Below are 55,884 nucleotides of genomic sequence, written 5' to 3'. Positions count from 1 at the left end.
ATCGGCCGGGGCTCGGCGGGTCGTCGTCGGCACCCGCGGCCTGGGTGACGCCACCGGGGTGAAAAGGGCGTTGGGGTCCACGGCGGAAACCGTCGCCATGCTGGCGCAGTGCCCGGTGGTCGTCGTCCCGGCGTCCCGGACGGATCCCGGGGTGGCGAGAACTCGGCCGGTCGTCGTCGGAGTGGACGGATCGGCGGTCAGCGAGCGCGCCCTGGAGGTCGCGTTCGAGGAAGCGTCCGTGCGGCGCGTGCCGCTGGTGGCCCTCCACGTGTGGAGCGACACCGCCATCGACGAATGGTTCGCCCTGGACGCGGAACGTGACTGGGATGCGATCGAGGCAAGAGAAGGCATGCTGCTCGCCGAGCGGCTGGCGGGGTGGCAGGAGCAGTACCCGGACGTTCAGGTGCAGCGCGTCGTGGAGCGGGACCGGCCGGTGCGGTTCCTGGCCTTGCACGGCGCAGACGCGCAGCTCATCGTCGTAGGTAGCCGTGGGCGCGGAGGCCTCACCGGGATGCTGCTGGGCTCGACCAGTCGCGCCCTCGTCCACTCGGCGCCCTGTCCGGTGCTCGTGGTGCGGGCTGGATGAGCTCCGAGGCACGCGCTGCGCCGCGTGCTGGAGGTGAGCGACATGACCAGTGCCGGTGATGCGGCTCGGTCCGATGTGGCGCACCCCGGGCCGCGACGGTTGCCACGTGCCACCTACGAACACGAGCTCTTGCGGCTGCAAGCGGAGCTCGTGAAGCTGCAGGAATGGGTCCGGGCCGAGCGCGAGCGGCTCGTGGTGCTGTTCGAGGGGCGCGATGCGGCCGGGAAGGGCAGCACGATCAGGCGCGTCGCGGAATACCTCAACCCCCGGGTGGCCCGGATCGCCGCGCTGCCCGTCCCGACCGAGCGGGAACGAACGCAGTGGTACTTCCAGCGCTACGTCGCGCAGCTGCCCGCGGCGGGGGAAATCGTGCTGTTCGACCGCAGTTGGTACAACCGCGCCGGGGTCGAGCGCGTCATGGGGTTCTGCACGGAGGACGAGCACCGGCGTTTCCTGGAGCAGTGCCCGATCTTCGAACGGCTGCTCGTCGACGACGGGCTGTTGCTGCGCAAGTACTGGTTCTCGATCAGCCGCACCGAACAGGAGCGTCGACTGCGCAAACGCGTCGAGGACCCGATGCGCCAGTGGAAGCTCTCGCACGTGGACCTGGAGTCGGTGACCCGCTGGGACGATTACTCCCGCGCGCGGGACGAGATGCTCGCGGCGACGGATACCCCGGAATCCCCTTGGTACCTGGTGGAAAGCGAGGACAAGCGGCGTGCGCGGATCAACATGATCGCTCATCTGCTGTCGAGCGTGCCATACCACGAGGTTCCACGCCCCCGGGTGGAAATGCCCGCGCGGGTGGCCGCCAGCGGCTACCGGCGTCCACCCCGCGACGCGTTCAGGTACGTGCCCGACCACGCCGCATCGCTCGAATGATCGAGGCTCCCGCAGACCGCGATTGGTCAGGACTCGCCGCGGACCACGACGACGGGGCAGCGAGCGTGGTGCACGCAGTGCTGGCTGACCGAGCCGAGGAGCGCCTCGGTGAATCCGCCGTGACCCCGGTTGCCCAAAACGAGCAGATCCGCGTTGGACGACTCGGCGGCGTCCAGCAGCGCCCGCGCCGGGTGCCCCTGCGCGACTTCCCGGCTGATCTCCACCCCGGAGTCGCTGGCAACCTCCTTGATCACCTCGTTCAGGTTCTTGGCGGTGGTGGTGGCGAAGTCCTCGAGCCCGGAGGCTTCCCAGTTGTAGATGAGCGGAGCGTCCCAGGCCATCAGGGCGGTGATGCCGCCGTCGACCAGACCTGCCTGCCAGACGGCCCACCGCAGGGCCGCCTTGGAAGCGGGCGAGCCGTCGACGCCGACGACGATGGTGTACCGGTGCTCGTTCATTGCGTCCCCCCGTGCCGACTTACAGAGCTGCGAAGTTCCCTCGCACATGAGGAGTACTTCCTGCTGGACCGCCGCGCTGGAGAGGATCCCGAACTGGCGCGTGCACCAGCATCGGCTAACCGGGAGTGCGGCCCCATGCCTTGTTGACGGCGTCGACGATGTGTTGGTATCCGGTGCAGCGGCAGAGGTTTCCCGACAGCAGTTCGCGGATCGAGGCGTCGTCGGGATGATCATCGGGTTCGGCGGCGGAGAGCGTCACGACGAATCCCGGTGTGCAGAAACCGCATTGGAGCCCGTGGCAGTCCTTGAAGGCCTGTTGCATCGGGCTCAGGCCATCGTCGGGGGTGATGCCTTCCACCGTGGTGACCTCGGTGCCGTCGGCCTGCACGGCCAGGGTGATGCAGGAGCGCGCGGGTTCGCTGTCGATGAGCACGGTGCAGGCGCCGCAGATGCCGTGTTCGCAACCGGCGTGGGTGCCGGTGTGGCCGAGGTCGTCGCGCAGGAAGTCCACGAGCAGCCGGCGCACCGGGACGAGGCGCTGGACCTTTCGGCCGTTGACGGTGAGCGTGATCTCGCGGTGTGCGGTGGTGTTGTCAGTCATGCGCCACCTGCTCCAGGGCTCGCTGCGCGGCCGCGTGCAGCGCGGCGCGGCGGGTTGCGGGGTCGGCGTGGAGGTCGTCGGGCGGGCTGGCGGAGTCCGCGGCGGCCTGGGCCGCGGCGCTGATCGACTCCGCGGTGAGCGCCCGGCCGCGCAGCGCCTCTTCGGCTTCGGTGAGTCGTCGGACCGTGCCGCCGATGCCCAGGCCGGCCAGCCGCGCACCGGTCGCGGTCCTGTCGTCGAATTCCAGCGCCGCGGCGACTCCTGCGATGGCGAAATCGCCGGACCGCCGGGTGATTTCGGCGAAGCCGAAGCGGGTGTTTCCGCGAATCGGCACTCGCACTTCGGTGAGGATTTCGTCGGTGGCCAGCGAAGTTTCGTAGGGCGAGAGGAACAGGTCGGTGGCGGCGATGGTGCGTCGGCCGCCGACTCCGGTCACCACGACATCGGCGTCCAGCGCGCAAGCGGCCGCGCAAAGCTCGGCGGCCGGATCGGCGTGTGCCAGGGATCCGCCGACGGTGCCGCGGGAGCGGATCTGGCGGTGGCCGACGTGGCGCAGCGCGCGTCCGACCAGCGGGCAGGTCCGCCGTACCAGCTGCGAGGTCTCGGCCGCCCGCTGCCGAACACCGGCGCCGATGATCAGCACGTCGTCCTCGCGGCGCAGCCCGGTCAGCTCCGGCAGGCGGCCGATGTCGACCAGGACGCTGGGGCGGGCGAGCCGGAAGTTCATCATCGGCAGCAGACTTTGGCCGCCCGCCAGGACTTTCGCGTCCTCGTCGGCGGCAAGCAGCCGCACCGCTTCGTCGAGGGATTCGGGGCGGGCGTACTCGAACGGTGCTGGCTTCACGACGCGGCCTCCTCGATCAGGCGCCGCACCGTCGCGGGAGTCAGCGGAGTGGTGTCGATGTCGGCCACGCCCAGCGGTTCCAGGGCGTGCTCGACGGCGCGCACGATCGCGGCCGGCGGACCGATGATGCCCGCCTCGCCCACGCCCTTGATGCCGAAGGGTGTCTCGGGCGCCGGACTGCTGAGCTCCTCGGTCTCGATTTCGGGGATCTCGCAGGCGGTTGGCAGCACGTAGTCCATGAACGTGGTGGCCAGCGGTTGGCCATCGTCGTAGGGCATCTGCTCGTAGAGCGTGCCACCGATGCCCTGCGCGACACCGCCGTGGATCTGGCCGGCCACGGTCAGCGGATTGATGACACGCCCGCAATCGTGCACCACGGCGTACCGCAACACCCGCACCACCCCCGTGGCGGTATCGACCTCGACGACCGCCGCGTGCGTGGCGTTGGTGTAGGTGGCCGAAGCGTTCATCTTGCCGTCGGGCCGGGGCGCGTGGTCCATTCCGGGCGGGTCGTAGCTCGCGCGCGCGTCGAGCCCGGGTTCGACGCCCGGCGGCAACTCGAACGTGCGGGTCAGCGCCACCCGCGCCACCTGCGCCCAGGACACCGAGCTGCCCGGGCTGCCGCGCACCTGGAACCCGCCGTCGGCCAGCTCCAGGTCGTCCGGGGCCGCTTCCAGCAGGTGCGCGGCGATCTCGGTTCCCTTGCGCCGCAGCACTTCGGCGGCCTGCGCGATCGCGCCGCTGGCGACGACGGCGCTGCGACTCGCCCAGCTGCCCAGGCCGAACGGGGCGGTGTCGGTGTCGCCCATCACCACCCGCACCTGCTCGATCGGGAGGCCCAGTTCCTCGGCGACCAGGGTCGCCACCATCGTGTGCGCGCCCTGCCCCATCGCCGAGATGCCCACCGCCGCGGTGACTCCGCCGTCGGCGTCGAAGCGCACGTCGGCGGAGTCCTGTCCGCTCCAGCTGCCGGTGATCGAGAACGCGCTGGCGCCGACACCTTCGATGTAGGTGGCGTAGCCGACGCCGAGGTGCGTGCCCGGTGCGGCGCGTTCGCGTTCGGCGGCGAGTAGCCGTTCGCCGATCTCGACGGCACGATCGAAGGCCTCGCGGTGGCTCCCGGAGTCCAGACGCGCGCCAGCGGCCGTCTCGTAGGGCAGCTCGTGCGGCTCGATGATCATCCGGCGGCGCAGTTCGAGCGGATCGATGCCCAGTTCGCGGCCGATCTTGTCCACCAGCCGCTCGATGGCGAAAGTGCCTTCGGGCATGCCGAAACCGCGGTAGGCGCCGAGCGGGGTCTTGTTGGTGACCACGCCCTGGACCGCCACGCACTGGTGCGGAATCCGGTAGGGCCCGCACAGCGATCCGACTGCCACCAGGCTGGGACCGAACCCGGCGGGGAACATCTCCCCGGAACCCAGGTCGGTGCGGATCCGCCCGCGCAGGGCCTCGATGGTGCCGTCGTCGCGGACGGCGGCGGACAGCTCGATGCGCATGTCGCGGGCGTGGCACGCGGTGATCAGGTGCTCGTGGCGGTCCTCGATCCAGCGCACCGGGCGGCGCAGCCGCATCGCCAGCCACGGGATCACGTAGTCCTCGGGGTAGATCTCGTTCTTCTGGCCGAACCCGCCGCCGACGTCGGGCGTGATCACCCGGATGGCGCGCTCCGGTGGGCCCAGCACGGCGGACAGCATCGACCGCACCATGTAGGCGGACTGGGTGGAGGTCCACACCGACAGCCGTCCGTCGCGGTACTCGGCCACGACGCCGCGCGGTTCCAGGGGAACTGCCGCGTGGCGGTGGGTCGTGTAGGTGCCGCTGATCACGCGCAGCCGGCCGAACGCTTCGTCCACGGCCGGGTTCTCCGGGGCCAACGACAGCAGGAGGTTGTCGTTCCACTCCGGGTAGAGCAGCGGCGCGTCGGCGGCGAGGGCCGCATCGACGGTGTCGACGGTGGGCAGCGGATCGAGGTCGACGTCGACGAGTTCGGCGGCGTCCTCGGCGAGGTAGCGGTCGTCGGCGACCACGACCGCGAGCGGGCAGCCGACGTAGCGGACCCGGTCGCGCGCCAGCGGGAAGTGCTGAACGGGGCGGGCCCAGGGCATCGGGTCGGGAACCGCTGAGATGTCGAGATCCGAACCGCCGAACGCCGCGTACACCCCGGGCGAATCCAGCGCGGCCGTCGTGGCTACGCCGCGCACCTGGGCGTGCGGGACTTCGCTGCGGACGAACGCGGCCTCCACCATGCCCGGCAGGACCACGTCTGCGACGTAGCGGCCGCGCCCGGTGACCAGTCGGTCGTCCTCGATGCGCGGCACTCGGACACCCAGCAGCGTCGGGCGCGTGTTCGGCGTTGGTAGCACCATCCGGCCTCCCCGGTCACCGCGCGCGGCGGGAGCCACCCGGTCTCCGGCGCCTGCCGCTGGACGAGTGGTGGCGGTCATAGTGGCGATCCCTCGGGTAGCGTGCTGCAACCACGGTTCGCGCGCAATCCACCGGAAGGACGGCTCGGACACCGACCGGGTGACCGAATCCGCAGGTGGTCCTGCAACGGCAGGACTCCACAAAGGACGTTCCGGGATTCGCGCAACGATGCTGCCGTGCTGGTCGCAGTCATCAGCGAATTGCTGTGCCCCAATGCCTTCGCTTCAGATCCAGCTTGCCGTCACCAGCCTTGGCCGCACGGAGCGAACAGACCTGCGGTCCGCGTTGTCCTGCGGGGAAGCGGAAGTGACCGCGGTTGTGCTCGAAGCAGTCGTACTGGACGGTTCGGCCATCCTCGCCGAGACGTCGGCGAAGGGGCGGAACTCGGCCGGCGGCGCTGCTCGGGCGGCGTGCAGCGACCGGGTGTCCCGATGATCGGCCGCAGACGCCACGGCTGGCGCGTTCGCTGCGGCTGGCTGCCGGAGTCGATGATCGGCGGACCGGGTAGTCCGACGTTTCCCTGCCTGCCGCGCTCGCGGCCCGCCTGATGAGATATGGATCACTGAAATTGCTGCATCGAGGCAGTCGGGAGGGCCGCCGGTCGGGTCGATTTGGCGATGCCCGACGATTTTGGGGGCGCACCACGCCGTAGTTGCGACATATCCATACCGACCGGTAGCCAGGAAGGTGTGCTTAGCGGGGTGTTGTTGCCCCCAGGAGAGAAAGCTGCAGGAGGTCTGCTCGGTGTTCAGTCGTGTTGCGATCGTCAATCGCGGGGAAGCTGCGATGCGGCTGATCCATGCCGTGCGGGAGGTCGCGGCGGAAACCAGGTCCCGGATCGAGACCGTGGCCCTCTATACCGACGCCGACCGCACGGCCGCCTTCGTGCGTGAGGCCGATCTGAGCTACGACCTCGGCCCGGCGCACGCGCGCCCCTACCTGGACCTCGGCGTCCTGGAACGGGCGCTGACCGAAACCGGGGCCGACGCGGCTTGGGTCGGTTGGGGGTTCGTCGCCGAGGACCCGGCGTTCGCCGAGCTCTGCGAGAAGCTGGGCGTGACCTTCATCGGGCCGAGCCCTGACGCGATGCGCAAGCTCGGCGACAAGATCGGCGCGAAGCTGATCGCCGAGGAGGTCGGCGTCCCGGTGGCGCCGTGGAGCCGCAGCGAGGTCGCTGACCTGGACGCGGCGATCCGCAGCGCGAACGAGATCGGCTACCCGCTGATGCTGAAGGCGACCGCCGGTGGTGGCGGCCGCGGCATCCGGGTGATCAACGACGAGCAGGAACTGGTCGACGCCTACGAGCGCACCCGGATGGAGGCCGAGCGCGCCTTCGGCAGCGGCGCGGTTTTCCTCGAAAGGCTGGTCACCGGCGCCCGGCACGTCGAGGTCCAGGTGATCGCCGACGGGCAGGGCACCGCGTGGGCGCTGGGGGTGCGGGACTGCTCGATCCAGCGGCGCAACCAGAAGGTCATCGAGGAATCGGCCTCCCCGGTGCTCAGCGCCGAGCAGAGCGGGGAGCTCAAGGCCGCCGCCGAGCGGCTCGCCCTCGCCGTGGGCTACCGGGGCGCGGGGACCGTGGAGTTCCTCTACCACCCCGGCGAGCGGCTGTTCGCTTTCCTGGAGGTCAACACCCGCCTCCAGGTGGAGCATCCGATCACCGAGGCCACCACCGGCGTCGACCTGGTCAAGGCCCAGCTGCACGTGGCGGGCGGCGGCAAGCTGGCGGGCGAGCCGCCCGCGGAGAGCGGGCACGCCGTCGAGGCCCGGCTGAACGCCGAAGACCCGGACCGCGACTTCGCCCCGTCCCCGGGCAAGATCGTCCGCCTCGACTTCCCGGCCGGTCCCGGCATCCGCGTGGACACCGGGGTCAGCGAGGGCGACACCATTCCCGCCGACTTCGACTCGATGATCGCCAAGATCATCGCGTTCGGCCGGGACCGCGACGAGGCGCTGGCCCGGCTGCGCCGGGCGATGGCGCAGACCACGGTCATCGTCTCCGGTGGCGCGACGAACAAGAGCTTCGTGCTCGACCTGCTCGACCGGCCCGAGGTGATCGAGGCCACCGCCGACACCGGGTGGATCGACCGGGTGCGTGCGCAGGGCGAGCTCCAGGCGCACCGGCACTCCGCGATCGCGCTGGCCGCGGCCGCCATCAAGGACTACGAAGACGCCGAACTCGCCGAACGGCAGCGGTTCCTGGCCGCCGCGCACGGCGGCCGGCCCCAGGCGCGCCACGAGAGCGGCCGACCGCTGGAACTCAAGCTGCGGGGCGCCAGTTACCGGGTGCAGGTCGCGCGCGTAGGTCACCAGCGGTTCCGGGTCGGCATCGCCACCGCAAACGGTGTCGACGCCCACCCCGCGGACGTCGAGGTCGAGCGGTTCGACTCGCACGCCGGGCAGATCGCGGTCAACGGGCAGCGGTTCCGGCTGGTCACCGACACCCACGGCCCCGTGCACCTGGTAGAGGTCGACGGCGTCGCCCACCGGGTCAGCCGGGACGAGGGCGGTGTGCTGCGCGCACCGGCTCCTGCCTTGGTGGTCGCCACCCCGCTGGAGGTCGGCGCCGAGGTCGAAGCCGGTGCTCCGGTGATCGTGCTGGAGAGCATGAAGATGGAGACCGTCGTGCGCGCGCCGTTCCGCGCGAAGGTTCGGGAATGCATGGTGCGGGCGGGCAGCCAGGTCGAGACCGGCGCGCCGCTGCTGCGGCTGGAACCGCTCGGCGACCAGGACGAGGCCGCCTCCGAGCAGCCCACCGGAGAAGCCGCCGCCGACATCGTCCTGCCCCCGGGGCCGGATGGTCTCAGCGCGCAGCAGCGGGCGACCCGCGGCCAGCAGGATCTGCGCAGCCTGCTGCTCGGGTTCGACGTGGACCCGCACGACGAGCGCCGGGTGCTGACGGACTACCTGACCGCCCGGGCGGAACTCGTCGAGGCCGGGCAGCGCCCGCTCGCCGAGGAGATCGAACTGCTGGCGGTGTTCGCCGACCTCTCCGAGCTGAGCCGCAACCGGCCGGTCGGGGAGGAGACGAAGGCGGACTCGCGGGTGCACAGCCCCCGCGAGTACTTCCACACCTACCTGCAGAGCCTGGACGTCGAGCGGGCCGGGCTCTCCGAGACGTTCCAGCAGCGCCTCGTCCGGGTGCTCGGTCATTACGGGGTCCAGGAGCTGGACCGGACGCCGGAGCTGGAAGAGGCGGTCTTCCGGATCTTCCTCGCCCAGCAGCGCGCCACGACGGACGCGGCGGTGGTGACCGCCCTGCTGCGGCACTGGCTCGCCGAGGCACCCCCGTCCGGGGCGGCTCGCCAAGCTGCGGGACTGGCGCTGGAACACCTGGTCGCGGCCACCCAGCTCCGGTTCCCCGCCGTCTCCGACCTGGCCCGCACCGTGGTCTTCCGCTGGTTCGCCCAGCCCATGCTGCGGCGCAGCCGCGCGGAGGTCTACGCGGGTGTGCGCAAGCACCTGCGCTACCTCGACGAGCACCCGGACGCACCGGACCGGGCGGGGCGGATCTCCGCCATGATCACCAGCGCCGAACCGCTGGTCCGGCTGGTCGGGCAACGCATCGGCCGCGAGGGCACCGACCCGGCGCCGCTGCTGGAGGTGCTCACCCGCCGCTACTACGGCAACCGGGAACTCGAAGACGTCCGCACGACGCGGGTCGCGGGCTGCACGTTCGTCAGCGCCGGGCACCGGAGCGCGCACCTGCGCGTGGTGGCCACCGCGGTCGACTTCGCAGCCCTGCCCGATGCCGCGCGGGCATTGGGCGAACTGGCGCTGGAAGGCGATCTCGTCGCCGACATCTACCTCGTCTGGGCCGATCAGCCCGAAGACACCGACGCGATGGCGGCAGAGCTGGCCGAGGTGCTCGCGGCCCAACCGCTGCCGAGCCAGGTCAGCCGCATCACCACCACCGTGGCTGGCCGCAGCGGCGCGGTGATGCACCACCACTTCACGTTCCGCCCGTCGCCGACCGGCTTCGCCGAGGAACGCCTGATCCGCGGGCTGCATCCGCTCATCGCCGAGCGGATGCAGTTGGAGCGGCTGGGCGAATTCGACCTCACCCGCCTGCCTTCGGCCGACGAGGAGGTCTACCTCTTCCGTTGCGTGGCGCCGAACAACCCCTCCGACGAGCGGTTCGTGGCGCTGGCCCAGGTGCGGGACCTGACGCCGCTCCGGGACGACGCCGGCCGGCTCGTCGCGCTGCCCGCCGCGGAAGGCGTGCTCACCGCGTGCCTCGACGCGGTCCGCAAGGCGCAGGCGAAGCCCGGTGCGAACAACGGCAACAACCGGTCCGGCACCAACCGGATCACCATCTACGTGTGGCCGCCGAGCGAGCTGTCCACGGACGAGCTGAACACCGTCGCGCAACGGGTGCTGCCCACTACCGCAGGTGCCGGGCTGGAGGAAGTGCTGTTCCTCGGGCGCCGGCGCGACCGGGAGACCGGCGAGCTCAGCGAATTCGCCGTGCGGATCGGCTACGACGCCAGCACCGGGATGCAGCTGTCCGTCATCGAGCCGCCGACCGAACCGATCGAGCCGCTGGACAGCTACCGCCAGAAGGTGCTGCGCGCCGCCAAGCGCGGCACCGCCTACCCGTACGAGCTGACCGGCATGCTCGCCGGGTCCGACGGCACGTTCGTCGAGCACGACCTTGACGAGACCGGCGTGCTGGTGCCGGTGGACCGCCCGAAGGGCCAGAACTCGGCGGCCATCGTCGCCGGTGTCGTCAGCACGCCGACCGAACGTCATCCCGAGGGCGTGACCCGGGTGGTACTGCTGGGAGATCCGACCAAGGCGCTCGGCGCGCTGTCGGAACCGGAGTGCTCGCGCGTGATCGCCGCCCTGGACCTGGCCGAACGGCTGCAGGTGCCGCTGGAGTGGTTCGCGCTGTCGGCGGGTGCCCGGATCTCGATGGACTCCGGCACGGAGAACATGGACTGGGTGGCCGCCGCGCTCAAGCGGATCGTCCAGTTCACCCAGGACGGCGGCGAGATCAACATCGTGGTGGCGGGGATCAACGTCGGCGCCCAGCCGTACTGGAACGCCGAGGCCACGATGCTCATGCACACCAAGGGAATCCTGGTGATGACGCCGGATTCGGCGATGGTGCTGACCGGCAAGCAGTCGCTGGACTTCTCTGGTGGAGTGTCGGCCGAGGACAACTTCGGCATCGGCGGCTACGACCGGGTGATGGGACCGAACGGCCAGGCCCAGTACTGGGCACCGAACCTGGGTGCCGCGCGCGATGTGCTGATGGCGCACTACGACCACACCTACGTCGTCCCTGGCGAGGCCGCGCCGCGGCGGGCCGGCACCACCGACCCGCACGACCGAGACATCTCCGGCTTCCCGCACACGTTGGCGGGCAGCGACTTCGCCACGGTGGGCGAGATCTTCGCCGCGGCGAGCAACCCGGACCGCAAGAAGTCCTTCGACATCCGCACGGTGCTGCGGGCGGTCGCCGACCAGGACCACCTCGTTCTGGAGCGCTGGGCCGGGATGGCCGACGCGGACACCGCGGTCGTGCAGGACGCGCACCTCGGCGGCTGGCCGGTGTGCCTGCTCGGGATCGAATCTCAGCCGGTGGCACGCCGTGGTTTCCCGCCCACCGACGGGCCGGACTCCTACACCGCCGGCACGTTGTTCCCGCGCTCGTCGAAGAAGGCGGCGCGGGCGATCAACGCGGCGAGCGGGAACCGGCCGCTCGTGGTGCTGGCGAACCTGTCCGGGTTCGACGGCTCGCCGGAGTCGATGCGGAAGCTGCAGTTGGAGTACGGCGCCGAAATCGGCCGGGCCATCGTGAACTTCCGTGGCCCGATCGTGTTCTGCGTGATCTCCCGGTACCACGGCGGCGCCTTCGTGGTGTTCTCCAAGGCGCTGAACCCGAACATGACGGTGCTCGCAGTGGAGGGTTCTTTCGCCTCGGTGATCGGCGGCGCGCCGGCGGCCGCAGTGGTCTTCGCGGGCGAGGTCAACGCGCGGACGGCGAACGACCCCGCGGTGCGCGAGCTCGAAGAGCTCGTCGCCGAGGCCGACGGCACCGAGCGGGCGACGCTGAACCTGAAGCTGGCCGATGTCCGGGCGGCTGTGCGCGCGGAGAAGCTCAGCGAGGTGGCGGCGGAGTTCGACCGGGTGCACAGCATCCAGCGGGCCGTCGAGGTCGGCTCGGTCGACGCGATCGTCCGCGCCGACGAACTGCGCCCGCGGATCATCGATGCCATCGAGCGCGGAATGCGCCGCGCGTAACGAATCGTGAGTGCGAAAGCCGGTTCTTAGGGCTTTCGCACTCACGACCGGTAGCGGCGCCGCGCGCACCACCCCTTCACAACGCCGCAATTTCCATTGAAATCGAAGGTTCGATTTCAATGGAAATTGCGCAGCATGGCGAAGTACCGGCAGCGGATCGAGCGCGGCAGCTTCGACCTGGTCCGCGACTGCGCCAGCCTGCTGCCGATCCGGGTGATCTGCGACTTGCTCGGCCTGTCCCAAGTGGACGCCGACCGGCTTGGGCACCACGGCCTGGTGGTGTCCGGGTCGTTGGACGGACCCGCTCGACCAAGCGGCTCCGGCAGATGCGGGAATTCCTGAACGAGCTGGACTCGATATTCGCCAGGCTCATCGAGCAGCGCAGGGAGGCGCCGCGTTGGAACCCGTCGGTGCAGATGCTCGAGCTCGCCGGCCGTCAGCCGCGCAAGGACATGCCGGTGCTGCTGGCCTCGGCCGGGGCCCTGCGAAGCAGGAGGATCCCGATCGCTTCGACATCGCCGGGAGGTCCAGGGCGAGACCTGCATTCTCCTCGGGCGGCCACTGCTGCCTCGGTGCCCCGCTGGCGTGGATCGATGGGGAGGTCGCGTTCCGCTGCCTGACCACCCGAGTGCCCGATCTGCGCCGCGCCGGACCCGTGGTGCCCCGCCCGAGGTCGGTCGTCCGGGCCCGGCATGCTCGCCGGCCGTCCCGGGCAAGATCGATAAGCACCTGAACCACCCCGTCAATCATCCTGGCCGTAGTGCGCGGCGATGTCTTCGGAGCTGGCCCACCGGCTGTAGGTGGGGCCTTGCGGCCAGCCCTCGGGCGAGTCCTGCCACTCCTCCTGCCGCCCGTACGGCAGCAGATCGACCAGCGCGAAGCTGTGGCTGATCTGCTCGGTGCCGCGGCCGTTGGTGTGCCAGGTGCGATAAACGGTGTCGCCGTCGCGCAGGAACACGTTGACGGCGAATCCTCCATCGGGAGGTGCGCCGACATCCGTGCCGAATGGACTGTTCGCGGTGGAGTACCAGGCCATCCTGTTCCCGACCCGCCGCTTGTACGCGAGCGCCTCGTCGATCGGTCCTTGGGTGACGATGACGAACCGGGCGTCCCAGTTCTCCAGGAACTCCAACCGGGTGAACTGCGAGGTGAACCCGGTGCAGCCGGGGCACTGCCACTGCTTCCCGGGGGACCACATGTGGTTGTAGACGATCAGCTGCGACATGCCGCCGAAGAGGTCCGCCAGCCGGACCGGTCCCTCTTCACCCTCGAGGGTGTAGTCGGGCATCTCGACCATCGGCATGCGGCGGCGCTGGGCGGCGATCGCATCGAGCTCTCGGGTCGCGGCCTTCTCCCGGGCGCGCAACGCATCGAGTTGGCGCTGCCAGGTGTCTGAATCGACGACGGGAGGTAGTGCTTTGGGGCTCATGGTTCCCTCCTTGATCACGCTCACCGCTTGCGGGTTCGCAGGTATAGACCTGGCCCGGTTGCCGAACTCATCGGTCCTGACTTCTGAAATGCGGATACAGCTCACGCGCCGGCTGTATCGAGGCGGCCTTGACCGTGCTCCTGCGGTGTCGCCAGGGGCGGGGTCGGCGGCGGTTCGGCGATCAACGGGCAGGTCGCTATCCGGCCGCCGGTGGAGGACATCGCGAACTGGGCCCGCGCGGGATGCAACGGCTGGGCACCCGAGGACATGTTGTGGTGGGAGCAGCCGGTTGGCAAGTCGGGAAGGCCCCAAACAAATCGCCAACAGGCCGCGACGGCCCGGTTCCAACCGGGGAGAAGTGCGCCGCGTGTCGGGGCGCAGCACACATACGAACCGGGCCGAGTCTGAGATCAACCTGATTGGTTGTGAAAGCCCAGGACGAACTCCGGTGTGCACGAGAGGCCGCAACCGCTCGCTCGGTAGTCGTGGTTGCGGGCGTACTCGGCGAGTGTCTCGCTCACGCATACCTCGCAAGGTCGGGCGGAGAGCAGCCGGTTGGAATTAACGCCCGTGACGAGCCCACACCTCGTTTGCTTCGTGCCAGGCTTCCGCTCGTGGACGGTCCCGAGATGATCAGTCCATACATCCCGGACGGCACCGGACGGTTCCGCTTGGTCCGCAAACAGTTGCGTACTGCCCGCTGAACTTCTCGCTTCCACGCCCGTTTTCCTTCCGCACCGCTTGGTGTTGGTGGAGCGGTCCCCGTTGATGTCGGGGGGCTTCCAACGGCGGGGACCGCCCTGGCCAAAAGCTAGAGGGCGAAAGCTCGATGAACCCCAACGTTTTGTTGGGGAGCCCGATCGGACACACCGTACCCTGATAGGCATGCAGTTGGACGACGAAGCGACAGTCGGCGAACGCCGAGTTCAACTCGGCCGGCGGCACCTCGTGCAGCCGTCGCCACACCCCGGCTCGGGCCCAGCCGCCGGCAGGTCATGCCCGAGCCGTATCCGGGTTCCTGCGGCAGAAATTCCCACCGCATGCCTGCATGCGCAGCACGAGCAAGATCCCGCACGACGCCCTGCGTTCGTCGTCCGGTCGCTTGCGCCCGAGATTACGAAACCGCCGCCCGACCACGGGTAACAACGGTTCGATCCTCAGGATTCTTGGTCGTGTGGAGAATCAGTATCAGGGAATGGAATCTCAGGTCACCAAACTTGACCTTGCGGGTTGAGCGCATGGCCGCGGCGAGCGGCCCCCGATCCAGGTTGGTGCGGGGCGCGGGTTGGCCGCGCCCCGCGTTGGGCCTTCAGCGTTGGAAGAAGCGGCGGTATTGGTGGGTGATCGTTGCTGGTTCTGCCGCCGTGTTCAGGAACATCAGCGAGTCCATCCGGCAGTTGCACGGGTTTCGCTCCGCCGTCTTCTGCGGGAAGCTGCCGCCGATCTTGATTCCTCGCGGGTTCGTCTTCGTCGTACCAGACCCGTCGAGCTGCCACGGGTCGCCCGGGACGGTGTAGAAGCCCGGGAGTGGCTGGCCGTTGCGGTAGAGGGCGATTTCGCCGGTCGTGTAGTCGAACGTCGCCGCCAGATGCACCCATTCGCCGGGCGGGAGTATCTCGCGCCAGTCCTGCTGGGCGGCGAACGTCTGGGAGCTGCCCCCGTCGATGCGGCGGCCCAGCCCCACCAGCCGCAGCTCACCGTCGACCTGGACCAGCTCCAGCAGCGCCCGGACGTCGTGGCCGTCGGAGTTGCCACTGAGGATCCCGGCCAGACCGACTGAGTTGTACCGGTCGCCCGGGTCCGGTGTGTTCGAGTTGGGGCTGGGGTTCTCGCCGGCCATCTTGAACCAGCCCATCACGGTCGCGCCCTCGGTGCCGTTGAACGCGCTGAGCGACGCAACGCCCTTGCCGTCCCAGACACCGGCCTTCCAGTCGTCGTTGCCGGCCACTTCGGGGTTGACCTGCTGGACTTGGAGGGCGTTGTTGCTGCCAGGGAACGCGCCGTCGGCTACCCGCATGTCCGCACCGCCGCCCAGCAGGCTCAGCAGGGTGCGCGACGAGCCGCGCCCGAGCTCGCGGGAATCGTCGGCGGCGAAGGGCCGCTCGAAGTCGTAGTAGGCGACCAGGTTCCGCTGCACCTGCGCGGTGACCTCCGAGCGGGGGGCCATCCGCGTTCCGGCCACCTTCCAGATCTTGCCGTTGGCTTTGGCGAGCAGGTACAGGTTGCGCTGCGAATCGGTGCCGAAGCGGAGGTCCACCCGACCGTCCCCGGCGAAGTCCGTCATCCGCATCTGCTTGCCCGTGGTGTCGAACAGCTGCAACTCGTGCAGGGGCGCGCGCTCCGCGCCGCGCTTCATCCGGTTGACGTCGGTGTAGAAAACGCGGCCGTCCACCAGGTCGCCGAAGACGTACTTGCCGCGCAGCAGCGGAAAATGCGTCCCCCGGTACACCTGGCCGCCGGAGATCGCGTGGCCGCTGTCGGAGTTGCACGGCCAGCCCTGCGGCGGATCGTGGTCGTAGGCGGCCACCGGGTAGACGTAGCCGTACTTCTCGTCGTCCGCCGGCAGCGGGTACAGGTAGCACTGGTTCTCCGGGCGGAAGGTGAAGTCGCCCTCGCGCTTGCTCCACCCGAAGTTGTCCCCGGCGCGGACCTCGTACACCGCTTCGATCGCATGCTGGCCGATGTGGCCGAGGTACATCGCGTGCTTCCCCCCGGGATCCCAGCTGAACCGGTGCGGGTCGCGCATGCCGACGGCGTAGATCTCGCCCAGCGCGCCGGGTGTGCCGACGAACGGGTTCGACGCCGGAATGCCGTACTGGCCGTTGGGTGCGTCCGTGCCCGCCGGGTCGATCCGCAGGATCTTGCCCGCCGGGGTGCGCATGTCCTGAGGCACGTTGGAGTTCAGCCCGATGCCGCCGTCACCGACTCCCAGGTACAGCAGGCCGTAGTCGGCGTCGCCCGGCTTGGCGGTGGGGTTGAAGTCGATCTGCTGGATGGCGTGGAGCTGGGTGGTGAACCCGAAGCGGAAGATCTCCCGCTGGGAACCGGTGAACCTGTCGGCGGCCGGATCGTCGGCGGTCCACTCGGTCACCACGCTCTGCACGGACGCGTTCGGCTGGTTCGGATAGGTCGGCTCCTCGGAGTCGATGGCCGCCTTGTCCTCGCTGTGCACCGTGTAGAACTTGCCGTTGCGGACGAAGTCGGGGTGGAAGGCGACGAAACCGAAGCCGCTGCCCATCCCGAGCCCGGAGAAAAAGTGCTCGAAGCGCGCCTTGAAGTCCAGGTACACGTGCTGCTGTCCGCCGTCCAGCAGGTACAGCGGGCCGTTGAGGTCGGGCACGAACATCCGTCCGGAGCCGTCCGGCACCTCGCCGATGTAGTTGATCCGGTTGTGCCGGATCAACCGCGGGTCGGTTGTGGGTGGCGTCGCCTCGGACGCGGGCAGTTGCGCGACTTCCTGGAGCACCAGGCCGAGCCGGGACTGCTGCGGCTCTTCGGGGATCGGATCGATGATCGGTTCGTCGGCGGCACCGGCCGCCGGTGGTGCTATCAGGGTCGCTGCGGCCACCACTGCGGTGATCGCGGCGCACCAAGATCTGCGCACGCGCATGGTAGGACTCCCTCGCCGTTGTGGGTTGGTCATGCATCCCGGGCCACCGGTGGAAAGCGGCGGACTGCGGGAGAAAATTCCGAAACCGCTGTCAGGAGGACGGAGCGCCGATACGGTGCCGCCGCGAACGCGCCCGTAGTCGTCGAACGAGCCGAAACCGACCCGGCCCCCGGAGAAGGCGGTCGCGGTCATCAGCTGATCGTCGGCGCCGTCCACGTACACCGCGATCTCACCCGTCGCGGCGGGGTAGTCGCGGTGGACGTCTTGCCAGTCGGTGTCGCCGATGGTGGGTGGGGCGCCGGTGGTGCCGTCCCACTGGTCGTCGATGCGGACCCCGGTCGGCGTCGTCGACGACGAAGATCCCGTGGTGCGGGTAGATCGTGTTGTCCTGCGACAGGTGCGCGTAGTAGAAGCGGGTGCGGGACTGGAAGTTGAAGATCAGCACGACATCTCGGCCGTTGCGGGTCACCGGTTCGTCGATGCGGATCTCGCCGGTCAGGCTCAGCGAGCCGGACTCCGGTCCTTTTCGGACGATGGCGTACTGGAACGGGCGGCATGGGCCTTCCGGCGGCACCCCGCGATCGGTCATGAGCACCTGTCCGGCGGTGAATTCCCACTTCTCGGGCGTCAGCGGGGCCCAGTGCCGGTCCGTGGCGGGAGGCCGGACCACCACGAACCCCGCAGCGGCGGACGCGGTCGGGATGGCCGTTGCGCACAGCCCGGCGACCGACCCGGTGCGCAATGTTGTTCGTCTCATGTGGACTTCCTGCTGGTGGCTAGAGGTGCGGCTCCACGAACTCGACGTACCGGCGGGTCAGGGTGGCGACAATGTCGGAGCCGGCGGCGGCCCAGACGTCGGCGTTGAAGATCTCGACCTCGACGTCCCCGCGGTACCCGGCAGCGGAAACCGCGCGCGTGAGCGCTGCGAAGTCGATGTGGCCGTCGCCCACCATCCCACGGCTGAGCAGCGTGTCCGCGGGTAGCGGGGTGATCCAGTCGCAGATCTGGTAACTGACGATCCGCTGCCCGGCGCGCGCGATCTGCTCCAGCACGCCCGGCTCCCACCACACGTGGAACGTGTCGACCACGACGCCGACCACGTCCGGCGGGTGCCGCTCGGCGATGTCCAGGGCCTGGGCGAGGGTCGAAATGACCCCGCGGTCGGCGGCGAAGATCGGGTGCATCGGCTCGATGCCCAGCCGCACCCCGCGTTCGCGTGCGTGCGGGACCAGCGCGGCGACGGCATCGGCCACGCGCTGCCGGGCACCGGTGAGATCGCGGTCGCCCGGAGGCAGCCCGCCGGGCACGAGCACCAGCGCGTCGCAGCCGAGAGCTGCGGCCTCGTCGAGGGCGGTGACGTTGTCGCCGATCGGATCGCCGGCGGTGAAGAAACCCCCGCGGCACAGCGAGGAAACCCGCAGTCCGGCATCGCGGACCATCCGCGCGGCCACCTCCAACCCGACCTCCGCAACCCGTTCGCGCCAGACCCCGATGGAGCCGAGCCCGGCGGTCACGCAGCCCTCCACCGCTTCGCGCAGCGACCAGTTGGCGGCCGTGCGCTGGTTCAGCGAAAGCCGGGCCAGCCGCGGGTCACCGGGCTGCGGAGTCGGCATCCGGGCCGGTGCGCTCATCGGCACGTCGCGCGCGCTCATGCAGCGGCCCCCGCCGCTTCGAGCCACAACTGCATCCGGTGCGCGGCGAACTCCGGGTCGACCAGCAGCTGCGCATCGTTGGCCAGCGTGAAGATCCGCGCTAGGTGCACGATGCTGCGCGCGGACTGCAACCCGCCGAGCATCGTGAAGCCCGGCTGGTGGCCGTTCAGCCAGGCCAAAAAGGCGATCCCGGTCTTGTAGTAGAAGGTCGGCGCGCTGAACACGTGCCGCGACAGCCGGAGCGTCGCAGCCATTTCCGCGTCGTAGGTCGCGAGATCGCCGTCGTCGAGCGCGGCCAGCGCCGCCGACGCGGCCGGAGCGATCGCGGCGAACGCGCCGAGCAACGCGTCCGAGTGGTGTTGCGAGTCGCCGCGGATCAGCTCCGGGTAGTTGAAGTCGTCACCGGTGTAGAGCCGCACGCCGGCTGGTAGTGCGGCGCGCAGACCACGCTCGTGCTCGGCCGACAGCAGGGACACCTTCACGCCGTCGACCTTCGCGGCGTGGTCGCGGACCAGATCGAGGAAGGCCTCGGTGGCGGTGGTCCGGTCGGTCGATCCCCAGTAGCCGGCCAGGTGCGGGTCGAAAACCTCACCGAGCCAGTGCAGGATCACCGGCTCGGTGACCTGCCCGAGCACCGCGTCGTACACCCGCCGGTAGTCGTCGGTGCCGCTGGCGATGGCGGCCAGCTGGCGGGAGGCCATCACGATCACCTGCGAGCCGGTCCACTCCACGAATCCGACCTGCTCCTCGTAGGCCGCGACGACCTCGTCGAGGGTGGTGGCCCCGGCCCGGTGGTCGGTGCCCGCCCCGGCGGCGATCCGGGCGCCGAACGAGCGGGCCTGTTCGGCGCTGCGGCGGACGAGTTCCCGCACCGCGGGCCAGTCCAGGCCCATGTTGCGTTGCGCGGTGTCCATCGCCTCCGCCACTCCGAGCCCGTAGCGGAACAGCTCCCGGCGGAAGGCCAATGTGGACTCCCAGTCCACTGCCGCGGGCGCCCCCGGGGTGTTGTCGCCGAGCGGATCGGCGACCACGTGTGCGGCGGCGAACGCGACCCGCGAACCGTACGGCTGTGGATGTTCCTTCCACCGCCTGGGTTCGCGCAGCACGACCTCCGCCCAGGTGCCGTGGTCGGTGGGCAGTTCGATCGCGCTCATGCCGCGCCGCCGGTGGGCAGCTCGATGCGGCGGCCCTCTGCCGACGAGGTGAGCCCGGCGTGGGCGAGCCGGAGGCCGCGCACTCCGGCCGCCAGGTCGTACGGGTGCGGCCCGCCGTGGTGCACGTCCAGCAGGAAGCGTTCCCACTGCGCGCGGAAACCGTTGCGGAACACCGCGTTGTCGGGGATCTCGTCCCATTGGCCGCGGAAGTCCTCGGTGGTGGGCAGGTCCGGGTTCCACGACGGCCGCGGGGTGCGCACTCGCGGCTGGACCCGGCAGCCGAACAGGCCCGCGACCGCCGAACCGTGCGTGCCGTCGACCTGGAACTCCAGCAGCTCCTTGCGTTCCACCCGCACCGCCCACGACGAGTTGATCTGCGCGATGACCCCGCCGTCGAGCTCGAAGATCGCGTAAGCCGCGTCGTCGGCGGTGGCGTGGTAGTGCTGCCCGTCCTCGTCCCAGCGCTCCGGGATGTGTGTGACGGCCTTCGCGGTGACCGCGCGGACCCGGCCGAAGATGTTCTCCAGCACGTAGTTCCAGTGGCAGAACATGTCCAGCACCACGCCGCCGCCGTCCTCGGCACGGTAGTTCCAGCTCGGCCGCTGGGCGGGCAGCAGGTCGCCCTCGAAGACCCAGTAGCCGAATTCCCCGCGCACGGACAGGATCCGGCCGAAGAATCCCGCGTCCACCAGCCGTTTTAGCTTCTGCAAGCCCGGCAGGAAGATCTTGTCGTGCACGACGCCGTTGACGACCCCGGCGTCTTCGGCCGCCTTCACCAGCTCCTCGCCTTCGGCCACGGTCTCGGCCACGGGCTTCTCGGTGTAGACGTGCTTACCTGCGGCCACGGCCTTCAGCACCGCCTTGCGGCGCTCGCTGGTGACCTGGGTGTCGAAGTAGATCTCCGCAGCGTCCTCGGCCAGCAGCGCGTCGAGATCGGTGCTCCACTCGGCGATGTCGTGGTCAGCGGTGATGCGGGCCAGCTTCTCGGCGTTGCGGCCGACTAGGACCGGCTCGACCTGGATGCGGCTGCCGTCGGCGAGCGGCACGCCGCCGTCGTCGCGGATCGCCAGGACCGAGCGCAGCAGGTGCTGGCGGTAGCCCATCCGGCCGGTGACGCCGTTCATCAGGATGCGGTAGGTGCGATCGGTCATGCTCGCGGCCTTCCTGTCTTCAACGTCTTCGACGATGTGGTGCTGGAGCGTCGGTTGCCGAGGTAGAGCTCGCCGAGTTGCGGGTCGGCGAGCAGGTCGGATGCCGGGCCGGAGAGGTGCACCCGGCCGAGGTCGAGCACGCAGCCCAGGTCGGCGACCGCCAAAGCGCGGCGGGCGTTCTGCTCCACCAGCAGCACCGCCGTCCCCGCGTCGCGCATCCGCGCCACCTGGGTGAACACGGTCTCGGTCGCTTTGGGGTCCAGGCCCATCGACGGTTCGTCGAGCAGCACGACCTTCGGGCTGACCATCAGGGACCGGGCGAACTCCACCTGCTTCTGCTGGCCGCCGGAAAGCGCCCCGGCCAGCGCGTTCCACCGCTCGGCGACGACCGGGAAGAGGTCCTGGACGAAGGCCACGCGGTCGGCGATCTCGGACCTGTCCCGCAGTGTGTAAGCGCCGAGCAGCACGTTCTCCTCGACCGTCATCTCCTTGAACACGCTGTGCCCCTGGAGGACGTGGGACAGTCCGGCTTCGAGCATCTGCTGCGGTCGGCGGCTCGTGACGTCCTTCCCGGACACCAGAATCCGGCCGGATCGCGGTGCGAGCATGCCGCTGGCGACCTTGAGCACCGTGGACTTCCCGGCGCCGTTGGGCCCCACGAGGCAGACCACGCTGGCCGGCGGCACCCGCACCGTCAGCCCGCGCAGCACCAGCGCCGCGCGCCCGTACCCGGCCTCGACGTCGACGAGTTCGAGCAGGTGTTCGCCCGAACCCCGCTGCTCAGATCCCAAGGTAGGCCTCCAGGACTCGCGGGTCGTTGCGGACCTCGTCGGGCGTGCCCGCGGCGATCGGCCGCCCGCGGTCGAAGACGACCACGTGGTCCGACAGGCTCATCACCAGGTCCATGTTGTGCTCCACGATCAGGAAGGTCCGGCCCTCGGCGTTGAGCGCGCGCACCAGTTCCCCGATCCGCTCGATCAGCGCCGGGTTCACCCCGCCCGCCGGCTCGTCGAGCAGGACCGTCTCGGGATCGGCCATCAGCACCCCGGCGAGTTCGAGGAGTTTCTGCTGGCCGTAGGACAGGTCGCGGGCCCTGCACGTCGGCCAGGTGCTCGATGCCGACGCGGGTGAGCAGTTCGCGCGCCCGGTCCAGGTCGGCGCGCTGGCGCGCGGAGACCAGCTGGCCGAGCAGGGTTCGGGAGCGAACCGGGACCAACAGGTTCTCCAGCGCCGTCATCCGCGGGAAGATCCGGCACAGCTGGAAGCTGCGGCCGATGCCCGCGCGGGCGATCCGGTGCGGCGGGCGGCCGGTGATGTCCTGGCCGCGGTAGCTCGCGGAGCCGGAATCGGGCTTGATCATCCCGGTGACGCAGTTGAAGAACGTGGTCTTGCCCGATCCATTGGGGCCGATCAGCGCGTTGACCTTGCCGTGCTGGAAGGCGACGGTGGCCCCGTTGACGGCGCACACCCCGCCGAAGGACTTGGTCAGGCCGGTGGTTTCCAGTCCCGTGCTCACCGGCGCGCCTCCTCGACGGTCCCGGCCCGGCGCTGCTCGGCGAGCTCGGCCTGGCTGACTTCCCGGATCGACGCCCTCCGCGGGCGGAACCGGTGCAGCAGGTCGCGCAGCGCCGGGATGATCCCGTCGGGCATGAACAGCACCACCGCGGCAAGCAGCACCCCCAGCGCGACCAGGTGCAGCTGGGTGTCGCCGTACTGGGCCTTGAAGTACTCCACGGCGTAGCCGACGATCAACGCGCCGAGCACCGGCCCGAACAGGCTCCGCACACCGCCGAGCAGGCTCATCAGCACCAGGTAGGAACCGGTCAGCACGGAGAACTGGAAGATCGGGTCCAGGAACCCGAACCACAGCGCGTAGAGCCCGCCCCCCAGCGCGGTGAAGAACGCCGAGACGACGAACGCGACGAGCTTGTAGGTGAAGGTCGGCACCCCGAGCGCTTCGGCCTTGTCCTCGTCCTCCCGGATCGCCTTCAGCCCGGCGCCGAAACGGGACCGGTCGATCGCCCACCAGCACAGCAGGGCGACGGCCAGCAGCGCGGCGTGCAGGTAGAAGAACCGCTCGTGCTGCTCTGGGCGGAGCACCTCCGGACCGAACGGGCGCGGCACGCGCAAACCGTTGGAACCGCCGGTGAAATCTCCCCAGCTCTGGAAGACCAGCAGCGTGATCAGCACCAGCGCGATCGAGACGATGACGAACGATGCACCGCGCACCCGAAGGCTCGCGACGCCGATCGGCACCGCGAGCACCGCGATGACCACGCCGCCGAGGACCAGGGCGAGCCACGGGTTCAGGTCCGCGCGCACGACCAGCAGCGCGGTGGCGTAACCGCCGAGCCCGGAGTATGCCGCGTGGCCCAGCGAGATGTAGCCGGTGAATCCGCCCACGAAGTTCCACGACGTGGCCAGCACCGCGTAGCTCATGATCACCACGCCGACCGACAGGATGAACGGATCCGGAGCCAGCCCGGGGAAAGCGACCACCAGCGCGGCCAGCGCGAGCAGGCCGACGAGCTTCGCGGCGCGGGCGGGATCAGAAACGCTGCGCAAGGCGGCCTCCGAAGAATCCCTGGGGGTGCAGGAGCAAGGTGGCGAACAGCGCGACGTAGAAAACCGTTTGCGCCCAAGTCGTTCCGAGCGGCAGCTGGAGCAGGCTCTGGCCGAGCCCCAGCAGCATGGCGGCGATCGCCGCACCGGGGATGCTGCCCAGTCCGCCCACCACGATGATCGCCATCAGTGGCCCGATCCAGTGCCAGTGCAGCGACGGGTAGATCGTGGAGTCCAGGGCCAGCGCAGTGCCGCCGATCGCCGCGGTGGCCAGCCCCAACCCGAACCCGTAGCCGGCGATCCGGCCGGTGTTGATGCCGACCAGCTGCGCGGCCTCGCGGTGCTGGATCGTGGCACGCAGCGCCTGGCCGAACCGGCTCTTCTTCAGCAGCACGTAGAGCGAGGCCAGTGACACCGCGGCGAGGCCGAACGCGATCAGCTTCACCACCGGGAGGCTGGCGCCGAAGAACTGGATGTCCGCGCCGGAGTAGGGCAGCTGGATGCGTCGGTGGGTGCCGCTGAAGACGAGCCCGAGCGCGCCTTCGATCACCAGCGCGATGGCGAACGTCAGCAGCACCGACATCATGGTCAGCGTCGCCGGGCGGAGCCGCGAGATCAGCAACTGCTGCATGAGCACGCCGACCGCGAAGAACAGTGGGACGGTCACCAGCAGCGACAGCAGCGGGTCCAAGCCGGTCTGGAGGTTGAAGAACCAGGCCAGGTATGCCGCCAGGATTAGGAAGGCGGAGTGCGCCAGCATCACCACGCGCATCACGCCGAAGTACAGCGTCAGGCCCGCGGCGAGGAGTGCGTAGAGCCCGCCGAGTAGCACGCCGAGCACCAGGCTCTGCAGCAGGAGCGATCCGGTCATCTCGGCATCACCACGCCGGCTTGGGGTGGACCAGGTCGGCTTCCTTGGTTTCCGCAGGAAGCACGATGCGGATCCGGCCGCCGACGTACTGCTGGATCAGGTGCGCGCCGCGCGGTTTTCCGGTGGCGTCCCAGCTGAGCTTGCCGACCACGGTGTCCACCTCGTTCTGGCGCAGCCAGTCGATGAGCCTGCGCTGGCAGTCGGGGTCCGGATCGGCGCAACCGACGGCCTGCACGGCGGCGGCCACGACCTGCCCGGTGGTCCACGCGTTGGCCTCGTCCTCGCTGGGCGGGGAGTTGAACATCCGGGTGTAGTGCTCGACGAACTCCTTGTTGGACGGGAAGTTCGCGTCCGGCGTGTAGCCGGTTGGGGAGAGGATTCCCTCGGTCTGCTCGCCGATCGCTTTGGCGAACTCCGGGTTGGTCGGTGCGGTGGAGAAGGCCGCCATCGCGGGCTGGTAGCGGAGTTGGCGCAGCGCCAGGATGAGGTTGACCGCGTCCTGGTACTGCGTTCCGCCGACGACGAGGTCCGCGCGGGAATCGGCGATCTTGGCTGCGATGGAACCGAAATCCGTGGTGTTGGGTGGGTAGACCTCATCGACCACCGTGCGGATTCCGGCCGCTTCGAGCTTGCCCTTCAACCCGTAGGCCGTGCCCTGCGCGAACGGGTCGTCCATCGCGGCGTAAGCGGCGGTCTTCGGGCGCTGGCCGGCGGGCATCGCCAGGATCGCCGCGGCCAAGTGGTTGTAGTGGTCCTCGGCGACCGCGGGCGCGGCGTAGAAGAGGTTGTCGAAGCCCTGGTTGAACACTTCCTCGGCGGCGCCGGCCGGCTCGACGAACAGGAAACCGTAGTCCTTGGCGACCTGCGCGGCCGGGATCACCAGGCGCGTGGAGAACGGTCCGAAGACCAGGTCAGCGCCGTCCTGGTTGATCAGCTTCTCGTAGTCGGCCGCTACGCGGTCGGCGTTGGACTGGTCGTCGAGGATGGTCAGCTCGACCTTGCGGCCCAACAACCCGCCGCGGGCGTTGACGTAGTCGGCCCACGCTTCGTAACCGCGGCGGACGCCCTTGCCGGGCTCGGAGAAGTCGCCGGTGAGGGGCAGGGAGATGCCGATCTGGATGCTGCCGTCGTTGCCTCCGGCGCCCGAACTGAGGCAGCCGGTCAGCGCGAGGCTCGCGCTGGTCACGAGTACACCTAGTCGAAGGCATTGTGAAATTTTCATGGTCCACCCGTCGTTGGGGGCTCCGTAAGCGTTTGCGTAAGCGCTTACGGCAGAATAGGAACCATCGGGCGAAGTGGCAAGGTCCACGGATCATGATGGTGGGCGCGGGCCGCGAGGCGGACCGGAGCGGAAGGGGACACGGATGCCACAGCAACGCGCGAGGCTCAGGCTCATCGACGTCGCCGAGCGGGCCGGGGTGTCGATAGCGGCGGCTTCACGGGCGCTGTCCGGGTCCGCGGGCGTGAGCGACGCCATCGCCGAGCGGGTTCGCGAAGTCGCCGCACAGATGGGATACGTCGCCAACGTGCACGCGCGCACGCTGGCCGGCGGCGCGAGCACAAGCGTCGGGCTGCTAGTGCACGAGATCGGCGACCCCTACTTCACCGAGATCGCCAGCGGGGTGCTGCGCGTCGGCGCGCAGCAGGGCCTGACCGTGCAGATCTGCCACACCGGGCGCGACCCGGAGAACGAGCTCGTCCAGGTCCGCACGCTGATCGCCAACCGGGTCCGGGCGATCATCATCGCGGGCTCGGGTTTCGTGGACGCGCGGACGCAGGCGTCGGTGAAGCAGGACCTCCAGGCGTTCCAGGAAACCGGCGGCCGCGTCGCGGTGATCGGACGCCACCACCTCGGCACCGACGCGGTGCTGCCGGACAACACCGCGGGCGGCCGGTCCATCACCGAACACGTGCTTTCCCTTGGGCACCGGCAGATAGCCTTCGTCGCCGGGCCACGGACCCTGACCACAGTGGCCGATCGGCTCGCGGGAGCCGCGCAAGCGCTGGAAGCGGCCGGTCTGTCGATCGAGGACATTCCCGTCATCGAGGAAGCGTTCACGCGCGAGGGCGGCACGCAGGCCATGCAGCGCGTCCTCGACGATCACCCCGACGTGACGGCGGTGATCGCGCTCAACGACGACATGGCGATCGGTGTCCTCGCGGCCCTGCGAGCGCGCGGAATGGCTGTGCCGAAGGACATTTCGGTGGCTGGCTTCGACGACGTGGCTGTCGCGGAGCACCTGTCGCCGGCCCTGACGACGGTGCGGTTGCCGATGGCGGAAATGGGGGAGCAGGCGTTGCTCCTCGCGCTGAAGCAACCGTCGGCCCGACCCCGCCGCCGCACCACGACGCACTCCCTGGTGGTGCGCGATTCCACCGCCCCACCCCCGCGCCCCAAGCGCTGAGCCCTCGCCAACAACTCTGGTCGCACGGGCGGGCGCGTCACCAGGGCACGGACGTCGCGGCGATTTCGCGCGAACGGGTCAGGGCGTAGAGGGCAGGGCGTGTGCGAGGTTGATCTGAGGGTTGCGGCGGGGGTTTGTCCAGGTGGGACGCGAGGCGAGGGCGACACACTCGGGTGGCCATCGGTCAGGCTGCAACGAGCGAGGCACTGACCCCAGGGCGTGTGCAAGGTTGACCTATCCGGTTTAGGTAGTTTCGGGCGGGAAGGTGGGTGGCAGGTTGCCCAGGTGGGTGGCAGGTTGGCCAGGTGGTGGACCGTTTCGATACCGGCGGCTGTGCCGTTCGGTCGGCGCCAGCGCCATATCCGGTTCGCAAGTTTCCGTCCAGAACAAAGACCTTCCAGGCTGCGGGTCCTGGCACGTCCGTACCCGCCCGGTGCTGGCGGTGCTGGCGGTGACCGCCGGTGCGAAGACGTTCATCGAGTCCGCCTCGGCGGAGAGAATCCGCAAGTTCCATTGAAATCGAACCTTCGATTTCAATGGAACTTGCGGACCGTCGGCGTGTCGCACCCCGACACGCCGATGCCTGTGGACAACCTCCGCAATTTCAATGGAAATCGTGGGCGGGTACGGACGTGCCAGGGCCCGCAGCCTGGAAGGTCTTTGTTCTGGACGGAAACCTGCGAACCGATCTGCTCGGGGCCCGGCAGGGCGTCTGGATATGGCGCTGGCGCCGCCGGTATCGAAACGGTCCACCACCTGGCCAACTTGCCTACCCGAAACTACCTAAACCGGACAGGTCAACCTTGCACACGCCCTGGCGTAGAGGGCCTGCCAATGCACCCAACCCGGACATGCGCCGAAAAATGGCCTGACCAGTACTAATTCGTGACGCATCGTGACCAAGCCGCCTCGCGGCGGTGGTCATGGTGTGTCGTGGTGGTTGTGGATGGCGGTGGCTGGGTGGCCTGGTGTCGTCGGTTCGGTGCTGCTGCGTGGTTCCGCTTGGGTGAGTGCCGTGCTGCGGTGATCCGCTGGTGCCTGGTGGCGGTGTTGCCGCGTTTCGTCGGGTTGCTGCCGTATTCGAATATTCGACACCCCAGGCGGCCATGCTGCACTGAAGCAGCATTATCCTGACCTTTGCAGACGAATACGGCACCTATCAGATCCGAGACTCGCTTTTGCTGGCCCTGGCGGGTTCCTTCAGCTGGAAACGGCGTGGCAGGTTGCCCCAGGTTCTGCCACCCGCACCGCCGCGCAAGCCCGTGCTGAACTGGCTGACCTTGCGCGCCAGCGGGAGCACGCGCTCGTCGCGCATCAGGTCGCGCTGAATGATGTCGAGCACTTCTTCGGCGACCAGGATCCCGGCGTACGCGGCCTCGGCCGTGGCCAGCGTCTTGAACCCGCGCCCGAGTTCCACGCTGGCCCGCGTGGGGTAGTAGGCCGGGACGTCGAGCTTCTCGCAGAACCAGGCGAACATGATCGAGTGGCGGCACTCGTCGGCGATCTCCGTGAGCGCCCACTGGAAGTCCTCGTTCGCCGGGTTCTGCACGTACTGGTCGCGAAGCACCATCTGTTGCATGATCATCTCGAACCCAGATGCCGGTGCTGGCGATCGAGCGGATCTCGTGCTTCGTGAGGTCGATCCGCTGATCTTCGCTCATCTGGTCCCAGAGGCGGGTGCCGTACAGGGAGCTCCACTCCGGGCTGAGCCCGTAGTAGCCCGGCGGTAGGGGTTCCTCCCAGTCGATCTCCTTGACGGGGGCGTAGGAGAGGATTTCGCCGATTCGAGCAACCGGTGCGAGATGTCTTCCTGGCCCGCTTCCACTGCAGTGTTCGACATACGGCACCTCCACCTACCTTGACGACATCGAGCATTGCGACAATGAGCGATGTCAAAATCAAGGCCGGGCGGGGGCGCCACGATGCCGCCGGGGTCATGCGTGGTCTCGGACCACGACCACGGGGCAGGGGGCGTGGTTGACGCAGTACTGGCTGACCGAGCCGAGCAGGGCGTGGGCGATGCCGCCTGCTCCCCGGTAGCCGACTACCAGCAGGTCGGCCGATTCCGCCGCCTTCAGCAGGGCTTTGGCCGGGTGGCCGCGAGCCACTTCTCCCCGGATCGCGGCGGCGTCGACGTCGTCGACGGTTTCGCGGATGACGGTCGCGAGCGCCTTTTCCGTTGCGCGGTCGCATTCTTCGGCGGTGGGCATCGGCCAGTCGTAGAGTTCGGGGAGTTGCCAGGACATGACGGCGGTGACGTGGCCGTTGTTCGAGCGAGCTTGGTGGACGGCCCACCGAAGAGCATTCCGGGACGGCGATGAGCCGTCGATGCCGACGACGATCGAGTAGTCGCGTTGCTCGCTCATGCTGTACCCGTGCCTGTTCGCGACGGCCGTGCGCAGCCCACCCTGCATGGGCCACCCGAGCGGGCGGAAGGGTCTATCGGCCTCGACCACGGCAGGTGACCATCAGCCCTACCTGGGGCTTCGGTGGTGCGGAATCGTCGATGCGGGTGGGCTGCCCGGGGAGGTCGAGATGCCCTACTGGGATGGATACGGCATGGGCGCGTGGGGGTTCGTGGTGATGACGGTGAGCATGGTGTTGTTCTGGGTGCTGATCATCGCCGCCATCGTCGCGGTGGTCCGCTACCTCGGGCGCACCGGACGCGTTGAGCGCGGGACCGGCCGAGCGGAGGAAATCCTCGCGGAGCGGTTCGCGCGTGGCGACATCGACGAAGAGGAGTACCGCCGCCGGCTGCAGGCTTTGTCGGAGCACGACCGCCGGAGAACATGACGTGCGGAGGCGTCCGCACGGTCGCGTGGGCGGGCAGTTCGGCCAGCACTGCGAACCAGGATGGGCGACGGCGTCTCCCGCCGGATCGATGACCACAGTGGACATCGGGCGACCGCGGCTAGGCGACGGTGCCCGGCCCCTGGACTCGATGACGAAATGCCCTAATCCCGCTCGGGCAGGCGGCCCAATCCTGGAGGGGAGCGAACCTGCCTGGAGCACATGATGGACGGCAACTCACTGCGAGCCGGTGTTCGGTGGCTCGCCCACGCGTTGTGGCGGAATCCGTTGCGGCGTCGGCTGGACCGAGTCACGGCGATCGCCATCCTCGTGTTGCTCGGCGCCGCCGTGCTGATGGTCCCGGCGGCGATCGTGGCCGGGAACGCGAACTACGCCGCGGAAGCGCGGGAGGCTGCGGTCGCCGCCTCGACGAGGCGACCGGTGGAAGCCGTCGTGACGAGTGCGCCCGTCGCCCACGTGATCAGCGGAGCCGAGCACGAGTCCACCAGCTACTCGGCAGGGGTTTCGTGGACCGGCGCGGACGGCAGGGCGCACGTGGACACCGCGGCCGTACCGGCGGCGACCGTGCTCGGCGGCACGGTTCGGTTGTGGGTGGACAGGGTCGATCGCATCACGGTCGCGCCGCGAAGCGAAGCCCAGGTGCGGGCCTCTGCGGGCGCGGTCGCCTTCGAGATCGCGGTTGCGGGCGAACTGCTGTGCGCAGGGTTGATCTGGTGCGTCCGCGGGATCGCCGACGCATGCGCCGAGCGTGCCTGGACCCGCGAATGGAAGATCGTCGAAGCGAAGTGGCTGGAGCACTGAGGGGCAGCCGGGAGGACGGTGGCATGCGCCGGGCGTTCGAGGGTGATGGGGATGAGCAAACCTGTCGTTGTCGGGTTCGACTTCTCGGAATCGTCCCGGCGCGCGGTTCGGTGGGCGACTCGCGAAGCCGTCAGCCGACGTAGGCCGTTGCTGCTCGTGTACGTGATCACCTGGCCGTTCGAAGGCGTCACGGTGGGTCCGCTGCCCGGTGGTGATGACGTCCTGGAGCACCTCCAGAAGGGGCTGCAGCACCAGCTCGGCGTGCTGGCCGAAGGCTGCCGGGAGATCGAACCCGCCTTGGAAGTGCGCAGCGAACTCCCGTTCGGCGACCCCGTCGAGGAGCTCAGCACGCTGGCGGCGCAGGCCGAACTGCTCGTGCTCGGCGGCGCCCGGGTCGATTCCCACAGTGTGCTGGGTTCGACTTCGGCCGAACTGCTCGCACGCCGCTCCGGCGCCCCGGTGGTCGTCGTCCGGGAGGACCGCGAGCGCCCCGTCCCGGCGTCCGCGCCGGTCGTGGTGGGCGTCGACGGCTCAGCGACCAGCGAGCTCGCCGTCGGATTCGCCTACGACTTCGCCTCGCGACACGACTGCGAACTCGCGGCCGTGCACTCCTGGAGCGACCTGCCGTTGGACCCGTTCGCACGCGTGCGGGGTTGGAAGCTCCCCTGGAACGAGGTGCGCGGTGATGCCGACGAGGTGCTTGCCGGGGCCATCGCGGGCTGGGGCGAGCACTACCCCGACGTCGTGGTGCGGCGGGTGGTCACGCCGGAGCGACCGGCTGAGGCGTTGCTCCGGGAAGCCCGGGAGGCGAGCCTGCTCGTCGTGGGCAGCCACGGGCGCGGCCGGATCCGCCGGGCGCTCCTCGGCTCGGTGAGCCACGCCGTGGCGAACCGTGCACCGTGTCCCGTCGCGGTGCTGCGCGCCGGGCGTTGACAGTCCGGCACGCGATGTTGCGCGTCACGACACGGCGGCTTCTGCGCTGCGGACGACCGCGACCGGGCACGGAGCATGGTGCAACACCCCGGCCGCGACGGAGCCCAGGTACAGCCCGTCGAACCCACCGCGACCGCGATGTCCGACGACGAGCAGCTGGGCGTCCCGGCCGGCATCCGCCAGCGCCGAGACAGGGTGCCCGCGCTGTGCGACTTCACGAGTGCGGACCTTCGGGAACTCCTCGCGCAAGAAGGCCGTCTGCTCGGCGAGCGCGCGCTCGATCTCGCGCTGCACCTTGGCCCGGTCGAACGGCGGCAGCGGCACGGCGAGCAGGCCCTCTTCGCGCCACACCTGCATGACCACGAGCTCCGCTGCGCGACCGGCGGCTTCTTCGAAGGCGAACCGCAACGCCGCCAGGCTGCTCTCCGACCCGTCCACGCCGGCGACCACCGGTCCGACGGTCGTCGGAACGCCCTTGCGCACCACGACCACCGGGCACGAGGCGTGCGTGGCCACGGCCGAGCTGACACCGCCCAGCAGCGCGTCGGTGAAGCCGCCCTGCCCGCGTTTGCCGAGCACCACCAACTGCGCTTCCGCGCTGCGACGCAGCAGTTCCTCGACGGGATGACCGGAAACGGCTTCCGCGTCGATGTTCAGGTGGGGCGCTTGCGCGCGGCATTTCGCGGCAGCTTTCTGCACGGCCTTCTCCGCGTAGTCGGCTCGTGCCGGGTCGTCGTTGACGATCACGAGCCGCAGCGGTGCGCTGCGGTGGCCCACTTCGGCCACGGCCCAGGCAGCCGCCCGGACGGAGTCTTCCGAGCCGTCGACGCCCACGACAACGGGCTTTGTCCGGGATCGCCATCTCGCCCTCCTCATCACCTGTCGCGAACGACGGCCACCGGGCACACCGCGTGGCGGATCAGCCCCGTGGCCACCGATCCCAGCAGCAGTCCGGTGAATCCGCCCCGCCCCCGATGCCCGACGACCAGCAGCCGCGCGTCCTCGCTGGCGGCGGCGAGCTCGGCCACCGGGTGGCCGCGTTGCGCGACCGGGCGCACCGGCACGTTAGGGAAGGACTCCGCCCAGCCCGCCAGCTGTTCCGCGAGACCGAGACGGGCCTCGGCCTGCAGATCGATCAGCTCATACTCCAGCCTGGGCACCACCGGGGCGTACTCGACGTCCTCCCACACCTGCATCGCCACGAGCTCGCTCCCGTACCGGGCTGCGGCGTCGAACGCGTATCGGAGCGCGGTGCTGCTGTGCGGGGAGTTGTCCAGCCCGACGACCACCGGCCCGCTGTCGCGGTGATCGCGAACGACGACGACCGGGCAACGCCCGTGGGCGGCGACCTTGGCGCTGACCGATCCCAGGAGGGTCGCGGTCAGCGCGCTGCGCCCCCGCGACCCGACCACGACCAGCTGCGCCTCGCCGGAAAGGTGCATCAGCACGTCGGCCGGGTCGCCGTGCACGACTTCGGGGGAGACCTCCAGCTCCGGGTGGCTATCGGAAAGCTGGTCCGCGACGGGAACGGTGGTTTCCCAGGCTTCGTCGTCCCAGAGCGGATCGCCGGTGACCATGACGACCCGCACCTGCTTCGCCCCGCGCAGGTCGGCCTCCCGAACCGCCCACGTTGCCGCCGCCATCGACCGCTCGGAGCCGTCCACACCCACGACTACGGGTCCATTCGCACCCATGTTCAACCCTCCCAGAAGGTTCGCGCGCCGAACCGTTCAACGTCTGAGGGATGCAGCCGGAAACCCCGGTGGCGGACGCAAAGCACCCCAGCCCCACAACAAGAACCACTGTGGACCAGTCCGAGGAGAACGACTCCGGCTCCTCGCTTTTCGCGTCACGTCTGAAGCTTCCATCCGTCGAGCAGGAGCATTGCCCCGCCGAAACCCCGGCCACCATGAGCCCCAAGCATTTCGAGACGCGAGCGGGGAGAGCTAGAGCCCATTGACACCTATCTGTGTGAGGTCGGGACTCCAGCGGACGATGGCCACCGGGCAGGCCGCTTAGGCGCTTGAGCCGGGCAGGACCCGCCGGGTCTTGCTCACCCTCGGTGGGCCGAGGACCAGAACGCTCGCACACGCGGTCGCGTCCAGCAGCACGTTCGCCGGATGCCCCATGCGCACGTCGGTCCGCACCTGCAAGCCGGGAAGCTGCCGGCGGCACTCGGCAGCCATGTCCGCCACCACTTGAGGTGCGGGCCATGTCACCACCGCGAAGCACGTTCGTCGCGATCAGCCGTACACGAGCAACCGGTTGCAACTGCTCGTCCCGCCGATTCCATGTTGAGCGCCGGTCATGTCGGAATTGCTGGTCAGCACGTAGAATCCGTGCGGGCTCTGCGTCACGATCATCATCTGGACCGCCATGTCTTCGCGTGTCGGGCGCGCAACGTTGTCGAACATGAGCGCGAAGAGGTTCTGGTTCAAGTTCGCGACGTGGAGCGCTCGGTAATAGCGCGTGTCGCCCTTGAACTCGACTTTCACGCGTGATGCCGCCCAGCCGTTCACATCGTTCTTGATGCCAGCCTTGTTCAGCTGGTCGAGTACCTTCGTCGAGATGCCGGCCAGGTGGATGTGCAGTTGGTCCTGGTCTCGAACGCGCTTGCCGGACGTGTCGTGCGCGGCGTTGACGCCCAGACCGATCTGGCCGCCGGTGTAGGTCACCGGGGTGGCTCCAGTCGGCTGTGCTTGGTCCCACGCGTCTTGCCAGTAGTTCCTCCCGAACCTGATCTTCTGGCACTCGATGCCCTTCACGCGGCTGGTGGGAACCAGCAAGAAGTTGTGGGTTCCAGGTGGGTCCGCGCCGTCGAGCACGACGTCATCCGCATTCGTCCCCTTGCAGTAGCTGGGCATGGGGTGGTGCGTGGGGTCGCGCTGGGCTTCCCCGCAGGCTTTGGCGTGGTCCCAGAGTTTGATCCCGGTGTCGCTGTCGGCGCCGCACGGGTCGGTCTGGGCGGCGGCGGGCAGGTTCGTCGCGGCCGCTGCAGCGGAACCGACCAGAACCGCGGCGGCTCCGGCGGCACCGGAGAGCTTCAGGAATTGGCGCCGAGCTGAGTTCCCGGCGTTCTCGTTCGCGCTCATGGGTGACTCCGGCATGACGACTCGGCCAGCGGATGACGTCCTTGGTGTGAGTGCACCAGGGACGGTATCGACGGACTACGGCCGAAGGGCCCGACGCTTCAGGTAACCGATTTCCCCGTGACGCCGAAAGGGAGTACGAGGGTGAACGGGCTGTCCAGTTTGGATGATCCGTAGTCGGTGTGGTTCCGCGTGACGGCCGGGTTCAGGCGAGACTCGTCGGGTCTGCGCCGCGGATGGGGTGTTCCAGCGAGAAACGGGCGGTTTCGCCGGGGCCCAGGCAGACCGTGCGGGTGCCGCAGGTGCAGGTGATGGGGGCTCGCTTCCTCCCCGGGCTGGTGCGGATGGTGGCGGTGCGGCCGGTGACCTCGATGGTGACCGGCTGGCCCTGGTAGCGGATGGACAGTCCCAGCGGACCCAGTTCGCTCGGCCACAGCGGGTTGAGGTGCAGTGCGCCGTCGCGGATTTCGATGCCGGCGAAGCAACGTTGCAGGAGGTCGATGCTGCCTGACATGGCGGCGAGGTGGATGCCTTCGGCGGTGGTGCCGTGCTGGGTGTCGTGGATGTCGCTGGCCAGCACGTCGTCGAAGAACTCCAGTGCTCGGTGCCGCTGGCTGCGGGCCAGCACCCAGGCGTGCACGACGGCGCTGAGGGTGGACCCGTGGCTGGTGCGCTTGAGGTAGTACTCGATGTTGTCGGGAATGCTGGGCATCGGGTAGCCGAGCCCGCCCAGGATCTCCCCGAGCTCTTCGGCCGACAGCAGGTAGAACAGCATCAGCACGTCCGCCTGCTTGGACGCCTGGTAGCGGTTCGGATCGTCGTTCTCGGCCTCCAGGATGCGGTCCAGGCGCTGGATGTCGCCGTAGCGCTGCCGGTAGGCGTCCCAGTCGAGTTCGGCGAGCCGGTCGTAGCCGTCGAACTGGCTGATGATGCCGTCGCCGTGGAACGGGACGAAAATGCGTTGCGAGATCCGCTTCCAGCGGTCGATCTCGGGGTGGCGGATCTCCAGCGCGTCGACGAGTTCGCCGCGCCGCTGGTCGGGCAGTTCGCGGAGGACGTGCACGGCGGTGCGGCACAGCCAGGCGGTCATGATGTTGGTGTAGGCGTTGTTGTCGATTCCCGGCCGGTCCCGCCCGGGGTATGCGGTGTGGTACTCGTCCGGGCCGACGACGCCGCGGATGACGTAGCGGTCCCGGCTGCGGTCGTAGTGGGTGAGCGAGGTGAAGAACCGGGCGATCTCCAGGATCATCTCGGCGCCGAAGTCGACGAAGAACTCCTCGTCCCCGCTGGCTCGGTGGTAGTGCCAGACGTTGTGTGCGACCGCGAGCCCGATGTGCCGTTGCAGGTGCGTGTGGTCGGGCAGCCAGCGGCCCGAGCGGGGGTTGAGGTGCATGCGTTGGGTTTCTTCGCGGCCGTTGCTGCCGCTTTGCCAGGGGAACATCGCGCCGGCGAAGCCCGCGTCGCGGGCGGCTTTCCGCGCCTGTTGCAGTCGGCGGTAGCGGTACAGCAGCAGGGCGCGGGCCAGCGCCGGGAGGCGCAGGTCGAGGGTCGGCAGCACGAACAGCTCGTCCCAGAAGATGTGGCCGCGGTAGGCCTCGCCGTGCAATCCGCGGGCGGGGATACCGGCGTCGAGGTCGACGGTGTTCGGCGAGGTGGTCTGCAGCAGGTGGAACAGGTGCAGATGCACCGCCTGCTGCGCGGGCCCGCTCATCGATAGTCCACAGTGGAATTTGCCGTGCAGGTGCGCCCACGCGAGGCTGTGCGATCGGGCCAGATCGTCGAACCCGGCGGCATCGCGCACGTCGTCGACGGCCTCGGTGACCGGTTCGGTGCTGGCGCGGTCCAGCGAGGTGTGCAGCGAGACGATCTTCTCCACCCGCACTTCCGCGTTCTGCTCGACGTCCAGCGGGATGTCGTGGGCGATCAGGTCGTCCTGCCTGACCAGGGACGGGCCGGGGTCAATGAGCTCACCCGCCACGAACACCCGCAACCGCGCGGCTTCGGCGACGCGGATGCGGGATTGGGACGTTCGCGCGTGCAGGACGGCGATGTTCGGCGCGACTTCGAAGGACTGGTGCTCGACGAGGTGCCTTCCGGCGAGGTCTCGGTAGCGCTCGACACCGCAGTTGGTCACCCGGCCGTCGATGCCGCAGCGGAACGTCATCGGGCCCGACCAGTCTTCGGCGACGAGGGTGGTTTCCAGTCCGGCGAGGTGCGGCCGGGACATGTGCACGAACCTGCGCTGCACGATCCTGGTCGTCCGCGCCTGCTCGTCGCGGAAGCGCAACCGGCGGACCAGGATGCCGCGTTCGAGGTCGAGTTCCTGCTCGTGGTCGAGCAGCTGGACCTGCGCCGGGTCGAACCACGCGCCTTCGTCGATGCGGAAGGTCACCGGCAGCCAGTTCGGCATGTTGACCAGCGACTCGTTCTGCACCTCCTGACCGGCGATGGTCGTGGTCAGCCGGTCGTAGCAGCCCGCGACGTAGGTGCCGGGGTAGTGCACCCCGTCGGCGCGGGACTCCGGCGCCGCGCCGCGGGTGGCGAAGTACCCGTTTCCCAAGGTGCACAAGGCTTCCCGGCGACCTTCGTCGTGCGGGTCGAAGCCGCGGAAGTCGAGTTGCCACGGGTTCATGCGCTCCCCGGCGACGAAGTGAAGCGCGCGAGCAACGCGGTCAGCGAGAGCGGGTCGCCGACCGAGTAGTGGGCCCAGGTCAGGCGATCGCCGTGTTCTGCGCTGCGCACCACGATTCCGATCCCGTCGTCGTGGATCTCGCGCAGCGCGTCTTCGTCGGTGTAGTCGTCGCCGGCGAAGACGGGAACGACGTCGGGGCCCAAGAACCCCATGCGGTCCAAAAGCCATCGCAGCGCCCGGCCCTTGTTCCAGTCGATGTTCGGCAGCAACTCGACCACTCGCCGGCCGTGCGTCGTGCGGAGTCCGGGGAAAGCGTCACCGACACTGTCCACAATAGATATCACTTGGTCGGCGGCGTCCGGCGCGACGTTGCGGTAGTGCACCGCGAGGGCGAAGTGCTTCCGGTCGACCCGGGCGCCTGCGACGAGTTCCAGCTCATCGGACAGCCGCCGTTCGGCCTCGTCGAGATCGGGCAGCGCGGACTCACCGGCCGGCAGTGCGATCGACACGTCGCCCGGGCCGGCCAGCTCGAATCCGTGGCTCCCCGCGCACCACAGGCCGTCGATGCGGATCCTGCTGAGCACGTCCCGCAGGTCCCGGCCGCTGAGGATCGCCACCGGGCAGCGCAGGACGAGCCGCTGCAGGACCTCCCGCGTCTTCACCGGCATGGTGACCTTGGTCGGGTCGCTCCGGATCGGCGCGAGGGTGCCGTCGAAGTCCAGCAGCACCACGGGTCGGTGACCTCGGAGGTGGTCGGCGATCTCGCCCCAGCGGCCGAGACCGTCAGGGACCTCGGATAGCCGCCGCTGGCTGGACGCCGCGACGGAAACGTCGGTGAGCGCTGATACGACCACGTCGGCCCCGGCCTCCAGCAGCCGGCTCGGCGGGCCGGTCCGGGCAACCCCGATGATGAGGCCGAAACCACCCGTTCTGGCGGCCTCCACCCCGGCCTGGCCGTCTTCGACGACCACGGACGCCCAGGGCGGCGTGTCGAGCCGACGCGCGGCTTCGAGGAACACCGCGGGATCGGGCTTGCCGGGCAACCCCAGCTCATCGGCGAGCACTCCGTCCATCCGGACGTCGAACAACTGTCCTGCTCCGGCCTGTTCCAGGACCTGGGTGCAATTGCGGCTGGCGGAGATGATCGCGGTGCGGACGCCTTGGCTGCGCAACGCGTCGACCAACGGGACCGCGTCGTCGAACAGCAGCGCGCTCACCGAGGCGGTGTCGGTGATCACCCTGTCCATTTCGAACAGCACCGCGCGGTGGCGACGGGGATCGATGTTCGTGCTGGCCATGCGGACTCCGGTTCTCCACACCGCCTAGACCGTGGTCGGACTAGCACCACTTCTCGGATACCCGACTTGATGCGCGAATCCACCGTCGTTCGGTGCCGTCGCTGCGGCTCGTCGGCTTCGCGTGGACGAGGGTCCAACGGCCTCGTTTCGCCTGGGCGACCGCAGGGATGTGCCCTGATCGAGTGCCGCGCGTCGAAGTCTGATCCATCATGGGCACCATCGACCGACTGATGGCAGGGGGAGGCGTTTCGGGTGGCGGCGACAGCGCGCAAGGCGGTCATCGTGGGATTCGATTTGTCGGAGCCGTCCCGCCGGGCGGTTCGCTGGGCGGCGCGCGAGGCGTCCGATCGGCGTCGGCCCTTGCTGCTGGTGCACGTGCTCACTTGGCCGTTCGACGCGCACACCACGATCGAGGTGCCGGGCGAGGACGGCGTGCTGGAGCCGCTGCAGCAGATCCTGCGGCGCGAGCTCGACCTGCTGGGTGAGTCCTGCCGGGAGCTCGACCCGGAGCTGGAGGTGCGCAGCTACCTGCCGTTCGGGGACCCGGCCGAGGTGCTCAGCGAGATGGCCGACGACGCCGAGGTGCTGGTGCTCGGTGGGCCGCGGATCGAGGTGGAGATGGGGGTCCTCGGCTCGACCTCTGCGGAGCTGCTGACGCGGCGCACCGGCGCCCCGGTCGTGGTGGTCCGCGGCAGCGTCGAGGAGCCGGGGACGGCACCTGTGGTGGTGGGTGTCGACGGGTCGTCCGCCAGCAAGCTGGCCATCGGCTTCGCCTACGACTTCGCTTCCCGGCACGGCTGCGACCTGGTGGCCGTGCACGCCTGGAGCGACCTGCCGCTGGACCCCTTCGCCCGGGTCAAGCAGTGGGAGCTGCCGTGGAGCGAGGTGCGCGGCGAAGCCGAGGAAGCGGTCGCCGAATCCCTGGCCGGCTGGGGCGAGCAGTATCCCGACGTCGAGGTGCGGCGCGCGATCATCCCGGAAAAGCCCGCGCAGGCCCTGTTGCGCGAGGCGCGCGGGGCAGGTCTGCTGGTGGTCGGAAGCCACGGCCGGGGCCGCATTCGCCGGAGCCTGCTCGGTTCGGTCAGCCACGCCGTGGTGAACCGGGCGCCTTGCCCGGTCGCGGTCCTGCGCGCCAGGTGAGCAGATCGGTCACCCTGCCGTTCCCGGTGCGCTGGGATCCATTCTGCTCGGACCTCAGATGCGGCCGCCGGCGTTGGTGTCGCCGGGCACCCGAGAAAACGACGACGTCGGATTGTTTTACCACCTTTGAGGAACGTCGCAACTAGCAGTACTTCGTTATGTCTTGATGTGTAAGGGGATTTCCCGGTCCACAAGAGCTTCCGGCAAGATTGGTTCGGTAGGACCGAGAGGAGCAGGGGAATCACATGGGCGAATGGGTGCCGCATCGCGCGCGATCAGCGATGTTCGCGCCGCTGGACCAGACTGGCCGCGTGGAGGCGGTGACCAGGCGTCTGGTCGATGCCATCACGCTCGGCCTGCTCGCCGACGAGGAGCAGCTGCCGAGCGAGGCGGAGCTGTCCGGTCAATTCGGCGTCTCGACGGTCACCGTCCGCGAAGCTCTCATGGCCCTGCGGCAACAGGGACTGGTGGAAACCAGGCGCGGGCGCAGCGGCGGCAGCTTCGTGCGCGCCCCGCGCGACCACGGCGGCGAGTTCTGGCGCAAGCGGCTGCGCGAGGTGAGCTTCGGCGAGTTGCGCGACCTCGGCGACCACTACGCGGCGATCGCCGGTGCGGCTGCCCGCCTCGCGGCTGAGCGCAGGTCACCGGAGGATCTCTCGCGATTGGAGCAGGCGGCCGACGACGTGCGCGGCACCAGCGGGAACGGCACCGCCCGCGCCGAGCGGCAGTTCCACCTCGAAGTCGCCGCCGCGGCCCAATCGAGCAGGCTGACCCAGCAGGAGGTCCAGTTGCAGGGCGAGCTCGGCGCCGTGCTGTGGCTGTCGGCCGGATGCGGTGGGGGACCCGACGGCGCTCACGCCGAACACCGCGCGATCACGGAGGCGATAGCGCGCGCTGACGGTCCGCTGGCCAGAACGCTCACCGAGAAGCACATCCTCGAGGCCGTGGACCGCGCGGCCGAGGTCCAACTGGACCTGACCCGGCCGTAGTGCATTCCGGGCATGGCTCATGTGCGCGAAACGGCCGAATGCAATGGGCGCATCGGCGGGCAGCATGCCGCTACTGTGTTCCAACCCCAGCGGGTGCCAGCCCGCGCAACGAGAACGGCGTGTTGCTGAGGTGGTGCGGGGAGAAGCCGATCGCCCTCGTGGTCGAAAACCGCATCCGCGATTTGATGGGGTCCCGCGCCGGGTGAACGGGGATCAGAGCTGCGCGTTCGACCGGGTCGGATAGCGGATGCACCGGCGGCCGACTCGCCGGAGACTGGGTCGGTGGGTGAGTTGGTCCGGAAGCGGATTCGGGTCGAGGGAATCGTGCAGGGCGTGGGTTTCCGCCCGTTCGTCTACTCGTTGGCGACCCGCCTGGGGTTGGCCGGGCATGTCGGCAACGACGTGCACGGCGTGTTCATCGAGGTGGAGGGCGGGGATTCGGTCGTCCAGCAGTTCCTGGGCTTGCTGGCGGAACAGGCTCCGCCGTTGGCGGCGGTCGCCCGGATCTCCACCACCGATGCCGAGGCGGTGGCCGAAGAGGGATTTCGCGTCGTCGAAAGCGATGCTGCCGGACCGCGGGCGACCCTCGTCTCCAGCGACACCGCTACGTGTGCCGACTGCTCGGCTGAGATCGCCGACGCCGGTGACCGGCGGTTCGGCTATCCGTTCACCAACTGCACCAACTGCGGGCCGCGCTTCACCATCGTCCGGGATGTGCCGTACGACCGGCCGAACACGACGATGTCGGGATTCGCCTTGTGCGCCAAGTGCGAAGCCGAGTACCGCGATCCGGCGAACCGCCGCTTCCACGCCCAGCCGGTGTGCTGCCCCGACTGCGGTCCCCGGCTGTGGCTGACCGACCGCGACGGCGCGGCCCGTCGAGGCGATCCGCTGGTGGAAGCGGTGGCGGCCCTGGCGCGCGGGGAGGTCCTTGCCGTGAAGGGACTCGGCGGCTACCACGTGGCGGTGGACGCCACCGATGACGATGCAGCGGCCAGGTTGCGCAAGCGGAAGCGCCGCGAGGACAAGCCATTCGCGATCATGGTGGCGTCAGTGCAGCAGGCGCGGTCGCTGTGCGCGATCGATGACGTGGAAGAAGCGCTGCTCACTTCGCGTCGCCGGCCGATCGTGCTGCTTGACCGGCTGCCCGGCGCCGCGCTCGCACCGAGCGTCGCGCCCGGTACTCGTCAACTGGGCCTCATGCTGCCCTACACCCCGCTGCACCACCTGCTGCTCCGCGGTTTTCCCCGGCCGATCGTGCTCACCAGCGGGAACGTCTCCGACGAGCCGATCGCCTACCGCGACGACGACGCGCTGGAGCGGCTGGGCGAAATCGCCGATGCGTTCCTGATGCACGACAGGCCAATCCACATACGCACCGATGATTCCGTCGTACGAGTTGTCGGCGGACGCGAGATGCCGATCCGGCGTTCGCGCGGCTACGTACCGGAACCGGTGACCTTGCCCTGGCCGTTCCCGCAGCCGGTGCTGGCCTGCGGAGCCGAGCTGAAGAACACCTTCGCTGTCGCCAAGGACGAGCACGTGTTCGTCTCCCACCACATCGGCGATCTGGAGAACTACGAGACGCTGCGGTCCTTCACCGGCGGGATCGCGCATTTCCGGCGGCTCTTCGACGTCGAACCGCAGGTCGTGGCCCACGACCTGCACCCCGAGTACCTGTCGACGAAGTTCGCCGCGGAGCTCGACGGCGTCGAGCTGGTGGGCGTGCAGCACCACCACGCGCACATCGCGTCATGCCTGGCGGACAACGGCGAAACCGGGCCGGTGATCGGGGTGGCGTTCGACGGGACCGGGTATGGTGCCGACGGCTCGATCTGGGGCGGGGAGTTCCTGGTCGCCGACCTGACCGGCTTCCGGCGGCTGGGACACCTGGACCTGGTGCCGCTTCCGGGCGGGGCGACCGCGATCAAGCAGCCGTGGCGGACCGCCGTCTCCTACCTGGCGGAGGTCGATCACCTGTCCGGGGACCTCGACGTGTTGTGGCGCAACCCGAATTGGACCGAGGTCGCCGCATTGCTGCGGCAGCGCCGGCACGCGCCGCTGACCTCCAGCGCCGGGCGGCTGTTCGACGCCGTGGCGGCGATCCTCGGGGTGCGGGACGCGATCAACTACGAAGGCCAAGCCGCCATCGAGCTCGAACAGCTGGCCGACACCCCGCCGAAACCGGCGGTTGCCCGGTGTCGATCAGCCGCGGGCCCGTGCTGCGGGTGCGCGGCGCGGACCTGGTGCGTTCGGTCGTGGCCGACCTCCGGGCCGCGACCCCGGTACCGGTGATCGCCGCAAGATTCCACAACGGACTCGCAGCGGCGGTGGTGGAGGTCTGCGATCGGCTGCGGGAATCCACCGGAATCGGCGCCGTGGCGCTCTCGGGCGGCGTCTTCCAGAACGCACTGCTGTTGCTGCGCGTCACGACCATGCTGCACCGACGCGGGTTCCGCACCCTGCTGCATTCGCAGGTCCCGGCCAACGATGGGGGGATCAGCCTGGGGCAGGCGGCCGTCGCCGGAGCGCTGTGCCGGAAGCGGCGTTAAGCGTGCACCTGTTCGCCGAGCCAGTCGTACCACTCGGTGATGCCTTCGCCGGTGGTGACCGAGAGGCGCTGCACCCGGACACCGGGATTGGCCATCGAAGCGGCGTCGATGAAGCCGGCCACGTCGAAGTCGACGTGGGGCAGCAGGTCGATCTTGTTCAGCAGCACCAGATCCGCCGCGCGGAACATGTGCGGGTACTTCAGCGGTTTGTCCGCGCCCTCGGTCACCGAGGCGAGGACGACGCGGGCTTGCTCGCCGAGGTCGAACAGCGCCGGGCACACCAGGTTCCCGACGTTCTCGACGAACACCACGGAGTGGTGCGGAGGCCGCAGCGCGCGCAGGCCATCGGCCAGCATCGTCGCGTCCAGGTGGCAGCCCGTACCGGTGTTGATCTGCACCACCGGGCAGCCGCTGTCCCGCAGCCGCGCCGCGTCGAGGCCGGTCTCCTGGTCACCCTCGACGGCCGCGAGCGGGGCACCGTCGAACTCGTGCGCGGTTCGGGCCAGCAGGGTCGTCTTGCCGGAACCGGGTGAGCTCATCAGGTTGATCATGGCGATTCCCCTGGTCTGCAGCCAGTTCCGGTTGGCGTCGGCAAGGCCGTCGTTCTTGGCCAGCACCTGCTGCTCCAGGACGATGGTCTTCGATTCCTCGTCGGCGCATCCGCACGTACCGCACATCTATCCCACCTCCACTGCTTTGATCCGCAATTCCTGTCCGGCGAGCACCGCGATGTCGACGCCGCCGCACGCGCAGCGCGTGATCAGGTCGTCCATGTCGATTTCCCGTGCGCACGAACGGCATTCGCCGCGACCGGCCGGCTCGGTGATGTCCAACCGGGCAGATGCCAGTCGCGTGCCGTCCGCCACCAGCTCGAAGCAGAACCGGATCGCGTCGGGCACCACGCCGGAAAGCCGCCCGACCTCCAGGTGCACGCACTTGATGGTCGGCTCCTCGACCGCGTCCAGCACGGCGTCCACGATGCTCTGGGTGATGCCGAGCTCGTGCACGGCTAGCAGATCCGTGGGAGGGGATCGCCCACCAGCAGATCGACGATGCGGGTGCCGCCGAACGTCGTGTTCAGCAGCACCAGCCCCGGCGGGTCGTCCACGACGCGTCCGATGAGCGCGGCCTGTACGCCCAGCGGATGCGCCCGCATCGCCCGCAGCGCTGCCTCGGTCCGAGCACCTGGGACGACTACGACGATGCGTCCCTCGCAAGCCACGTAGAGCGGATCGATGCCCAGCAGCTCCGAGGCACCCCGCACTTCGGTGCGCACGGGTACGTCCGCTTCGTCCACGACGACTGCTACCTGCGCGGCCCGGGCGATCTCGTTGAGGATCGTCGCAACACCGCCCCTCGTCGCATCGCGGAGCGCCCGGACGTCCGGAACCGCCGCGAGCAGGTCGGCGACGAGCTGGTGGACGGGTGCCGTATCGGAGACCACGTCGGAGTCGATGTCGAGTTCGCCGCGGGCGAGCATGACCGTCACCCCGTGATCGCCGATCGGACCCGAGACCAGCACGGCGTCACCCGGGCGGACCGTGTTGACGCCCAGCCGGTGGTCGGTCCGCAGGACGCCGACGCCCGAGGTGTTGATGTAGCAGCCGTCCGCCTTGCCCTTCTCCACGACCTTCGTGTCGCCGGTGACCACCCGCACCCCGGCCGCCCGCGCCGCGTTCGACATCGATTCGACGATGCGGGTCAGATCGGCGACGGGGAAGCCCTCCTCGATCAGGAAACCGGCGGACAGGTACTGCGGTGTCGCGCCCGAGACGGCGAGGTCGTTGACCGTGCCGTTGACCGCCAGGTCGCCGATGTTCCCGCCGGGGAAGAACAGCGGCGACACCACGAACGAATCCGTGGTGAAAGCCAGCCGGGTGCCGTCCACCGGCAGCTCCGCACCGTCCTCCAGGGGTTCCAGCAGTTCGTTGCGGAACGCCTCCAGGAACACGGCCTCGACGAGCGTCTGCGTGGCCTTCCGCTCTTCCTTCACCTTCGGCTTGCGGCGGCGGGCCTTCTCGATCCGGTCGAGCACTTGCTGCTCGGGATCGAACCGCTCGTCGGTCGGCTCCGCTCGGGGTTTCGCGCTCATGCTCGGCTCGCCTCCCTGACGCGTTCCCGGCTGAACCGGCCGAAGTTGTAGTACGCGGCGCAGGCTCCTTCCGGCGAGACCATGCAGGTGCCGATCGGTGTTTCCGGCGTGCAGGCCGTGCCGAACACCTTGCACTCCCACGGTTTGAGGACGCCTTTGAGCACCTCGCCGCACTGGCATGCCTTGGGGTCGGCCACCCGCACCCCGGGCAGGTCGAAGCGCTGCTCGGCGTCGAACCGCGCGTATGCCTCGCGGAGCCGCAGCGCGGAGTGCGAGATGAAACCCAACCCGCGCCACTCGAAGTACGGCCGCAGCTCCATTGTTTTGGCGATCGCTTCCAGGGCGGTCGTGTTGCCCTGCCACGGAACCACGCGGGCGTACTGGTTCTCGACCTCGCAGCGGTTCTCCGCGAGCTGCTTGAGCAGCAGGTAGATCGACTGCATGATGTCCAGCGGTTCGAAGCCCGCGACCACCACGGGCTTGCCGTAGTCGCGGGCGATGAACTCGTACGGCCGGCAGCCGATCACCGTCGACACGTGCCCCGGCCCGAGGAACCCGTCCAGGCGCAGGTCGGGGGAGTCCAGGATCGCCTTGATCGCCGGGATGATCGTCACGTGGTTGCCGAAGACGGAGAAGTTCTCCAGGCCTTCCTGCTCGGCGCGCAGCAGGGTCATCGCAGTCGACGGGGCGGTGGTCTCGAACCCGATCGCCATGAACACCACTTGCTGGTCCGGTTTCTGCCGGGCGAGCTTCAGCGAGTCCAGCGGCGAGTACACCATTCGGATGTTGGTGTCCTCGGCGTTGGAGTCGAAGAAGTTCCCGTTGCTGCCCGGTACCCGCATCATGTCGCCGAACGAGGTCATGAGCACGTCCGGTTGCCGGGCGATGTGGATGGCGTCGTCGACCCGGCCCATCGGGATCACGCAGACCGGACACCCGGGGCCGTGCACCAGGGTGACGTTCGCCGGCAGGTAGTCCTCGATGCCGTGCTTGTAGATGGTGTGGGTGTGGCCGCCGCAGACCTCCATGAACTTGTACTGCCGGCCAGGCTCGCAGAGCGCGGCGATCTCGGCCGCCAGCGCTCGCGCCTTGTCCGCGTCCCGGTACTCGTCGACGAATCGCATCCGACCCCCCTTGAGCGTTTTTCAGTCTCTTTTTGCATAGCGGTGCGGGTAGCGGAACCTCAGGCGCCTTCTCGCTGTGGGATCCACGACCCTTGTTTGTCCGATGCACCACGTCGGGGCAGGTCCTCGCAGAGAACCCCTTCGGGGTGGGACCAGCCTGAGAACCCGTGGCGGTGCAAGTGTCGTAGGTGGGCCAAGGCGGCTACGCCGGTTGCGGCAGTCCGTACTGTACGGCTTCCAGCATCGCGGACTGCGGACACCGGCCAGGATGAAAAAGCTCCCTGCATGGCCATTCGCTGATCGAACACCCCCCTGTCATTCGATGCGCGAGTCCTGCAGCGCATCGATCTCGTCGGTGTAGGTCTGTCCCAAGCCCTCCAGGAACTCCAGCACCGCACGCGCTTCGGCCTCGTCTATTGTGGACAGCGCGAAGCCGACGTGGATCAGGATCCACTCGCCCGGCTCAGGTGGTCTGCCGAGGAGGCTGACGTTGATGTTGCGGCGGACGCCGCTGACTTCGACCTTGGCCAGATCCGGGCGGTCCGGCAGGATCTCGAGGACTTCACCGGGGATCGCGAGGCACATCGGCCGCTCCTCCCATCCCGTGCAGCGTCAGCAGGGTCATCTCCCACAGCGCGTGGTAGAGCGTGGTCTGCGCTTCCTGGATGCGGTGCACCGAGGCGGACGGCACCACGAAAAGGTGGTCTATGTGCTCGGACTCGGCCATCCGGCCGCCCTTGTCGCCGGCTATCCCGATGGTGAGCAGTCCGCGTCGCGCCGCTTCGTCGAACGCCCGCAGCAGGTTCGGCGAGTTCCCGCTGGTGGACAGCCCCACCGCGATGTCGTCGCGGCGGCCGAAGGCACCGATCTGGCGGGCGAACACCACGTCGAACCCGATGTCGTTGGACAGGGCGGTGACCACCGCGATGTCGCTGGTCAACCCGATCGCGGGCAGCGCAGGTGCGGTAGCGCCCGGGTTCAGGAAGAGGCTGGCGAGGTCTTGTGCGTCGGTGGAGCTGCCGCCGTTGCCGAAGGTGAGCAGCCGCCCACCGCGGGCGAACCGCTCGGCCATCGCCGACGCGCACGCGACGATCTCGTTGCGGTACCCGTGTTTGACCGCCTCGCGCAACCGCATGATCTCCCGCACCTTGTCCTGCGTGGACTGGCGCACCTCGGCGAGCACCGCATCGACGTCGCCGTCCGATGTCGACAAGAACGGGTACAGCGACTCGACAGCATCGGCACCTGAACTCACGGCGGTCACTCCTCCACGATCGCGATCGACTCACCGGCGTGGACCAGCACCGTGTCCCCGGGACGAGCCGGAACCAGGGCGACGCTGACCACTTCTTCACCCGAATCGGTGGCCACGGCGGCGAGCTCGTCGCCCAGCAGCCGCAGCACCCGGACTTCCGTTGCCTCGTCCGAACAGGTCACGCAGGAGTCGCCGCGGCAGGTTTCCCCCGGATCTTCGGATGTCATGCGCCCACCCCCTGCCGCAACGCGCCCGGGTGTTCGAAGAACACGTGCACGAGTTCCCACAGCACGTGGTACATGGTCACGTGCGCCTCCTTGACGACCCGCGGATCGACCGCATCGGCGATCAGCACGTGGTCCAGGCCCGCGCGGGCGATGCGCCCACCGTCGCCGCCCGTCAGCCCGACGGTCAACAGGCTTCGGTCACCGGCCACGGCCAGGCCGCGCAGGACGTTCCCGCAGTTGCCGTCGGTGGAGATGCCCAGGGCGATGTCCTCCGGGTCGGCGAGGTGCCGGACCTGGTGGGCGAACACCTCGTCCGGCCCGTCGCCGGTGGCCACCCCGGTCACCGTCGCGACATCCGCGGTCAGCGAGATCGCCGGAAGCGCCTTCTTGCCCACGATCACCGGGTGGACGAACTCGACGGCCACGTGCTGGGCGTCCGTGCTCGGCCCGCCGTTGCCGAACACGATGAGCTTGCCGCCCGCGTGGAACCGGGTGGCCATCGCATGGCATGCGCGGGCGACGCGCTCGGCGTCTCCGACGAGCGTCTGCAGCGGCGGCACCCGTCGTTCGAAGATCTCGTCGACGGCACGAGCAGCTGCTTGTTCGGACCACGGCATCGGGGTCACATCCTCACTCGCGATCGTGCGGCGCACCAACGCTAAGGGCGGCCATGTGCGGAGCACAACTCGATCTGCTTGCCCTGCAATCACATTCGAGCGGCTTTCACGTACCTCGTGATCGCGGGCACCTGCAGCGCGAGAACCACCGCCGCGGCCACGGCCAGCGCGCCGAGAACCACGCGGACCGCCTTGCGCAGCACATGGATGTCATCCTTCATCGACGGTTCCTCCTTCGAAAGCTCGATCAGCCAACAGAGCGTCCACAACGGACATGACAGCCTCGATGGCCAGTGCTCGTCCAGCCGGACCAGCGCCACCGGTTCCACCGCAGCCGACCGAGATGATCCGCTCGCACCGGTGTGCCACTGCGGGTTGAAGCTGCGCACCCGAGTGGGCGAACCCCGGCAGATCTGCGATCCCGATCGAACGGACTTCGCCGGCAGCACCGGCGCACAGCAGAACCGCGGCGTCGCAATCCTCCAGCGAGCGCAGCAAATCCTGCCACCGGATGCCGAAGTTCGCGACGCGCACGCCTGGTGGAAGGTCCAACCTGCGCAGGTCTTCGGTGATCCGATGCGCTCCGTCTCCACTGGAGCTGAAGATGTCGCCGACCCCGGCGACCAAGACCCGGCGCGCGCCTCCGCCGGGGAGCAGTTCGAGTTCTTCGGGGGAGAAGAAGAACCGGTGGCCGAGCTGGCTCATCGGTCCGAGGTCCACCGCGGTGTCACCGAGCAGGGACACGATCACGTAGATCCGGCCGTCCGCACCATGCTCGATGCCTTCGACCTCGGCGAGCCTGCCCGCGAGAACGATGTCCACGATGTCGGCGCGACGTGCCGGCCGCAGGCGCACCCGCATTCCGCTGGTCGGCACCGAATCCGCGCCCGGGGTCACGAAACGTCCTGTTCGGTGCGCGCCAGCAGTGCGCTGATCGTCTCGTCCCACGTGCCGAGGGCCCGAGCCCGCCGGTAGTCGTGCAGACGAGCGAAGCTGTCCTCGGACATCCGCACCCATCGGGTTCCGCCGAGCGCCTCGTGCCACAGGCCGGCCGCCAGGTCGAAGGTCGTGTCCTGGGACCAGTCGATCTGCGTGGTCCGCAACCGCTCGTCCGGACCGAGGTGGAAGATCGTGCCGCTGAACAGGAAATCCAGTGGCACGGCGGCATCGCGCACCGCGTGGAAGTACTTGGCGACCGCGAGTTCGACATCGTCGGTGCAGACGAGCTGCAACGGCACCACGACGTCGTCGTCGAACGGTCCGACGACGGTGGTCAGGCGCGCCCAGGGCAGCGGGCGCATCGTCGTCGCCCAGCGCTCGGGGACGCCGAAGAGCTCCACGAGCTCCTCCTGCTCCGCGGCGCGGTAGCGGCGGCGGGCTGGAGCGATGCGGATCGCCGTGGTGAGGTTGATGGACCGGACGGAGCCTCCCCTGACCCGACGCACGTGGAGCTCGAAGCTCAGCGCGGGCACTGCGGCCATCCGCACCGGTTCCGCGCCGGTGATGTCGAAGGCCAGCTCCGGCATGGCGCTGGGTGCCGTCATTAAGACTCCAAACTCCGGAAACCCAGCCTTTCGGCCGCGAGACCGAAGGGAATTCCCGGTCCTTCAGGACCAGAATCGGTCAAGCGGGCGAGAGGTTCGGCATCGACGACAGGATGGGGTTGTGCCGCGCGGCGCCGATCCCGGTGGACCGGCGGGCCGTAGCCGTCCCATCCGGGTGGTGTCCGGGCTGGCGTTGGTAGTGCCCGACCTGGTTGCCCTGCTCAACGCCCGGGACGTGCGCGGGAGTGTCGCGGTGCACTTGTGGTTTGCCGACCTTGATCACGTTTCCTCCTCAGGTTCTGCCCTGGCGCAGGCTCGCGAAGAACTCGGAGACCTGCCGCCAGACCTCGTCGCCGCCGCTGAAACCACGCCAATGCGTGCGCAGAAGCGCAACCAGCCGGTAGCACTCGTCCAGTGGCAGCAGCCACGCCGCCGACCCACTGCTGAGCCGATCGATCAGCAGCGCCTCGACGTCGCTTTCCAGCGCGGGCAGCTCGGGGTTCATTTCGGCCAACGACCGCCAGCTGCCCGGATCGACGGAGGCGCGCATGGTGCCGACCGGGTTGGGGTAGAACGCGGTGACGCGATCGCTTTCGGCGTTGTGCACGAAGAACGCCAACCCGACTGGGATGCCGAACTGGGCCCACGCCGCGTCGTCGAGCACGAACTCGGGTAGCGGTCGCGGTCGTGAGCGGATGCGGCGGTAGTGCCCACCACCGGCGGCCTGGTGATCGAACAGCACGCTGCACGCAGGACAGGTGCACGACAGGGCGCCGGTGGCGGTGTTGAGTAGGTGACTGTGCTGGTCGGGCAGCTCGTCAGAGCAGAGATCGCAGCGCTGCGCGGGCCCGGCCCCCGGCGCGGGCCTGCGGTGGGCGAGCTGCCGCAACGTCGAGGGCATCGTGCTCACCTCTCCCCGGCCAGGCGCCCGGTCGCGAACAGGTCTTCGACGGGAATGACGGTGGAACGCTGCGGCGCGGCGGCGTCGATCTCCACGCTTTCGAGTTCCGGTGCTGCAGCCATCACCGCCTCTTCCACGGAGGTGCGCATCCGCGCGGCCGTGGACTGGCAGCCGCGAACCGCCACCCGGATTCGGGCAACGCCGTCCTGCACGTCGAGCAGCTCGAGAGAACCGGGTTCGAAATTGTCCTCCACCTCGGCCAGCGCGGTGCCGATCCGGCCCTCGATGCCGACCGGATGCAGGTCGTGCACCAGCAGCAGGTGCGAGATCAGTTCGTCGCGGGCGACGTCGGCGAGGACTTCGGGGTGTCCGGCCTGCTCAATGTGCAGCAGCAACCGCGCCAGGCATTCCCCGTACAGACCGACGACTGCCTGCACGGCCTCGATCGCATGCCTGCCCGCGACAGGTTCCAACCCGGACCCCAGGTCGGAGAGCAACGTCTCGGCGCGCACGATCTCGTCGCGGACCTGCTCGGCGTCCCAAGGCATGGTCAGGAGCCCGCGCCGAACATCGGCGAGTGCGTTCGTTCGAGCACACGCCCGCCACCCAGGTACATGTGCACACCGCAAGGCAGGCACGGGTCGAAGCTGCGCACGGTCCGCATGATGTCGATGCCCTTGAACTCGTCGCGCCCGTTCTCCTCGAAGATCGGTTGGCCCTGCACGGCGTCCTCGTACGGGCCAGGAGTGCCGTAGCTGTCGCGCGGGCTCGCGTTCCACGGCGTCGGCGGGTACGGGTGGTAGTTCGCGATCTTGCCGTCCCGGATCACCAAGTGGTGCGACAGCACGCCTCGGACCGCTTCGTGGAAGCCGACGCCGATCGCCTCGTCGGGGACGTTGAAGTCCTCGAACACCTTGGTGTTGCCGGACCGCACTTCGGCCAGCGCGCGGTCCAGGAAGTACTGCGCCATCCCAGCGGCGTAGGCGACGAAGTACATCCGCGCCCGGTTGCGCTCCAACGTGTTGGGGAACTGCGGCGGGCGCCATTCCAGCTGCATGTCCGGCAGTGACTGCCCCTTGGGCAGGTCGATCTGCACGCTGTGCCCCGTGGAGCGCACGTAAGGCGTGTTGACGCGCCCGGCGAGCGCGGTGGCCCACAGCCGCGCGATCGGACCGCCGCCGGTGTCCAGCGCGAGGTGGTCGCCGGAGCGCTCGTCGAACCAGCGCGGACTCATCACCCAGCTGTACTTCCCGCCGTCGAGCTCGCGTTTCTGCGGCTGGGGGAGCGTGGTCTGGTTCCAGGGGTGGCGCTTGTCGACCGGGTTCCCCAGCGGATCCCGGTCCACGAACGTCTGCTCGTTCGCCCAGTCCTCGTAGTAGGAGCTGCCCAGCAGGATGCGCATGCCCAGGTTGATGTCGACCAGATCGGTGGTCAGCAGTTCGTTGTCGACCACGATCCCCGGGGTCACGAACATCGAGCGTCCCCACTCGCTCATGTTCCGGTAGTCGTAGTCGACGACGTCGGGATCTTGGAAGCACCCCCAACAGCCCAGCAAGGTGCGGCGCCGGCCGACCTCCTCGTAGCCGGGCAGGGCTTCGTAGAAGAAGTCGAACACGTCGTCGTTCATCGCGACCGCGCGCTTGATGAAGTCCAGCACCCGCACCAGCCGCACCTGGTAGTCGGTGAACAGCTGCGGGGTGGCGACCGTGCCGACCCCACCCGGGTAGAGCGTCGACGGGTGCACGTGCCGCCCTTCCATCAGGCAGCACATCTCGCGCGTCACGCGCGACATCTCCAGCGCGGCCTTGTAGGTCTCGCCTTCGAAGGGGTTGAACGACCGCATGATGTCGGCGATCGTGCGGTGGCCGTGGACGTTCCCGCGCGGCGCATCGGTCTGCTCGGCCCGCTGGAGCAGCGACGGGTTGGTCTCCGACACCATCTTCTCGCAGTAGTCGACGAAGACCATGTTGTCCTGGAAGATCGTGTGGTCGAACATGAACTCGGCAGCCTCGCCGAGGTTGATGATCCACTCGCCCAGCGGTGGGGTCTTGACGCCGTAGGCCATGTTCTGCGCGTAGATCGAGCACACCGCGTGGTTGTCCCCGCAGATCCCGCAGATCCGGCTGGTGATGAAGTGGGCGTCGCGCGGGTCCTTGCCCTTCATGAACACGCTGTACCCACGGAACAGCGATGAGGTGCTGCGGCACTCGACGACCTCGCTGTTGTCGAAGTCCACTTTGGTGTAGATGCCGAGATTTCCGATGATCCGGGTGATCGGATCGAACTCCACCTCGACGAGGTTCCGCTGTTGCGCGCTCATGCCGCTGCTACCTCCACCTCTGCTACCGCGGCTGGAAGCCGCTGGTCAGTTCGGCCCGGTTGTGCCGCCACTTCGGTTCTCGGTTCGCGCTGTGGTTGGTGATGCTCCGCAAGCTCCGGACCAGCGGGCCGTACGCCCGCAGCATGCCCGACGAGAAACTGCCGCCGGGTGGCTCGTCCATGAACGGCATGAACTTGTCCGGGAATCCCGGCATCGTGCAGCCGATGCAGATCCCGCCCACGTTGGGGCAGCCGCCGATGCCGTCCATCCAGCCGCGCTTGGTGACGTTGCAGTTGACCACCGGTCCCCAGCAGCCGATCTTCACCTGGCACTTCGGCGAGTTGTAGTCACGTGCGAAGTCGGCCTGCTCGTAGTAGCCGGCGCGGTCGCAGCCTTCGTGGACGGTCTTGCCGAACAGCCACGTCGGTCGCAGTTGCTCGTCCAGCGGGATGGTCGGCGCCAGCCCTGCGGCCTGGTGCAGCAACCACAGCAAGGTCTCCATGAAGTTGTCCGGTTGCACCGGGCAGCCGGGGACGTTGACGATCGGCAGCCCGCCAGCGGAGCGGAAATCCGCCCCGAGGTAGTCGGCCAGGCCCATGCACCCCGTCGGATTGCCGGCCATAGCGTGGATCCCGCCGTAGGTTGCGCAGGTGCCCGCCGCCAGCACCGCCCACGCCTTGGGCGCGAGCCGGTCGAGCCAGTTGTTGAGGGTGCGCGGCTCCCCGGTCTCGGGGTCGTTTCCCATCGACGTCCAGTAGCCGTCGCCGTTGATCCGCTCGTTGGGGATGGAGCCCTCCACGACCAGGATGAACGGGCCAAGCTCGTCGCGGTCGGCCTGGTGGAACGCGGCCATGAAGTCCGCGCCGGTCTCGTATGCCAGCACCTTGTTGTGCAGGTGCACCTTCGGTATTCCCGGGACCGCGCCCAGCACCACGTCCTCGATGCTGGGCAGCGTCGCGTTGGTCACCGACACTGTGTCGCCATCGCAGCTCATGCCCTCCGAGGTCCAGAGGATGTGGACCTCGTCGATGTTCGACGGCGTAGCCGCAGCACTCATATGCCACTCCGGATTTCCGGTTCCCGCCAACCACTTCACATCGTCGGCTCCCCCTGACGGCCGACCGTGGCGGCGAGGCCCGCCGCCACCGTAAGTCCATCTGTGCGGCGCAGCAGCAGGATCATGCGCTAGCTGGTGGTTCGGGCTCCGGCATCGATCGCGTCGGCGACCAGGTTCCGCACGGTTCTCTCGGCTGATCCGACGGATTCGGCCACCCGTTCGGTGAGTCCCCACCGGCACGAGCAGTCCGCGGGTTCGCACCCGACGACCAGGACGCGGCCCAGCGGCACGTTGAAGCCCTTGCAGCAGGCGAGGACCGCATCCGGGTTCATGCCGTGGCTGTCCACGCCGGCGGCGGGTTCGATCGCCGCCAGGTCCGGTTCGATGACCGAGACGGTTCCGGGTTCCTCGCCGCGCGCCACCGCGTCGACGAGGATCAGCAGGTCGTACCCGTCCATGAGTTCGTACGCCAGGTGCATGCCGCGGATTCCGAAGTCCGCGACCCGTGCGCCCTCCGGTGGTTCGCAGGCCAGCCGGTCGGCGACCGCGACGCCGAAACCGTCGTCGCCGAGGAACACGTTTCCCACCCCTGCGATCAGGATTCGCGGTCCCGTCATCGACTGCCGCCCGGGTAGCGCATGGTGCCGTGCAACCGGGAGAGCTGCTCCGCGGAGAGCCGCTCCGCGCGGTCGATGATCTCCGCGGCCTTGGGATCGGTTTCCCGGGCCTCGCGCTTCTCGTCGTCGGTGAGCGTCATCGTGCGCAGCATGAGGATTTCGTCGATCTCCGTGGCATCGAACAGATCTCCCGGGCTCTGCGGGGCGATCGCCGGGTAGTCGTAGAGGATGATCGGCGCGGACAACACCACGTCTCGTCGCCCCTGCTCCCCGACGAGCACCGGCCAGGTGTGCTCGTTGCGGCACGTTTGCGCGGCCTCGCGAACGCCTTCGGGTGGATCCAGCAGCGAGATGAAATGCGCGCCGCGCACCGCAAGCACGGTGTGCGCCGAAACCAGCGAGCTCCGCAGCATGCCTTCGCGCGTCGAGTGCGAACGGGGGTTCCGCTGCGTCCGGTTCTCGACTACGACCGCCAGGCGCTGCAAACCTCCCCCGATCGAAGTCGTGCGGATGCCGATCGTCCCGCGCAACGGCAGCCAGCGTTCGCGCTTGTTCTCGCCGCCCGGCACTTCGAACGGGATATCCGCTGCGACGTCGTGTCGATTGAGTTCGACCGTCGCAACGATCTCGCGCAGGCTGCCTTCGTCCCAATCGGGTTCAGCCTTGCGAGTGCGCAACTGCAGGCAGCGCACCAGCACTTCGAGTTCCGCGCCCGGCTGCGCGACCAGCAAGCACTCCGTGCGGGCGAACGAGGGTTCGGATTCCTCGCCGGGCGGTGCCAGCACGCCGAACTGCCAGCGCATCCGGTTCTTCAACGCCGAAGCCCGGTACGGGTACAGCAGATATCCTTCGAACAGAACGGCGTCGGCCACCGCGCGTGCGTCGTCTAGGCTCACTGGTCCACTCCGTCGGTCGGGAATTCGGAACTGGACCGGAGTGTCAACCGAGATGGGCGGCGAAGCACCTCCGGAGCACTACGACCGCGTCATGCGTCCGGTTGCCGCTGC

51 protein-coding genes and 4 pseudogenes (1 of these 55 cut by a window edge) are annotated in these 55,884 nt (G+C 69.0%); 13 read left to right on the top strand and 42 right to left on the bottom strand.

The features are described 5' to 3' along the window. On the top strand, window positions 1-586 hold the 3' portion of the coding sequence (locus SSPN_RS0118065) for a universal stress protein (protein WP_010696811.1). 299 nt of this gene lie to the left of the window's left edge; the window shows 586 of its 885 coding nt (coding positions 300-885); its start codon lies beyond the left edge, outside the window; its stop codon occupies window positions 584-586. Between the two features lie 42 nt (window positions 587-628). Continuing rightward, the gene (gene ppk2, locus SSPN_RS0118060) at window positions 629-1,468 is read left to right on the top strand and encodes a polyphosphate kinase 2 (protein WP_044574304.1); all 840 of its coding nucleotides are present in this window, start codon (window positions 629-631) and stop codon (window positions 1,466-1,468) included. 26 nt (window positions 1,469-1,494) lie between these two features. Here the strand turns inward: ppk2 and SSPN_RS0118055 are convergent, their stop codons facing one another. From SSPN_RS0118055 to SSPN_RS0118040, 4 genes are all read right to left on the bottom strand, one after another. Then, window positions 1,495-1,926, bottom strand: a complete 432-nt coding sequence (locus tag SSPN_RS0118055) for a universal stress protein (protein WP_010696807.1) — start codon at window positions 1,924-1,926, stop codon at window positions 1,495-1,497. Window positions 1,927-2,041: 115 nt separating this feature from the next. Beyond that, a complete protein-coding gene (locus SSPN_RS0118050; protein ID WP_010696805.1) occupies window positions 2,042-2,527 on the bottom strand; it encodes a (2Fe-2S)-binding protein in 486 nt (161 codons plus the stop codon). Beyond that, window positions 2,520-3,371, bottom strand: coding sequence for an FAD binding domain-containing protein (locus tag SSPN_RS0118045; protein ID WP_010696803.1), 852 nt, complete (start codon window positions 3,369-3,371; stop codon window positions 2,520-2,522). The genes SSPN_RS0118050 and SSPN_RS0118045 overlap by 8 nt, the downstream gene beginning before the upstream one ends. Next, a complete protein-coding gene (locus SSPN_RS0118040) occupies window positions 3,368-5,815 on the bottom strand; it encodes a xanthine dehydrogenase family protein molybdopterin-binding subunit (protein WP_148271985.1) in 2,448 nt (815 codons plus the stop codon). The genes SSPN_RS0118045 and SSPN_RS0118040 overlap by 4 nt, the downstream gene beginning before the upstream one ends. Window positions 5,816-6,101: 286 nt before the next feature. Here SSPN_RS0118040 and SSPN_RS61680 point away from each other — a divergent pair, with 286 nt between their 5' ends. The 3 genes from SSPN_RS61680 (at window position 6,102) to SSPN_RS0118025 (ending at window position 12,386) form a co-directional block, all read left to right on the top strand. After that, the gene (locus tag SSPN_RS61680; protein ID WP_272941742.1) at window positions 6,102-6,230 is read left to right on the top strand and encodes a hypothetical protein; all 129 of its coding nucleotides are present in this window, start codon (window positions 6,102-6,104) and stop codon (window positions 6,228-6,230) included. A gap of 309 nt (window positions 6,231-6,539) precedes the next feature. Then, window positions 6,540-12,044, top strand: coding sequence for an ATP-binding protein (locus SSPN_RS0118030; RefSeq protein WP_010696795.1), 5,505 nt, complete (start codon window positions 6,540-6,542; stop codon window positions 12,042-12,044). Between the two features lie 135 nt (window positions 12,045-12,179). Then, window positions 12,180-12,386 (top strand): cytochrome p450-like enzyme, encoded by a 207-nt coding sequence (locus SSPN_RS0118025; RefSeq protein ID WP_010696794.1) that lies wholly within the window; start codon window positions 12,180-12,182, stop codon window positions 12,384-12,386. A gap of 400 nt (window positions 12,387-12,786) precedes the next feature. Here the strand turns inward: SSPN_RS0118025 and SSPN_RS0118020 are convergent, their stop codons facing one another. Next, a complete protein-coding gene (locus SSPN_RS0118020; protein WP_010696791.1) occupies window positions 12,787-13,473 on the bottom strand; it encodes a DUF899 domain-containing protein in 687 nt (228 codons plus the stop codon). A 171-nt stretch (window positions 13,474-13,644) separates the two neighbouring features. Between SSPN_RS0118020 and SSPN_RS51280 the strand changes: the two are divergent. After that, window positions 13,645-13,881, top strand: a pseudogene (locus SSPN_RS51280) (hypothetical protein); the annotation flags it as partial. A 901-nt stretch (window positions 13,882-14,782) separates the two neighbouring features. On the opposite strand, the gene SSPN_RS0118015 reads toward SSPN_RS51280, so the two are convergent. The 11 genes and pseudogenes from SSPN_RS0118015 to SSPN_RS0117970 form a co-directional block, all read right to left on the bottom strand. Then, window positions 14,783-17,083, bottom strand: coding sequence for a PQQ-dependent sugar dehydrogenase (locus SSPN_RS0118015; RefSeq protein ID WP_044574301.1), 2,301 nt, complete (start codon window positions 17,081-17,083; stop codon window positions 14,783-14,785). 229 nt (window positions 17,084-17,312) lie between these two features. Further along, window positions 17,313-17,840, bottom strand: coding sequence for a hypothetical protein (locus tag SSPN_RS44390; protein ID WP_187764564.1), 528 nt, complete (start codon window positions 17,838-17,840; stop codon window positions 17,313-17,315). A gap of 19 nt (window positions 17,841-17,859) precedes the next feature. Further along, entirely contained in the window at window positions 17,860-18,735 is an 876-nt protein-coding gene (locus SSPN_RS0118005) for a sugar phosphate isomerase/epimerase family protein (protein ID WP_010696785.1), read from the bottom strand. After that, window positions 18,732-19,889, bottom strand: coding sequence for a dihydrodipicolinate synthase family protein (locus SSPN_RS0118000; RefSeq protein WP_010696777.1), 1,158 nt, complete (start codon window positions 19,887-19,889; stop codon window positions 18,732-18,734). The genes SSPN_RS0118005 and SSPN_RS0118000 overlap by 4 nt, the downstream gene beginning before the upstream one ends. Further along, window positions 19,886-21,040, bottom strand: a complete 1,155-nt coding sequence (locus tag SSPN_RS0117995) for a Gfo/Idh/MocA family protein (RefSeq protein WP_010696775.1) — start codon at window positions 21,038-21,040, stop codon at window positions 19,886-19,888. Before SSPN_RS0117995 ends, SSPN_RS0118000 begins: the two co-directional genes overlap by 4 nt. Continuing rightward, window positions 21,037-21,831: an ABC transporter ATP-binding protein gene (locus SSPN_RS0117990; protein ID WP_010696773.1), complete on the bottom strand. Its 795-nt coding sequence runs from the start codon at window positions 21,829-21,831 to the stop codon at window positions 21,037-21,039. The genes SSPN_RS0117995 and SSPN_RS0117990 overlap by 4 nt, the downstream gene beginning before the upstream one ends. Next, a complete protein-coding gene (locus SSPN_RS59920; protein WP_237710585.1) occupies window positions 21,821-22,078 on the bottom strand; it encodes an ABC transporter ATP-binding protein C-terminal domain-containing protein in 258 nt (85 codons plus the stop codon). The genes SSPN_RS0117990 and SSPN_RS59920 overlap by 11 nt, the downstream gene beginning before the upstream one ends. Before the next feature lie 121 nt (window positions 22,079-22,199). After that, window positions 22,200-22,508 (bottom strand): annotated as a pseudogene (locus tag SSPN_RS59915) (ATP-binding cassette domain-containing protein); the annotation flags it as partial. Window positions 22,509-22,552: 44 nt separating this feature from the next. Beyond that, window positions 22,553-23,605 (bottom strand): branched-chain amino acid ABC transporter permease, encoded by a 1,053-nt coding sequence (locus SSPN_RS0117980; protein ID WP_010696763.1) that lies wholly within the window; start codon window positions 23,603-23,605, stop codon window positions 22,553-22,555. Beyond that, window positions 23,589-24,473 carry a branched-chain amino acid ABC transporter permease gene (locus SSPN_RS0117975; RefSeq protein ID WP_010696761.1) on the bottom strand — a complete coding sequence of 295 codons (885 nt, stop codon included), beginning with the start codon at window positions 24,471-24,473 and terminating at the stop codon, window positions 23,589-23,591. Before SSPN_RS0117975 ends, SSPN_RS0117980 begins: the two co-directional genes overlap by 17 nt. A 7-nt stretch (window positions 24,474-24,480) precedes the next feature. Then, on the bottom strand, window positions 24,481-25,659 hold the full coding sequence (locus tag SSPN_RS0117970) for an amino acid ABC transporter substrate-binding protein (RefSeq protein ID WP_010696759.1): 1,179 nt from the start codon (window positions 25,657-25,659) through the stop codon (window positions 24,481-24,483). Window positions 25,660-25,837: 178 nt separating this feature from the next. On the opposite strand from SSPN_RS0117970, the gene SSPN_RS0117965 reads away from it, so the two are divergent. Next, window positions 25,838-26,878: a LacI family DNA-binding transcriptional regulator gene (locus SSPN_RS0117965; RefSeq protein WP_010696756.1), complete on the top strand. Its 1,041-nt coding sequence runs from the start codon at window positions 25,838-25,840 to the stop codon at window positions 26,876-26,878. 1,273 nt (window positions 26,879-28,151) lie between these two features. Here the strand turns inward: SSPN_RS0117965 and SSPN_RS49010 are convergent. Continuing rightward, window positions 28,152-28,718, bottom strand: a pseudogene (locus tag SSPN_RS49010) (AurF N-oxygenase family protein); the annotation flags it as partial. A gap of 94 nt (window positions 28,719-28,812) precedes the next feature. Then, window positions 28,813-29,244 carry a universal stress protein gene (locus SSPN_RS0117950; RefSeq protein ID WP_010696753.1) on the bottom strand — a complete coding sequence of 144 codons (432 nt, stop codon included), beginning with the start codon at window positions 29,242-29,244 and terminating at the stop codon, window positions 28,813-28,815. Between the two features lie 169 nt (window positions 29,245-29,413). On the opposite strand from SSPN_RS0117950, the gene SSPN_RS0117945 reads away from it, so the two are divergent. From SSPN_RS0117945 to SSPN_RS0117935, 3 genes are all read left to right on the top strand, one after another. Then, complete coding sequence (locus SSPN_RS0117945; protein ID WP_029535460.1) at window positions 29,414-29,671, top strand: SHOCT domain-containing protein; 258 nt, start codon at window positions 29,414-29,416, stop codon at window positions 29,669-29,671. A gap of 222 nt (window positions 29,672-29,893) precedes the next feature. After that, complete coding sequence (locus SSPN_RS49005) at window positions 29,894-30,490, top strand: Rv1733c family protein (RefSeq protein ID WP_010696749.1); 597 nt, start codon at window positions 29,894-29,896, stop codon at window positions 30,488-30,490. A gap of 51 nt (window positions 30,491-30,541) precedes the next feature. After that, window positions 30,542-31,423 (top strand): universal stress protein, encoded by an 882-nt coding sequence (locus SSPN_RS0117935; protein WP_010696744.1) that lies wholly within the window; start codon window positions 30,542-30,544, stop codon window positions 31,421-31,423. A gap of 24 nt (window positions 31,424-31,447) precedes the next feature. On the opposite strand, the gene SSPN_RS0117930 is transcribed toward SSPN_RS0117935, so the two are convergent. The 6 genes from SSPN_RS0117930 to otsB form a co-directional block, all read right to left on the bottom strand. Then, the gene (locus SSPN_RS0117930) at window positions 31,448-32,299 is read right to left on the bottom strand and encodes a universal stress protein (protein WP_044573041.1); all 852 of its coding nucleotides are present in this window, start codon (window positions 32,297-32,299) and stop codon (window positions 31,448-31,450) included. Then, window positions 32,299-33,117 (bottom strand): universal stress protein, encoded by an 819-nt coding sequence (locus SSPN_RS0117925; protein ID WP_029535458.1) that lies wholly within the window; start codon window positions 33,115-33,117, stop codon window positions 32,299-32,301. The genes SSPN_RS0117930 and SSPN_RS0117925 overlap by 1 nt, the downstream gene beginning before the upstream one ends. 321 nt (window positions 33,118-33,438) lie before the next feature. Then, entirely contained in the window at window positions 33,439-33,609 is a 171-nt protein-coding gene (locus tag SSPN_RS56800; protein WP_158309583.1) for a hypothetical protein, read from the bottom strand. A gap of 57 nt (window positions 33,610-33,666) precedes the next feature. Beyond that, window positions 33,667-34,515 carry a CDP-diacylglycerol diphosphatase gene (locus SSPN_RS44370; RefSeq protein ID WP_010696735.1) on the bottom strand — a complete coding sequence of 283 codons (849 nt, stop codon included), beginning with the start codon at window positions 34,513-34,515 and terminating at the stop codon, window positions 33,667-33,669. Between the two features lie 202 nt (window positions 34,516-34,717). Next, the gene (locus SSPN_RS44365; protein WP_010696729.1) at window positions 34,718-37,144 is read right to left on the bottom strand and encodes a glycoside hydrolase family 65 protein; all 2,427 of its coding nucleotides are present in this window, start codon (window positions 37,142-37,144) and stop codon (window positions 34,718-34,720) included. Then, complete coding sequence (gene otsB / locus SSPN_RS58455; RefSeq protein ID WP_010696727.1) at window positions 37,141-38,442, bottom strand: trehalose-phosphatase; 1,302 nt, start codon at window positions 38,440-38,442, stop codon at window positions 37,141-37,143. Before otsB ends, SSPN_RS44365 begins: the two co-directional genes overlap by 4 nt. Before the next feature lie 252 nt (window positions 38,443-38,694). Here otsB and SSPN_RS0117905 point away from each other — a divergent pair, with 252 nt between their 5' ends. The 3 genes and pseudogenes from SSPN_RS0117905 to hypF all read left to right on the top strand — a co-directional run bounded on the left by SSPN_RS0117905 (window position 38,695) and on the right by hypF (window position 43,123). After that, window positions 38,695-39,582 (top strand): universal stress protein, encoded by an 888-nt coding sequence (locus SSPN_RS0117905; protein ID WP_010696725.1) that lies wholly within the window; start codon window positions 38,695-38,697, stop codon window positions 39,580-39,582. A 245-nt stretch (window positions 39,583-39,827) separates the two neighbouring features. Next, window positions 39,828-40,571 carry a FadR/GntR family transcriptional regulator gene (locus SSPN_RS0117900; protein ID WP_010696723.1) on the top strand — a complete coding sequence of 248 codons (744 nt, stop codon included), beginning with the start codon at window positions 39,828-39,830 and terminating at the stop codon, window positions 40,569-40,571. Window positions 40,572-40,853: 282 nt separating this feature from the next. Continuing rightward, window positions 40,854-43,123: pseudogene (gene hypF, locus SSPN_RS44355) on the top strand (carbamoyltransferase HypF). On the opposite strand, the gene hypB reads toward hypF, so the two are convergent. The 18 genes from hypB to SSPN_RS0117795 form a co-directional block, all read right to left on the bottom strand. Beyond that, a complete protein-coding gene (gene hypB / locus SSPN_RS0117885) occupies window positions 43,120-43,800 on the bottom strand; it encodes a hydrogenase nickel incorporation protein HypB (RefSeq protein WP_010696714.1) in 681 nt (226 codons plus the stop codon). The pseudogene hypF and the gene hypB overlap by 4 nt on opposite strands. Further along, entirely contained in the window at window positions 43,801-44,130 is a 330-nt protein-coding gene (locus SSPN_RS0117880) for a hydrogenase maturation nickel metallochaperone HypA/HybF (RefSeq protein WP_010696713.1), read from the bottom strand. A 2-nt stretch (window positions 44,131-44,132) separates the two neighbouring features. Further along, the gene (gene hypE / locus SSPN_RS0117875) at window positions 44,133-45,215 is read right to left on the bottom strand and encodes a hydrogenase expression/formation protein HypE (RefSeq protein ID WP_010696709.1); all 1,083 of its coding nucleotides are present in this window, start codon (window positions 45,213-45,215) and stop codon (window positions 44,133-44,135) included. Then, window positions 45,212-46,339: a hydrogenase formation protein HypD gene (gene hypD / locus SSPN_RS0117870; protein WP_010696708.1), complete on the bottom strand. Its 1,128-nt coding sequence runs from the start codon at window positions 46,337-46,339 to the stop codon at window positions 45,212-45,214. Before hypD ends, hypE begins: the two co-directional genes overlap by 4 nt. 315 nt (window positions 46,340-46,654) lie before the next feature. Further along, window positions 46,655-46,924, bottom strand: coding sequence for a HypC/HybG/HupF family hydrogenase formation chaperone (locus SSPN_RS0117865; RefSeq protein ID WP_010696707.1), 270 nt, complete (start codon window positions 46,922-46,924; stop codon window positions 46,655-46,657). Then, window positions 46,902-47,603, bottom strand: a complete 702-nt coding sequence (locus SSPN_RS0117860) for a D-sedoheptulose-7-phosphate isomerase (protein WP_010696706.1) — start codon at window positions 47,601-47,603, stop codon at window positions 46,902-46,904. Before SSPN_RS0117860 ends, SSPN_RS0117865 begins: the two co-directional genes overlap by 23 nt. Continuing rightward, window positions 47,600-47,821, bottom strand: coding sequence for a HypC/HybG/HupF family hydrogenase formation chaperone (locus tag SSPN_RS0117855; RefSeq protein ID WP_010696701.1), 222 nt, complete (start codon window positions 47,819-47,821; stop codon window positions 47,600-47,602). The genes SSPN_RS0117860 and SSPN_RS0117855 overlap by 4 nt, the downstream gene beginning before the upstream one ends. Continuing rightward, the gene (locus SSPN_RS0117850; RefSeq protein ID WP_010696700.1) at window positions 47,818-48,438 is read right to left on the bottom strand and encodes a D-sedoheptulose-7-phosphate isomerase; all 621 of its coding nucleotides are present in this window, start codon (window positions 48,436-48,438) and stop codon (window positions 47,818-47,820) included. Before SSPN_RS0117850 ends, SSPN_RS0117855 begins: the two co-directional genes overlap by 4 nt. An 89-nt stretch (window positions 48,439-48,527) precedes the next feature. Continuing rightward, complete coding sequence (locus SSPN_RS61675; protein WP_010696699.1) at window positions 48,528-48,659, bottom strand: hypothetical protein; 132 nt, start codon at window positions 48,657-48,659, stop codon at window positions 48,528-48,530. Continuing rightward, entirely contained in the window at window positions 48,649-49,335 is a 687-nt protein-coding gene (locus SSPN_RS49000) for a hypothetical protein (RefSeq protein ID WP_010696698.1), read from the bottom strand. Before SSPN_RS49000 ends, SSPN_RS61675 begins: the two co-directional genes overlap by 11 nt. Further along, a complete protein-coding gene (locus SSPN_RS0117835; protein ID WP_101376561.1) occupies window positions 49,332-49,982 on the bottom strand; it encodes a DUF6084 family protein in 651 nt (216 codons plus the stop codon). The genes SSPN_RS49000 and SSPN_RS0117835 overlap by 4 nt, the downstream gene beginning before the upstream one ends. A 79-nt stretch (window positions 49,983-50,061) precedes the next feature. Continuing rightward, entirely contained in the window at window positions 50,062-50,265 is a 204-nt protein-coding gene (locus SSPN_RS0117830; RefSeq protein WP_010696696.1) for a hypothetical protein, read from the bottom strand. 9 nt (window positions 50,266-50,274) lie between these two features. Continuing rightward, the gene (locus SSPN_RS0117825) at window positions 50,275-50,883 is read right to left on the bottom strand and encodes a DUF5947 family protein (protein WP_044573036.1); all 609 of its coding nucleotides are present in this window, start codon (window positions 50,881-50,883) and stop codon (window positions 50,275-50,277) included. A 5-nt stretch (window positions 50,884-50,888) separates the two neighbouring features. After that, window positions 50,889-51,431: a NifU family protein gene (locus SSPN_RS0117820; protein ID WP_010696689.1), complete on the bottom strand. Its 543-nt coding sequence runs from the start codon at window positions 51,429-51,431 to the stop codon at window positions 50,889-50,891. Between the two features lie 2 nt (window positions 51,432-51,433). Beyond that, window positions 51,434-53,203 (bottom strand): nickel-dependent hydrogenase large subunit, encoded by a 1,770-nt coding sequence (locus SSPN_RS0117815; protein WP_010696688.1) that lies wholly within the window; start codon window positions 53,201-53,203, stop codon window positions 51,434-51,436. A gap of 22 nt (window positions 53,204-53,225) precedes the next feature. Further along, a complete protein-coding gene (locus SSPN_RS0117810) occupies window positions 53,226-54,260 on the bottom strand; it encodes an NADH-quinone oxidoreductase subunit B family protein (RefSeq protein ID WP_010696687.1) in 1,035 nt (344 codons plus the stop codon). A gap of 128 nt (window positions 54,261-54,388) precedes the next feature. Further along, window positions 54,389-54,877, bottom strand: a complete 489-nt coding sequence (locus SSPN_RS0117800) for a hydrogenase maturation protease (RefSeq protein ID WP_029535457.1) — start codon at window positions 54,875-54,877, stop codon at window positions 54,389-54,391. Further along, window positions 54,874-55,773 (bottom strand): hypothetical protein, encoded by a 900-nt coding sequence (locus tag SSPN_RS0117795; RefSeq protein WP_029535456.1) that lies wholly within the window; start codon window positions 55,771-55,773, stop codon window positions 54,874-54,876. The genes SSPN_RS0117800 and SSPN_RS0117795 overlap by 4 nt, the downstream gene beginning before the upstream one ends. Window positions 55,774-55,884 lie beyond the last annotated feature (111 nt).

The sequence above is a fragment of the Saccharopolyspora spinosa NRRL 18395 genome (assembly GCF_000194155.1).
Taxonomy (GTDB): Bacteria; Actinomycetota; Actinomycetes; order Mycobacteriales; family Pseudonocardiaceae; genus Saccharopolyspora; species Saccharopolyspora spinosa.
Note: the sequence above shows the minus strand (reverse complement) of the source record. Positions and strands in the feature narration are given on the sequence as shown.

Bases quoted from the DNA above. Each gene is read 5' to 3' on its own strand.
- SSPN_RS0117935 (WP_010696744.1), top strand. From the start codon at position 30,542: ATGAGCAAACCTGTCGTTGTCGGGTTCGACTTCTCGGAATCGTCCCGG.
- hypB (WP_010696714.1), bottom strand. From the start codon at position 43,800: ATGTGCGGTACGTGCGGATGCGCCGACGAGGAATCGAAGACCATCGTC.
- SSPN_RS0118040 (WP_148271985.1), bottom strand. From the start codon at position 5,815: ATGACCGCCACCACTCGTCCAGCGGCAGGCGCCGGAGACCGGGTGGCT.
- SSPN_RS44390 (WP_187764564.1), bottom strand. From the start codon at position 17,840: ATGAGACGAACAACATTGCGCACCGGGTCGGTCGCCGGGCTGTGCGCA.
- SSPN_RS0117800 (WP_029535457.1), bottom strand. From the start codon at position 54,877: ATGACGGGACCGCGAATCCTGATCGCAGGGGTGGGAAACGTGTTCCTC.
- SSPN_RS0118020 (WP_010696791.1), bottom strand. From the start codon at position 13,473: ATGAGCCCCAAAGCACTACCTCCCGTCGTCGATTCAGACACCTGGCAG.
- SSPN_RS0117945 (WP_029535460.1), top strand. From the start codon at position 29,414: ATGCCCTACTGGGATGGATACGGCATGGGCGCGTGGGGGTTCGTGGTG.
- SSPN_RS0117820 (WP_010696689.1), bottom strand. From the start codon at position 51,431: ATGCCTTGGGACGCCGAGCAGGTCCGCGACGAGATCGTGCGCGCCGAG.
- SSPN_RS0117825 (WP_044573036.1), bottom strand. From the start codon at position 50,883: ATGCCCTCGACGTTGCGGCAGCTCGCCCACCGCAGGCCCGCGCCGGGG.
- SSPN_RS0118055 (WP_010696807.1), bottom strand. From the start codon at position 1,926: ATGAACGAGCACCGGTACACCATCGTCGTCGGCGTCGACGGCTCGCCC.
- SSPN_RS0117865 (WP_010696707.1), bottom strand. From the start codon at position 46,924: ATGTGCCTCGCGATCCCCGGTGAAGTCCTCGAGATCCTGCCGGACCGC.
- SSPN_RS0117855 (WP_010696701.1), bottom strand. From the start codon at position 47,821: ATGACATCCGAAGATCCGGGGGAAACCTGCCGCGGCGACTCCTGCGTG.
- SSPN_RS0117950 (WP_010696753.1), bottom strand. From the start codon at position 29,244: ATGAGCGAGCAACGCGACTACTCGATCGTCGTCGGCATCGACGGCTCA.
- SSPN_RS49005 (WP_010696749.1), top strand. From the start codon at position 29,894: ATGGACGGCAACTCACTGCGAGCCGGTGTTCGGTGGCTCGCCCACGCG.
- hypE (WP_010696709.1), bottom strand. From the start codon at position 45,215: ATGAGCGCGAAACCCCGAGCGGAGCCGACCGACGAGCGGTTCGATCCC.
- otsB (WP_010696727.1), bottom strand. From the start codon at position 38,442: ATGGCCAGCACGAACATCGATCCCCGTCGCCACCGCGCGGTGCTGTTC.
- SSPN_RS0117995 (WP_010696775.1), bottom strand. From the start codon at position 21,040: ATGACCGATCGCACCTACCGCATCCTGATGAACGGCGTCACCGGCCGG.
- SSPN_RS44365 (WP_010696729.1), bottom strand. From the start codon at position 37,144: ATGAACCCGTGGCAACTCGACTTCCGCGGCTTCGACCCGCACGACGAA.
- SSPN_RS56800 (WP_158309583.1), bottom strand. From the start codon at position 33,609: ATGGCTGCCGAGTGCCGCCGGCAGCTTCCCGGCTTGCAGGTGCGGACC.
- SSPN_RS0117900 (WP_010696723.1), top strand. From the start codon at position 39,828: ATGGGCGAATGGGTGCCGCATCGCGCGCGATCAGCGATGTTCGCGCCG.
- SSPN_RS0117815 (WP_010696688.1), bottom strand. From the start codon at position 53,203: ATGAGCGCGCAACAGCGGAACCTCGTCGAGGTGGAGTTCGATCCGATC.
- SSPN_RS0118000 (WP_010696777.1), bottom strand. From the start codon at position 19,889: ATGAGCGCGATCGAACTGCCCACCGACCACGGCACCTGGGCGGAGGTC.
- SSPN_RS59920 (WP_237710585.1), bottom strand. From the start codon at position 22,078: ATGGCCGATCCCGAGACGGTCCTGCTCGACGAGCCGGCGGGCGGGGTG.
- SSPN_RS0117810 (WP_010696687.1), bottom strand. From the start codon at position 54,260: ATGAGTGCTGCGGCTACGCCGTCGAACATCGACGAGGTCCACATCCTC.
- SSPN_RS0117835 (WP_101376561.1), bottom strand. From the start codon at position 49,982: ATGACGGCACCCAGCGCCATGCCGGAGCTGGCCTTCGACATCACCGGC.
- SSPN_RS0118050 (WP_010696805.1), bottom strand. From the start codon at position 2,527: ATGACTGACAACACCACCGCACACCGCGAGATCACGCTCACCGTCAAC.
- ppk2 (WP_044574304.1), top strand. From the start codon at position 629: ATGACCAGTGCCGGTGATGCGGCTCGGTCCGATGTGGCGCACCCCGGG.
- SSPN_RS0118015 (WP_044574301.1), bottom strand. From the start codon at position 17,083: ATGCGCGTGCGCAGATCTTGGTGCGCCGCGATCACCGCAGTGGTGGCC.
- SSPN_RS0117925 (WP_029535458.1), bottom strand. From the start codon at position 33,117: ATGGGTGCGAATGGACCCGTAGTCGTGGGTGTGGACGGCTCCGAGCGG.
- hypD (WP_010696708.1), bottom strand. From the start codon at position 46,339: ATGCGATTCGTCGACGAGTACCGGGACGCGGACAAGGCGCGAGCGCTG.
- SSPN_RS0117965 (WP_010696756.1), top strand. From the start codon at position 25,838: ATGCCACAGCAACGCGCGAGGCTCAGGCTCATCGACGTCGCCGAGCGG.
- SSPN_RS0118025 (WP_010696794.1), top strand. From the start codon at position 12,180: ATGGCGAAGTACCGGCAGCGGATCGAGCGCGGCAGCTTCGACCTGGTC.
- SSPN_RS61675 (WP_010696699.1), bottom strand. From the start codon at position 48,659: ATGAAGGATGACATCCATGTGCTGCGCAAGGCGGTCCGCGTGGTTCTC.
- SSPN_RS0117975 (WP_010696761.1), bottom strand. From the start codon at position 24,473: ATGACCGGATCGCTCCTGCTGCAGAGCCTGGTGCTCGGCGTGCTACTC.
- SSPN_RS44370 (WP_010696735.1), bottom strand. From the start codon at position 34,515: ATGAGCGCGAACGAGAACGCCGGGAACTCAGCTCGGCGCCAATTCCTG.
- SSPN_RS0118005 (WP_010696785.1), bottom strand. From the start codon at position 18,735: ATGAGCGCGCGCGACGTGCCGATGAGCGCACCGGCCCGGATGCCGACT.
- SSPN_RS0117930 (WP_044573041.1), bottom strand. From the start codon at position 32,299: ATGAGGAGGGCGAGATGGCGATCCCGGACAAAGCCCGTTGTCGTGGGC.
- SSPN_RS0117850 (WP_010696700.1), bottom strand. From the start codon at position 48,438: ATGCCGTGGTCCGAACAAGCAGCTGCTCGTGCCGTCGACGAGATCTTC.